Here is a 57,671-nt window from a genome sequence, read left to right on the forward strand (position 1 = left end):
TTATCGATATATTACGGAACAGAGCCATTCCCAATACGGCCCATACCATTTGCTCCATAGGCAGCCGACGGGTCCGGATGGTTGATACGCCTGCAATACCAAGTCCTGTCTCAATAAGTGCAGGGTCTAGAACATCCGACAGACTGTCGAAACTAATGGTATGGCTGTTTACTAAAACGGTCTCAAGAGCTTGGCTAATGTGCATAAAAAAGGCCTACAGGGTTTATTCTGTAAGCCTTTATATACCAGCCCTTGGATCGGTCAACCGATCTGAAAAACTCTTATCTGATCGGCATTAGGCAATTGCGGCCTTTTTGCTATAATGCGCCAAAATTGCTGCAAGAGACTACCGATGCCCTGGATCCAGCTACGTGTTAACACTACCGAAGATAAAGCCGAGCAAGTCAGCGATATGCTGCAAGGCTGGGGCGCGCAGGCAGTAAGCTTTGTCGATGCCCACGACACCCCCATTTACGAGCCAATGCCCGGTGAAGTGATTTACTGGACCAACACTGTAGTGGTGGGCTTGTTTGATGCCGGGCATCCGATGGAGCAAGTGATCAGTAAGCTTAAGCAAGTGGCCTTTTTTAAAGACCACGTTGATTACAAACTGGAACAACTGGAAGACAAAGACTGGGAACGGGAGTGGATGGATAACTTTCACCCGATAAAATTTGGCGAGCGGCTATGGGTATGCCCCAGCTGGCGAGACATTCCTGACCCGGGCGCTGTTAACGTGATGTTAGATCCCGGCCTGGCATTTGGCACCGGTACCCACCCTACTACGGCCCTCTGTATGCAGTGGCTGGATCAGCATATACAACCTGAGCAAACAGTAGTCGATTTTGGCTGTGGCTCAGGCATTTTAGGTATAGCGGCACTAAAACTGGGCGCAAAACGGGTAGTTGGCATCGATATTGACCCGCAAGCAATAGAAGCCAGTACTGCCAATGCCGCGCGCAATAATGTCAGCGGCCAGATAGAGCTGTACCTGCCAAAAGACCAACCACAGTTACAAGCCGACGTGGTGGTTGCTAATATTCTGGCCGGGCCGCTGGCTGAACTTAGCCAGATAATCAGTGGCTATGTCAAACCCGGCGGTTTGCTGGCCTTGTCAGGTATTTTGCAAAGTCAGGCCCAAAGTGTCATGGCCGCTTACCAGCCTGAATTTAGCTTTGAGCCTATAGCAGAACAGGAAGAGTGGGTACGGTTAAGCGCCCGTAAAAATGCCAGTTAAACTGTTAAGCAACTGCTGGCAAAACAAACAGCCTTACAATTATCTTTTTGCTCAGGCCATATTTTACGGGCCGACAGTGGCAGGAAAACACGCCTTTTCAGCCTTTTAGCGAAAGTCAATCCCTGAAAGGCCAAATTAATTGCAGTTTTGTTTAAATAATAACCTTTGCTTTGTTGGCAAAAATCCGTAAACTTAGCGCCCCTTACGGGTAGAGCCTTGGATTACACGGTGCGCATAGGTCCTTATCAGTTAGCGAACAAGGTAATTTGTGCTCCGATGGCCGGAGTGACAGATCACACTTTTCGTGAGCTTTGCCGGCGGTTTGGCGCTGCCTTAGCTGTATCTGAAATGCTGTCGAGCAATCCATTGGTCTGGCAAAGCGAAAAGTCGCAAAACCGGATGGGCCATCGTCAGGAATCCGGTATCCGCTCGGTGCAAATTGCCGGCAGCGATCCGGCTCAAATGGCCGCAGCAGCGCAATACAATGTTGAGATCGGTGCCGATATTATTGATATCAACATGGGTTGCCCGGCAAAGAAAGTAAACAAAAAACTGGCAGGTTCGGCTTTATTACAATACCCGGAGCTGGTTGAACAAATTATTCAGGCCGTGGTAAAGGCGGTAACAGTACCGGTAACGCTGAAAATTCGTACCGGCTGGGACCCCGATAATCGTAACGGTGTGCAAATTGCCCGGATTGCTGAGGACAATGGCATTCAGGCCCTGGCTGTACATGGCAGAACAAAAGCCTGCATGTACAAAGGTGAAGCCGAGTACGACACTATTAAAGCAATAAAGCAGGCAGTAACCCTGCCGGTTATTGCCAATGGTGATATTACCACGCCGGAAAAAGCGCAGTATGTGCTGGATTATACCGGTGCCGACGCCATTATGATTGGCCGCGCGGCACAGGGTCGCCCCTGGATATTCCGGGAAGTGGCCCATTACCTGGCAACAGGTGAAAAACTGGCTGCACCAGCTATTGCTGAAGTGCAGCAAATCATGCTGGAGCATGTGCAGGGCTTACACCAGCTGTACGGTGTGCATTTGGGGCCTCGAATCGCCCGTAAGCACGTTGGCTGGTACTTAGCTGAGCATGATGCCCAGGGTGTGTTTCGCAGCGAATTCAATGCTATTGAACAGGCCGAGCGCCAGTTCGAGGCATTAAATGACTATTTTCATAAACTAGCAGCAACCTAACGCAAAAGAGATAAGCAATGTTTAATTCGAACGTTACTTCGCCATTTATTACTAATGCCCATGTACAAACCCAGGAAAAGCCACAAGCGTTAAGCAACGCAGTGCAAAAAGCCGTTGCAAACTACCTGCAGCAGTTAAACGGCCAGGACGTTAACGACCTGTACGAACTGGTACTGTCAGAATTAGAGCGGCCATTACTGGAAGAGGTGATGAAATACACCCGCGGTAACCAGACCCGTGCAGCCAACCTGATGGGCATCAACCGCGGTACGCTGCGTAAGAAGCTGAAACAATACGGCATGAGTTAATGCCACCGCGAGGCACCCGCCTCGCCACTAAGCACCTTCGGGTGCTTTTTTATTGGATAGGTTAAAATCTGATTTTTGCAAGCGACAAGAGAATTTAAGCATGACAACACTACGCCCTATTCGCCGCGCACTGTTAAGTGTGTCTGACAAAACCGGTATCGTCGAGTTTGCCCGCGCCCTGGCTGCCCTGCAAGTAGATATTTTGTCTACCGGCGGCACCGCCAAGCTGTTAGCGGAGCAAGGTATTAAGGTTACTGAAGTGTCTGACTATACCGGCCACCCGGAAATAATGGACGGCCGGGTAAAAACCCTGCATCCGAAAATTCATGGCGGTATTCTGGCCCGGCGCGGTGTTGATGAAAACGTTATGGCTGACAATAGCATTGGTCCCATTGATCTGGTAGTGGTGAACCTGTATCCGTTTGCCAGCACAGTCGCCAAACCTGGCTGCACCCTGGAAGATGCGGTTGAAAACATCGATATCGGCGGCCCGACCATGGTACGTGCCGCGGCCAAGAACCATAAAGATGTCACCATAGTGGTAAATGCCAAAGATTACAGCACTGTGCTGGCAGAAATGGCCGCTAATAATGGCGCCACGACCCACGCCACCCGTTTCAGCCTGGCCATCAGTGCTTTTGAGCACACCGCGCAGTACGATGGTATGATAGCCAACTACTTTGGCGCCATGTTGCCCGCCTACGACAACCCTGCCGAGCCGGTTAGCAAGTTCCCACGCACTTTTAACAGCCAGTTTGTTAAAAAACAAGATTTACGCTATGGCGAAAACAGCCACCAGAGCGCAGCATTTTATGTGCAGGATGGCGCTACGGAAGCGTCAGTGTCTACCGCTAAGCAGCTGCAAGGCAAGGCATTGTCGTACAACAATATCGCCGATACCGATGCCGCCCTGGAATGCGTAAAAGAATTTGCCGAGCCAGCCTGCGTTATCGTTAAGCACGCAAATCCGTGCGGAGTAGCAATTGGTGAGTCTATTCTGGCTGCCTATAACCGCGCTTATCAGACCGACCCTACCTCAGCCTTTGGCGGTATTATTGCTTTTAACCGCGAACTGGATGAAACCACGGCCCAGGAAATTGTCAGCCGCCAGTTTGTCGAAGTAATTATTGCCCCGTCAGCATCTGATGCGGCTGTAGCGGTAGTGGGCACTAAGCCCAATGTGCGGTTACTGGTGTGTGGTGAGTTCAGCGAGGCCGCTAACGCGCTCGATATGAAGCAAGTTAACGGCGGTATGCTGCTGCAAGACCGCGATCAGGCTAAAGTCACCGCTGCCGATTTAAAAGTCGTGAGCAAGCGCCAGCCGACCGGGCAGGAATTAAAAGACTTACTGTTCTGCTGGAAAGTGGCCAAGTTTGTGAAGTCGAACGCCATTGTTTATGTCAAAGACAGCATGACTATTGGCGTTGGCGCCGGCCAGATGAGCCGGGTGTACAGCGCGAAAATCGCCGGCATTAAGGCCGCTGATGAAAAGCTGGAAGTGAAAGGCTCGGTAATGGCCTCAGATGCGTTCTTCCCATTCCGGGACGGTATCGACGCTGCTGCCGCCGCTGGTATTACTGCGGTAATCCAGCCGGGTGGTTCAATGCGCGACGCTGAAGTTATCGCCGCAGCAGACGAGCACGGTATGGCCATGGTATTTACCGGTGTAAGACATTTCCGTCACTAACTACCTGCTTTACATGTGAAAAGTTAAAACCCGGTTCATGTTAAATCATGAACCGGCAAGTAATGAGAAAGACTCAACTCACGGAATTATACCAGTTGGACAAGTAAATGAGCTTTGCTGGGACGATGAACCAAAAGCATTCGACACTGTAACTGATACGGTTACCCATTGATGTTGTAAACAAGAGCCGAAAAAGCCGTCACCAGCACCGGTACCGCTAAGACTGCTCCAGGCCACTTGTGTCGGGCCTTGGGTTGCGTAACTGACACTACAAAAATACGTGTAATTGCCGCTGCTATCATAGTCCGGGCAGGTGAAGCCAGTGATATTGGGCGGATTATTGCCTGTTGTAGTGAGTAGCGTAAGTCCCATTGCGGTCAGTGAGTGTGACAATGGCTCGAAGTATGACTCTGGATAATCAGTGGGGCCGTATAGTGATGCAGAATGTGTGCCCAGGCCATCACCTGCTGCTGTCAGGTAAGGGCCACCAGAGTCTCCAGGAAAAGAAAAAATATTAACCCGGCTTAAACCTTCTATCGACGCAGTAGCCGTTATGGGGATTGTATTTGCAGTTGAGTGGATCGAGCCACAAAAAGGCGCCTGGCTGGATGCACCATAACGACAAACGGACATACCCTGAATGGGAGTTTTCTGGCCCTTTACCGGCAACAGGCCATCGCTATATCCTTGAACCACCGGTTGTGGTGTCCAGCCTGATGTAGTTTGAACCCAGCCGTGGTCACGATAGGTGCCAGCTCCCCACGGCGCCGTGGTGTATGCGATACTACCAATCACCTGGCCGCTTGCATTCTCAACTGTGTCGTTGGTTAATCCACAGTGGCCAGCCCATACAAAACCACCAACTACAGAAAAACCGACGCTGCAGCCATTAGCCGATTCTCCACCACGAATATCGCTATTTAACTGAGGCTTTTTATGTGAACGCTTCAAACGCAGCACATCGTTCGCCCGGCCAATATTCGGCAAACGCCCGGCAATATAATCCCAGTCTTCGGGCAGTGCTTCCAACACCACACTGTTGGTTTTATCATCAATGTACCAGCTACTTACTCCAGCGAGCCACCGCGGGTCTGCTTGAGCTTCGAGAAGCAATTGCTGTTGAATGTTAAGCAGTTGGCTGCGATTGTGTTTAACCAGCACGGGGTATGCGCCGGCAACTTTGATCCAATTGCGCAAGCGTGGTTCAGTATACGCGACAGCCAACTTCATACGATCAACATCAAACCAGGCTCCGGCATAAGCGTCACCGAGAAATTCCTGTAGCGGTTGGTGAATATTATTTGCATGGGCTTCGGCATGCAGGCGAGCGCGTGTTTCGGCTTCACTTAGTCCCAGTTGTTTTTGGATCTCGGTGACGGCCTTTGGGTCTAAGGCTGGCATTGAGTCCAGTGCGGCTGCGCGGCTAAAGCTCAGGGCGAGCCCGGTGGCTACGGCCAGATAAGTAAACGCTTTGTAGCAAGAGAAGTGTTTCCTGTTGATCACTTTTTTCATTATTATTTTTAGCAAAAGGCGAGATATTTGAAATGTTTTCATAGCATTGAAAAGCACTACCACATGAATCAGTTTCATTTATCTCGACAATCATGGTAGCCTTACAAAAAAAAAATGTCAATATACTTTTAATTGTTTGTATGTCACCCACGACTAGTCTTGGCACAGTATGAAACCTTCTGCCGAAGGATGGTCTGGTGACAACTAAAAGCCGCAGGTAGTAAAGGGGATGGCTGATGATTGAAAAATGGCTCATAGATAGGGAGCAACTCATGTTTCAGTGCCTGAAACGATTACTGTGTGTTGTATTAATCGCAGGGCTTGCCGCTTGCGGTGGTGGAGGTGGCAGTGATGAAACGCAAAGCTTTACTGTTAGCATTTTTGCATACAACGGAGGCGCTGTAACCCCCACACAGGTACAGGTAACACGCGGCCAAAGCGCTGAATTTCAGGTAACACCTGATAAGGGATTCCGCATTCAGTCTGTCAGCGGCTGCAATGCCGTGCTCAGCGGCCAGAATTACCGGACCGGACCCATTACAGCAAACTGCACGGTTAACGTTGGGTTTGAACCTTATATTGCCGCGCCCGGAAACATTCAGGCAGAAGCAGGCGATGGCCAAGTCACTTTTTCCTGGGACAGCGTAAATGGTGCCGAAGCCTACCATTTATATTATGCCACCGAGGCTGGCATTACCCCGGACAATTTCACAATGTTGGAGAACGGTACCTGGGTGGCGCAGGTCAGCTCGCCCTATGTGCTGACCGGGTTAGAGAACTACACCAGCTATTACGCTACCATTAGTGCCACACTAGGCGAGCATGAAAGCCCTTGGACCCAACAGGTAGTGGCACGCCCACAGGCCCCCTTTTCGTCGGTTGGCGGTTTAAATGACACCGGCCTGAACTCGTGCCTGGCGGATAATGAGCTGGTAAACGAATGTCCGGCTGTAGGCTTTCCCGGCCAGGATGGCGAACATGGCCGCGATGCACTGGCTCGCGCCGGGCAGCTGCAGAAGATAGGCGGCGGCCGGGCCGGATTCGATTTTACTAAGCTAGGAGCCAATGGCGAAGTATTGCCTATTCAACACCAGAGCTGGAACGAACAGGGCAATGAAGCCGACGGTACCCGTTGGAGCTGTGTGCGCGACAATGTTACCGGGCTGATTTGGGAAGTTAAAGTTAACAACCCTAACCACCTGCAACACTGGGAGCATAGCTACAGCTGGTACAACCCGGACAGCACAACCAACGGTGGCGATGCTGGGGTGCAGAACGACGGCGTTTGTCTCTGGTCGCAAATAGAGTGCGATACGCAGGCCTATGTGCAGGCCATCAATGAAAACGGTTTGTGCGGTGCCCAGAATTGGCGCCTGCCGAACCGGCAAGAGTTGTTATCAATCATAGATCATAACGTTATCTTGGCTGACCAAACTAATCCAGGCTCCATATTGCCAGAAGCAGCAGTGGATACGGACTACTTCCCAAATATGGTGTTTGATTGGAGCCGCACCCAATATTGGTCGTCTTCATCAAGCGCAAACTGGTTGTATGGTCGACATCAAAGCGAACAAGCCTGGTTCGTGGATTTCGCCTTTGCAACACCAGTAACATCAAACAAGGGTTGGGACTATCAACTTATTTTGGTGCGCAGCGGTTCTGAAATAAGGTGAAAGCATTTTTTGCTTAACTAAGAATAGGACGAATGTTAATGAAGATACTTTTGCGAATGAGCATGCTGGCTGGCCTGTTTATATCAAATGTTGGGATCTGCCAGGAGTGGCCATACCCAGACCAGTTATGCCGTAGTGATATCCCGACAACTACACCGGATAGTGATTTTGTTTTGCATGAAAACGGTACGACAACGCATCTGCCAACCGGTTTGATATGGATGCGCTGCGCTGTGGGACAAGATTGGAACGGCGAAACCTGCATTGGCGATGCGATGGATATGGATTGGCCGCAGGCGTTACAAACCGCTAAAGATCATGATTTTGCAGGATACTCTGACTGGCGAGTTCCTGACTTTAAGGAATTGAATTCCATTCTGGAATTGGCTTGTTTTAGTCCTGCAATTAACCTTACGGTGTTTCCAAACACACCGGCCAGTAATCTCACTATTGTGCCAAATAACCCTCCAAGTTGGTTTTGGTCGTCATCTGTTTCGCTTAATGCGATGTACGCTCCAAAGCCACGCTTTGTCGGCTTTAGTAACGGAACTGACGGCGTCAGCCAAATGGGGGAGGATAACCGAGTGCGCTTGGTGCGTGGTGGTGTACAGCCATGAAAAAGATGGGACGTTGCAAGCTCGCACTGTTCTGGCCGAAAAAATTTAATGCGGGAATTCTGATAAATTGGTGTAGCGCAAAAAAAGTCGCCGCCCTTCGTAGCTTATTTTAATACGATATCCCGCAGGTAATCCCGGCTGCTGCTTACAGTATCTTCATGCAGCGCTGTTTAATACTAACTTCTCAACTACCGGCTGTTCGCCATGTTCGGCCTGCCATGCATCATAATTTGCCTGCAGGTTTATCCATAGAGCCACATTGCTGTCGGTTGCCAGGGCAATTCGCTGCGCCAAATCTGCGGAACATGGTATATGACCATGACAAAAATTACTCATAGTAGTACGGGATATACCTAACGCTTTGGCAGCTTTAGTCACCGAGATGCCATGTTCTTCCAGGATCTGGCTACGAAAAACCAGCCCCGGATGATTGGGACAACGTGTCATTTTTTCCAATACTTTATCCTGATTACCTTCCAGAAATGATAAAAAGTGTAAAGCATTGCTTTACACTTATCAAATGTTGCAAGGTAAATATGACAGTTTTAAAGACAATGCAGAAAATCACCCGACATTATCTGCTTTAAGACATCAATTGGGTGGTTATAGATATACAGCCAGGCGCTAATCATTTCACCATTTTCAAGGATGATCTGTTGTTGCAGCCGCAGGTATTCGGTGGGGCTGGCGAAGCCGGGGCCGCATTGCTCGTATTGGTCCAACTCTGCTAACACTGACTCTGGCTGCTGCAGCTGATACACCTCGCCCGTTACCTGCCAGGCAGGGTCCTCACTGGCGACTACTCCGGGGTAATAATCCACCAGGTACAACTTAGCCTGAAAGCGTCCTTCCCCAACCAGGCTGGCGTTTTGCTGAAGTAACTGATAACAGCGGTTGCCGGCAGCGCGGCGTAGAGCATTTTTGCGAAGTGTGCCATAAACAAATAAGTATTCTGACATTAGCAGTGCTCAGTTGAGTGCATGCCGGTAATTCTACATAAACTTAGCCGGAACTGACCATTCCAGCTGAAAACTATTGCTGGTTTCGCAATACATAATACAAGTTAGCGACGCCTTTTTAATTATTAATGCCTGCTGATTGCTGCCCAGTAACATACTAAGCAAGGTTGAAAAATCAGGTTCGTGCCCTACCAGCAAAGTGTGCTGCGGTAATGTTGGCAGCTGTTTTTGCAGTTGGCTCAGTGCGCTTTGGCTATCAGTGGCCAGAGCCAACCATTCGAGCTCTTTAGCCCGCACAAGATCGGCCTCTTTACATACTATCGCCGCAGTCTGGATAGCCCGCGGATAAGGGCTGCTTAACACGGCTGCAGGCAAAATATTATGCCTCTGCATAAACAACGCAACCCGCCTGGCTTGCAAGCGGCCTTTTTCAATCAGGCAGCGGTCAATATCCAGCTGATTAGGCCGGATAACTTCTGCGGTAGCATGGCGAAGAAAATATAAGTATTTATTCATAGCGGCCGCAGTTATAGCATGAGGTTAAGGCAAATTTATGACAGCAAGTTGCTGTGAAATCCACTAACAGCCTGGCATATAAACGCATCATTTGGCGTAATGGTTATTAAAATAGTCAGCAAAAAAATATAACATATTGATTTATAGAGCTTTGCATAATGGCCTTATTTTTGCTTTGTCATCACTGCATGCGGCCAGGCCGCAATTGCGTAATACTTGATAAAAAACAAGGAACAATTATGTTAAGACAACTATGGCTGGCCACAGCCTTATGCTGCGCAAGCGGCGTGGTTATCGCAGCTGCCCCATTACCAGACGCCCAGGCGGTAAACCGCTATGCCGGTCAGCTATTACAGCAACAACCTATAAATAACCAAAGCCCCGGAGTTGCCGTATTGGTTGCGCGCGGTGACGAATTGCTGTTTAAAAAGGCTTATGGTCAGGCTAATATTGAGCTTGGCGTGCCATTGAGCCCGGAGCATAAATTCCGGATAGGCTCTGTTACCAAGCAATTTGCTGCAGCAGCGTTGTTAAAACTGATTGATGAGGGCAAAGCGTCACTGACAGATCCACTGAATAAATACCTGCCAGACTACCCGAATGCCGAAGCAATAACCCTATTGCAACTGCTGAACCATACTTCAGGTGTAATAAGTTATACCGGCATACCGGGTTATATGCATAATAAAATCCGTCGTGAGCTAAGCACAGCTGAGCTGATTGACGAGTTTAAGGATTTGCCAGTCGACTTTGCACCCGGCACAGACTTTAAATACAACAACTCTGGCTATGTATTGCTTGGGGCGGTAATTGAAGCAATCAGTGGCAAAAGCTGGCACCAGTATATTAATGATGCACTGCTCCAACCCAATAAACTGAATACTGTTGTTTACCCTGGCGAGCAAACCATTATTCCGGGCATGGCCAGCGGTTACAGCCTGCGCCCCGGACAGGAGGTAAAACAATCCGCGTTACTAAGTATGACCCAACCACATGCTGCAGGCGCACTGGTAGCCGATGTTGACGCCTTATGGCAGTGGAACCGGCTGTTACATGGCGGTAAGTTGCTAAAGGCTGAGACTTATCAGCAGATGATTACCCCAACCGCCGCTGCGGCTGAAGCTGACGCTAAATATGGCTTTGGTATTAGCCTCGGCAGGCTGCGCGGTATGCAGGAGCTGCAACATGGCGGTGGTATTAATGGCTTTGTATCATTGTTGGTGTATTTGCCACAGCAGGAAGTAACCGTGGCCATGCTGCGGAACAGCGATGGACCCGGGCCTGATTTAAATTATTTAAGCCGCAAAATTGCTGCCTTTGCCAGCGGTAATCCTTATCCGGAGTTTAAACCGGTATCGCTAACTGAAGCCCAGTTACATACTGTCAGCGGTGTTTACAGTAAAGGAGCCGACACTCGCAAGCTTGAAGTACGGGATGGTAAACTGGTTTCTACCCGTGCCGGCAGTCAGCCCTTTGAGTTGATACCACAAGGTAACGACGGTTTTGGTTTTGCGGATAACGTTACCAGGTTGGTCGTTCAGCGCGACACTGCAGGCAACGCAACCGGCCTTACCATGTTTTATGATGGTGACGGCGAAGGCGAAATTTGGCTACGAACAGGCGATGTATCTTTAAAAGCCGATATTACCTTAACCCAACAACAGCGGCAGGCTCTGATTGGTGACTATGCTTCAGATCAGTTACAAATGAAAATCTTTCAGAGTGACGCTGGTGATAGTTTACTGGTTCAGGTAGCAGGCCAACCTGCTCTTGAGTTAAAAGCGGCCAGCGAGCGCAGCCTGTATCTTACCGTGGTTGATGCCAGCCTGGAATTTGAACCTGCCACCGGTCTGGCCACTCAGGTTACCCTGTTACAAGGGCCAGGTCGTTTTGTACTGACTCGTCAGTAAGCGAATTAAAATTTATGGCTGCGCCAGATTTAAGATCTGGCGCAAGCCCTGTTACCCACTGCTGACTTTAGCCCAGTTTTGCACCATTAGGCACCGGGCTGTCGACTCCCACCAACACAATGGCGCCGTCTTCGCGGGCAAAGCCGGTTACCAGACACTCTGACTGTATAGGTCCGATTTGCTTGGGCGGGAAATTCACCACTGCCAGCACCTGGCGGCCCAGCAACTGCTCTTTAGTATATAAAGTCGTTATCTGGGCACTGGACTTTTTAATACCCAGTTCACTGCCGAAATCAAGTTGCAGCTTATAGGCAGGTTTACGGGCCTGCGGAAAATCTTCCACGGCAATAATGGTGCCTACCCGAAGTTCTACTTTGGCAAAATCCTGCCAGCCGATCGTTTCCATGACGCCCTCTGCGCTAAACTGCTATGATGATTGACATAACTTAATCCGGAGAACCCTATGGCGCAATGGTTAAATGCTACGGTATCTGAAACAATTCACTGGACTGGCAACTTATTCAGCATAAAAGCTAAAACAGGCCCGCTGCCGTTTATTGCCGGTCAATTTGTCAGATTAGCTTTGGACGGCCCTGAAGGTAGGATCCAGCGCGCTTACTCGCTGGTTAACCCACCGGATAGTGAGCATCAGGAATTTCTGGTAAGTAACGTGGCTGATGGCTTGCTATCACCGTTACTGCAGCAGCTAACACCAGGCGACACCCTGGGAATAAGCCAGCCGGCCACTGGTTTTTTCATTCTGGATGAAGTACCCGATGGTGACAATTTATGGCTGATTGCAACCGGAACCGGCATTGGTCCTTACTTGTCGATGCTGGCCACAGCCGAACCCTACCGGCGTTTTGCCCAGATCATTCTGGTTCACAGTGTTAGCAAAGCTGCCGATTTAGTTTATAAAGAATTAATTGAGGGCTTTGCAGCACAGCATCCCGGCCAGTTGCACTACCAGCCTATTGTAACCCGTGAGCCGAATCCCGGTGCATTACAAGACCGTATTCCGAATTTAATTGCATCGCATCAGTTGCAACAACAATGTGGCCAGCTGATGAACCCTAAATCGCAGGTGATGCTGTGCGGCAATCCACAAATGATTACCGACACTAAAACCTTGCTGGAAAGTATGGGGTTAAAAAAGAATCTGCGCCGTACCCCCGGTAATATCACGGTCGAACAGTACTGGAAGTAAAGGCATACTCTAACTGCAGCGGGTTAGCTGTTGCATAATTGGTTTGATAAAAGCGTCTTTGACGGCGTTGTAGGCCTTTCGGTCATTGGCAAATTCGCTGGCTGCCCTGCGTTTCAGCTTAGCGTAAGCCTCTGCCACCGCCGGATTCGCTCGCAGGTAATCGCGAAACTGCAGTTTTTGCCAGTCGGTTGCATCAGGCAATAACATATGCAGATGATGAGTGCGCCGGCCATTGCTGTCTCGTTTAATAAACCAGGCATAACTCACGTCAGTATCGCCGGGCGTGGCCGGCCGCCAGAACAACTGATACCCTAACGGCTCCATTTCAGGAGCTAATGTATCGCGCACCCAGCTTAAGTTGGGCACCTCTACTAACATATCAATAATGGGTTTGGCGGGCATCCCGGTAATAGCGGTACTACCGAAGTGTTCAATCCGGCCTGCAGCTGGCCCCAGCAAATGTTGTAATCGCCTTTTTTCCTGCAGAAACTGCTGTGCCCAGTCTGCAGACCACTCTGCCAGTGCTATCGGTTCAAGCACCGCTTGCTGCAACTTATCCCGGGTATTCTGGCTTTTGTCAGCTGTCATATAAGGCAATACTTCTGTCAAAGTGCTATGGCTAAACGCACCACTGAGTTAGTACAATCTGCGCACTGCTCAGCCGTTAAAAAATCCCGGCTAACGAGCGCAATAAACCCTGATGCAGTGGCTGCTCGGCATCACGCCAGCTCAGGTTCGCCTTATTGGCAAAACTAACCACCTTTACCTGATACTTACGCCGGTCAGTTGCCAGCTCCCACAATAATTCATTGTTGCCACTGTCGCCCTGCTGCAGTTGGTGCATGCTAGTCTCCTGCACCATACCAATGCTGTCAGGCGCAATCCGCTCCGCCAGCTGAATATCCGTTAGCATAGTATAGTATTTATCCTGTACCAACTGGTTACCAACATACTCAGCCCCCGCCCAGGCCGCAAGCACCACCAGTGCTTTGGCAATATCTTTACCGTCGATATCCGTGCCATAGCTGGCATCAGCGTAGACTGCGACATTGCTGACCCGCCTTTGCATCACTGTCTCTTCAGGCTCGGGCAAGGCCATGCCCGGGTATAACAACTGATGAATTTGCTCCGGGCTCATATTGTACTCGCCACTGGCCAGCACCACTTCCGGCCGCTCTTTTAATACTGTCCGCACATTTACCTGTAACCAGTACTGCGCCTGCTGCGGTGAGTCAACCAGCTGATAGCCCCTGCTAAGCAGCATGTCCCGTACATCGTCAGCCAACGGTAATTGGTATTCAGCCGCAGTCTGGCGAATATCCAGAAAAATAGTTCGAAACTCAGGCTCTACCGGATCAAGATAAATGGTTTCGCTCATCCGGGTTTGTACGTCCAGCTTGCCCTTTGCCACAGAGGTATGCAGCGCCATACAACCGGTTAACGGCAACAACACCAGTAAGCACAGCCAGATGCGCATTTAAAACAATCCTGCCAGCGAGCGTGCCACGCCGTCGGTAAGCTGCGGCGCTGCCTCCGGCCACTTCAAATTAGCCTGATTGGCATAGCTAAGTACCCGGCTCTGATATTTACGCATGTCTGTCTGGCGCTGATAGCTTGAACTGGTGCTGCCACTATCACCTTGCAACAACTGATGCTCTGAGCGCTCACTAACAGTGCCGCTAAAGCGTTCCATAATCTGAATATCGGTGATAGCGGTGTAATACACATCTTCTACCAGAGCATCCACGATAGTACCAGCGGCAGCACCTGCGACTGCAGCACCTAAACCTGCAGCACCTGAACCACCGGTAGCCCGGTGAATGGCATAACCGGTAACTGCGCCACCTGCCATCCCGGGGCCGGCCGCAAAGGCCCGGTTAGCATCGCGGCCATTAGTCCGCCCTACCTGCAGCACATTCGCCTGCAACCAGTAGTGTGCCTGAGCCGGGCTGTCTATTACCTGATAGCCCTTAGCCCGCAGGTTAGCAACCACCTGGGGTTTTATATCAAATTCGGGCTTGTCAGAGGTGTTACGCACATCAACAAAAATAGTGCGTTGTGCCGGTTCAACCGGATCAAGAAAGATGCTGGACGACATTTTAGTTTGCACATCGAGGTTACGTTTGGCAACCGAGGTGTGCAAGGCGCCACAGCCTGCCAGACTTATTATCACTGCGCCGGCCAGCGCCACTTTTAAAATATTCATGCTTGCCTCACTAAATTAGTACTTGTTGGTTTTGGCTATTGTGCCCAAATAAGCTTAATATTATCTGAATAGTTAGCGCAGCGTTAACATAAGTCGGTTAAACAATGTAACGGAATATGTAAAGCAAAAGCGCGGGTATTTTAAGGCCAATTATCTTTACTTTTTAACTGGAGCGGCTACAATACGCGCCGCTCTTTTGTTTGTTCTTTATACAGTTGTTTTCAGCTGTCTTTAAACGCTCTTTATAAAAAAGGTAATCGCTATGCATCCGATGTTAAACATCGCCATTCGTGCTGCCCGAAGTGCAGGTAATATTATCGCTCGTGCTTGTGGCCAGTTAGATATGGTGCAAAAGCTGCAAAAAGGCAGCAACGACTTTGTCACTAATGTCGATAAAGAAGCTGAACAGGCTATAGTGGCAATTTTGAAGAAATCTTTTCCAACTCATGGCATTGTTGGCGAGGAACATGGCGATTACGGTAACAGCGACAGCGAATTCCAGTGGATTATTGACCCACTGGACGGTACCAGCAACTTCATTAAAGGCATTCCGCACTTCGCGGTATCCATAGCCCTAAAACACCAGGGCAAATTAGACCAGGCCGTGATCTTTGACCCTCTGCGCGGCGAGTTATTCACCGCCTCTCGTGGCCGCGGTGCTCAGCTGAATGGCACCCGGATCCGGGTAACAGCTTTACCAGATATGACAGGCGCCATTCTGGCAACCGGTTTTCCGTTTAAAGCAAAACACCATTTAGACTGCTACAGTAAAATCTTTAACAGCTTTTTTGCTGACTGCGCCGATATGCGCCGTACCGGCTCAGCTGCGCTGGATTTAGCCTATGTAGCTGCCGGTCGTTTTGATGGTTTCTTTGAAATCGGTTTAAAACCATGGGATATCGCTGCAGGTGAGCTGATTGTGCGGGAAGCCGGTGGTATGGTTTGCGATTTTACCGGCGGTTCTAACCAGATGAAAAGCGGTAATATCGTGGCAGCCAGCCCTAAAGTGCTGCAAGCCATGGTAAAAGGTATGCGCCCGCACCTGTCAGAAACCCTGGCTAAATAATACCGTCAGCCGCCTGGCGCCTTGGTTTAACCACTAAGCGTCAGGCTGGTACGTCAATTGTCAGGCCCTGCTCTGTCCACTCACGGTAGCCCCCTGCCAGGCTAAGCACCAGCTGGTACCCCATTCGCTGCAATGTTTGCGCTGCCAGTGCAGAGCGATAACCGCCACCACAGTACAACACAATTTTCTGTTTTTTATCCGGCACGGTTTGCTCAATATCACGTTCAATTATGCCTTTACCCAGATGCATCGCTTCTGGCAAATGGCCTTTGGCCCACTCGTGATCCTCCCGGATATCCAGCAACACATAAGGCTGATTATGTTGCAGCAACTCGCTAATTGTTATTTCGTTGATTTCAGCCTTTGCCTGGTTTACCAGAGCAATAAAGCCCGGCGCATGTTGGTTAGCCATAGTGATGCCTCTGTTAAAAAAAATGCCAGTCTCAGACTGGCATTTGTAGCATATAACTATAGTTTTTACAGCAAGGGCTCGGTGCCTTCGCCTTCTTTTTCCGGCGGTGGCGGTGGTAACATATCTTCGCGGCTGATACCCAGTTGCACAGCAAGCGAGCTGGCGACAAACACCGAAGAGTAAGTACCAATAGCGATACCAAACAGCAAGGCAGTCGCAAAGTTATGAATAAGCGCACCGCCCATGGTAAACAGGACAATTAACACGATAATGGTAGTTAATGACGTCACTACCGTCCGGTTTAAGGTAGAGGTTACTGCATGATTTATAGTTTCATGTACGGTTGCGTCACGTAACTTGCGAAAACTCTCCCGAATACGGTCAAACACCACTATGGTATCGTTAATCGAATAACCAATCAGTGCCAGAATTGCCGCCAGTACCGTTAAATCAAACTCCAGTTGCAGCAATGAAAATAAACCCAGGGTAATAATGACGTCGTGCCCAAGTGCCATTACCGCCCCCACTGATAAGCGCCATTCAAACCGCATGGTGACATACAGCAGAATACCGATCAGTGCCGCTAACATGGCTAAACCGCCCTGCTCTTTCAGTTCATCACCAACACTTGGTCCGACAAACTCAACCCGGCGCATTTCAATAGGCTCGCTGGAGGTTACTGCCAACGCACTGAGCACCTGATTCGAGATGGCAGACTGTTCTACTCCTTCCCGCGGCGATATTCTGATTGCGACATCTTCACTGGAACCAAAATACTGCACAACTGCATCGGGATAGCCGCTATCTGCCAGCACCTGACGCACTTGCGACAAGTCAGCACCACCACTATAGCCCACTTCAATAACAGTACCACCGGTAAAATCCAGGCCCCAGTTCATACCCTTAACGGTAATAGTGGTCAGTGAGGCAATCACCAGTAATGTTGACAGGATCAGCGCCGGCGTTTTAAACCGCATAAAGTTAAGCGGCTCAGTAAAGCTAAATATTCTCACACCGCCTCCTTACATTGGCAGTGACTGCACGCGGCGGCCACCCCAGATTAAATTAACCAGCAAGCGGGTTCCGACCACTGATGTGAAAATCGACGTCAGAATACCGATAGCCAGGGTAATGGCAAAACCTTTCACCGGGCCGGTTCCTATCCCAAACAGGATTAGCGCCACCAGTAAAGTGGTAATGTTGGAGTCGGCAATGGTAGCAAAAGCACGGTCGTAGCCATGATGTATCGCCTGTTGCACGCTGCGCCCCTCTGCCAGTTCCTCACGGATCCGCTCGAATATCAGCACGTTAGCATCGACCGCCATACCTACTGTCAAGACAATACCTGCCATACCGGGCAAGGTTAATGTCGCCCCCGGGATCATCGACATAAAGCCGGTAATCAGGATTAGGTTTGCGATCAGCGCGACGTTGGCAATTAAACCAAAGGCTTTGTAATACAGCACCATAAAGATTAGTACTACCACCATGCCCCACATAATGGCAGTCATACCTAAATCAATGTTTTCCTTACCCAGGCTCGGGCCTATAGTGCGTTCTTCAATGATCTGAGTTGGCGCAATCAGGGCGCCGGCACGTAACAACAGCGCCAGATTTTGCGCTTCAGCGGGGTTATCAATGCCGGTAATCCGGAAGCTACGACCGAGGCGCGCCTGAATAGTGGCGGCATTAATCACTTCTTCATACTTCACCAGCACCGGCGTGCCATCTTCATTGCGCTCTTCACCTGGCTTATATTCAATAAATACGGTAGCCATCTGCCGGCCAATGGTACTGCGGGTGGCGTTTGACAGTAAATTACCGCCCTGCGCATCCAGTGAAATACTAACCTGAGGCCGCGAGTATTCGTCATAACCTGAAGTAGCACCGGTAATATGATCGCCGGTCAGCATGGTGCGGTTTTCCAGCAAATATGGCATACCATTACGGTCACGATATATGCTGGCGCCCGCAGGTAAGCGGCCATCTAAGGCTGCGCCTAAATCAGAATCGTTATCTACCAGCCTGAATTCAAGCGTGGCAGTCGCGCCAAGTATTTCTTTAGCCTGTGCAGGGTCCTGCACGCCAGGTAATTGCACAATAATCCGATCGGCGCCCTGGCGCTGTACCAGCGGCTCAGCAACACCAATTTCATTTACCCGGTTACGGATAATAGTAATGTTCTGCTCCAGGGCATATTCGCGAATTTCCCGTACCCGGTTTTCACTTAAGCTCACCAGCAAGCTATGCTCGGTATCACCGTCGCTGAACATCAGTTCCTGATCGCCTTTACCCAGTACCGCGCGGGCGGCAGCTACATCTTCAGCACTACGCAGCAGAATTTGCACCTGGCTGCGGTCTAAATCAGCTTGCACTGCCCGGTAACGTACCCGCTCTTCCCGTAAATCAGCACGAAATGCCTGCACTAAATCGTTGATGTTTTTGTCGATAGCAGCCTTCATATCCACTGCCATCAAAAAGTGCACACCACCACGTAAGTCCAGGCCCAGCTTCATCGGACTGGCACCAATTGCACGCAGCCAGCCCGGGGTAGTTGGTACCATATTAAGAGCGGTAATATAGCTGCCGCCTAACTGACGCTCGGCCACTTCCCGTGCTCGTAGCTGATCTTCAGCACTGCTAAAGCGGGCCAGAATCTGACCCTCTGTCAGCGTCACTGCTTTAGCCGTAATATTGGCTGCAACAAATGCCTGCTCAAGTTCTGCGCGGGTGGTTTCACTAACCACACCGCCACGACTGGCATTAATATTTAATGCCGGATCTTCCGGGTACACATTTGGTAATGCGTACAGGAATGCTGCCAGCAGCACTCCCACCACTACCAAATACCGCCAGAGAGGATTTTTGTTTAACACAAGTATATCCTTTTAATAAACTCAGTCACTTACAGCGACTTTAACGTGCCTTTCGGTAACACGGCACTAATTGCTGATTTCTGCACTGTCACTTCAGTGCTATCGTTTAGCGCAACAGTCACAAAGTCTTTATCGTCAGCAATTTTGCTGATCCGGCCAACAATGCCACCCTGGGTAAGCACTTCATCACCTTTACCCAAAGCCGACATCAGATTACGATGCTCTTTCACCCGTTTGGCTTGTGGCCGGTAAATTAAGAAGTAGAAAATTAAGCCAAAGGCCAGCAACATTATTATTAAATCCCAGCCACCACCTTGTGGTGCAGCTGCAGCGCTGTCGGCATAGGCATTGCTGATAAATAGACTCATGGTTATCCCCTTAAAATTAATAAAATAGTTAAGTTGTAATTTATTTCTTAGTTTCAGCTGGCCCGGACTATAAAGTGCCAGCAGTTGTTTCAGTGTTATCTAATCTATCGGCAACCTGTTCCAACGGTGGTACCGGCAACTCACGCTTAGCGTAAAACTCGCTGACAAACTGCTCCAAGGTACCAGCGGCTATGGCGTCGCGCAATCCCTGCATCAATTTTTGGTAATGATGCAAATTATGGATAGTGTTAAGCCTGGCTCCGAGTATTTCATTACAGCGGTCCAGATGGTGTAGATATGACCTGGAATAATTTTTACAAGTGTAACAATCACATTCCGGATCCAGTGCTGAAATATCGTCTTTATGCTTGGCGTTACGAATTTTAACCACACCGGTACTGATAAATAAGTGACCATTGCGGGCATTGCGGGTGGGCATAACGCAGTCGAACATATCAATGCCACGACGCACCGCTTCGACGATATCTTCCGGTTTACCTACGCCCATTAAATAGCGCGGCTTATGGCCCGGCATCTGGCCGGTAGTATGGTTCAGAATATTAATCATATCCTGTTTCGGCTCGCCAACCGATAAACCACCAATGGCGTAGCCATCAAAACCAATCTCTTCCAGGCCCTGCAACGACACATCCCGCAGATTGGGGTACATACCTCCCTGGATAATACCAAACAAGGCGGCCGGATTATCGCCGTGGGCATCTTTAGAACGCTTGGCCCAACGCAATGACATTTCCATCGACTTTTTTGCTTGCTGTTCGGTAGCGGGATACGGCGTGCACTCGTCGAAAATCATTACGATATCTGAGCCTAAATCGCGCTGCACTTCCATAGAACGCTCAGGCGTTAACATAATCCGTTCGCCGTTTAACGGTGAGCGGAACTTGACACCTTCCTCGGTAATTTTCCTAAGCTCGCCCAGGCTGAACACCTGAAAGCCGCCAGAGTCGGTCAGGATAGGCTTATGCCAATGCATGAAGTCGTGCAAATCACCGTGTTTTTTTATAATTTCGGTGCCGGGGCGCAGCATTAAGTGAAAGGTATTGCCTAAGCAAATCTGGGCACCGGTGGCTGCCAGCTCTTCCGGCGTCATGCCTTTAACGGTGCCGTAAGTGCCTACCGGCATAAAGGCCGGGGTTTCTACTGTGCCACGCTCAAAAATCAGCCGGCCACGACGGGCCCGGCCATCGGTGGTATCTAATTCAAATTTCATTACTATCCTCGTATGCCAGAAAGACAGTCTGGCTTTTTCGCGCCGCGATTATAACAGCAAAGCTAGCTGATAAACATCGCATCGCCATAAGAGTAAAAACGATATTGCTCATTTATCGCCGTATCGTAGGCGTTCATTACATGTTCGCGACTGCTAAACGCGGATACCAGCATAATCAATGTAGATTCCGGCAAATGAAAGTTAGTAATCAGGGCATCAATCACCTTGAACTGATAACCGGGGTAGATAAAAATCTGAGTATCGCCATTGTAGCTAATCAATTTACCATCACCCTGCTGCGCGGCTGACTCCAGCGAGCGGACTGAGGTCGTGCCCACCGCCACCACTTTATTACCACGCGCTTTACACTCAGCAATAGCATCAACCACCTGCTGCGGCACCTCAATATATTCGGCGTGCATTTTGTGCTCAAGCACGTTATCGACCCGCACCGGCTGAAAAGTACCGGCACCAACATGTAGCGTTATATAAGCAAACTCGACACCTTTGGCCTTTAGTTTGTCCAGTAGCGGCTGGTCGAAGTGCAGGCCGGCAGTGGGTGCAGCTACCGCGCCGGGCTTCTCGTTATAAACGGTCTGGTAGCGGGCTTTATCTTCCTCGGTATCAGGCCGGTCGATATAGGGCGGCAACGGCATATGCCCTAAGCGCTCCAGCATCTCCAGTACCGTCTCATCCCCTAATACTTCCAGCTCAAACAGCTCGTCATGGCGCTGGTTCATCTGCACTTCGGCCGAACTTTCCAGCACTAACACTGTGCCGGGCTTAGGCGCTTTGCTGGCCCGGACATGCGCTAAAAAGCGTTTGTTATCTAACATTCGCTCAACCAACACCTCAATTTTGCCACCGGAGGCTTTCTGGCCAAATAAGCGTGCAGGAATTACTTTGGTATTATTAAATACCAGTAAGTCACCAGGCGTTAGGAAATCGGCTAAATCTTTAAAAATATGGTGGCTTAATGCACCGCTTTGTTTGTCCATCGCCAGCAGGCGGCTGCTCGAGCGTTCGGCTTTTGGAAAATTGGCAATCAGTTGTTCAGGCAATTCAAATGAAAAGTCTTTAACTTGCATAGTTTCAGTTTGCATAGGTAAAAGGTTCCTTGGCTTTACCGACCAGAGGCACGGCTGTAAAAAAACAGCCGACATTCTAGCAAATAATAACTACACTTAAATCTCTAATCTACTCCGGATGGGTTACGATGCTTACATCCTTGCTATTGCCGCTGTTATTAATGTGTCAGGCCACTGCTGTCAGTACAGTGCAATCCAATGATTTAAATGATGTTATTCATGTTAGTACCGAGCAATGGCATGGGTTTACCCATGCAGACCACACTGGTGCTTATTTTGATCTAATCCGCCTGATTTACCAGCCATACCGATCCCGCCTGCAAATAACCTTTACCAACTATAACCGGGCATTAACTCTGGTAAGGCAACACAAAACGGATATGACAGTCGCGGTCTCAGGTCATAACAGCACCGGTTTATTGTTATCAAAGCAACCTATTGACCAGGATAAAATAATGGTGATTTATCATCCTGACCGACATCAGCTTAATAGTATCGACGATATGAAATCACTGCAGCTGGCCTGGAATCTGGCTTATGACTTTGGCAATATCCTGGGGTTAAATAATACAGGGTACGAAGTGTTATCACTTGAGCATGGCATCGAATTAACCTTAAACCAACGGATTGACGCATTTCTGGCTGAACAAAGTCAACTGGCTTACGTTGTTGAACATCATCCCGACCAACTTGCGCCGCTGGTAGCGAAACTGATTGCCACTGATGATATTTATGCTGCTTTTGCCGACAATGCCAGCGGCCAGCTACTGAAGTGTATCTGGGACAGTCGTTTTCAGTCTCTGCTCGAAAGCGGCGAGTTGCAGCTGTTTTATCAGCAATACGCTGATTTTTACCTGCTACCAAAATAATGTCAGATAGTAACTATTAACCTTACCTCACACTCTTATTCTGCCTTACATTTTTGTAGTAAAACTTCGCTTATCAGGCTGGTCATTAAACGATAACTGCGTGCCTTACTTGATGTCGGCCGCCAGGCTACACCTATATCCCGGTATGCATTACCGCTGGTTGGCAACTGGGTAACCAGTTCCGTACTGTCCAGTAAACCGCTGTTTATGGCCATTTGCGGAATAAAAGTAACGCCCAGTTTATTATTCACCATCTGGGTCAGAGTATGCAGGCTGGTGGCAAAAAACGGGTTCACCTTACGGCTATCCTCCAGCTCACAGGCTTTGACCGCATGACCGGTCAGGCAGTGCTCCCGCTCCAGTAAAAAGATACTTTCGTCCGGCCACTGATTGATGTCCTGATTGAAGCCCCGGCCCAGCCAGTCTTTATGCAGGACCAGCTTAAAGCCATCCTGGGCCAGTACTTCGGTATGAAAAGCGCCGGTTTCGTATGGTAAAGCCAGTAGCACCATATCTAAGCGGCCCTCGGCCAGTGCATGCAATGAGTTATCAGAAGTATCTTCGCGCAGTAGCAATTGTAAATCAGGGTAACGTTCGCGACACAAACTCATTACTTCACTTAGCACAAAAGGGGCAATAGTAGGAATACAGCCCAGGCGGAACGGCCCGGCCATCGGTTTGCCCTGCGACTTGGCAAACTCAGTCAGTTCTTCGCATTGCTCAATAATATGCCTGGCCTGGCGCACTACATCCTCGCCTAAAGAGGTGAAAATAAACGTTTTATGATCACGCTCCAGCAGCTGGGTTTGCATGGTCTCTTCCAGGTTAGCGATGGCAGCACTAAGGGTAGACTGGCCAACAAAGCAGGCTTCAGCGGCGCGACCAAAATGCTGGTGTTCGTGCAAAGCCAGCAAATATTGCAACTGTTTAACGCTGGGTAGTCTTTTCATTGCAAATTCCGATTAAAAAACAAAATACGTTCGATTATACAAATGAATATATCCCATCACTACCCCAAGGTCGAGCACCAGCAAAAATTAACATCTGTGCGAATTTTAGTGAAAAATATCAATCGATTAGCTGGCAAATATTTTAAAAGCTAATTTTCATATACTTACATTTAATATTTGCTAATTTTGTAAATTACAAATTGAAACAGTTATCTATTTGTTATAGCTTGATGTTCTCATTGTATGTATCTGTAGCAGTGTCGCATTAGTACCCTGGAGCATTCCATTACTCAACTACAGAAAAGTCGCACATACATTGACCTTTGGTTGCGAGTTGGGCAGTCCGTAAACCAGTTTGAAGGAACAACCTATTATAAAAAATCACCTCAGGAGGGTGAAACATGTCCAAATTAACCAAACCACTGGCCATAGCCAGCTGTAGCTTACTGGCACTTGCCGTTAGCAGCGCCCTGGCAGCCGCCGGTAAAAGCAGCACTGACGATAATCGTTATATCATTAAATATAAAGACAGCAGTTTAGGGCTGAGCAAACAAAAAGATTTTGTGTTAAGCCACCATAAGCGTACCAAGGACGCTATTTTGGCCCAACTAAACGACAATAGCAGTAAACTTAAGCGGCAGGGCGCGCGGGTCCATCATTTGCTGGCAGAGCAAGGTGCCATTGCGGTTGAACTGCGGCCAGGCCTGGTTAATTTATTAAAGGCCGACCCCAGCATCGAATTAATTGAAGTTGATCCACGTCGTTATCCGATGATGCAACAAATTCCTTATGGTTTCCCAATGGTGCAGGCCGATCTGGTTAGTGATGAGTTTGCCAGTAACCAGAACGTGTGTGTTATTGACTCTGGCCTGGATTTACCACACGAAGATTTCGCTTCAGGCAATATCAGCGGCACTAACGATGTGGGTACCGGCAACTGGTTTGATGCTGGCGGTCCGCATGGCACTCATGTTGCCGGTACCATCGGTGCCCTGAACAATGATACTGGTATTGTAGGTATCATGCCGAATGGCCAACTTAATATGCACATTATTAAAGTGTTTAATGCAGCCGGCTGGGGTTATTCATCAACACTTGCCAGTGCAGTTAACGCCTGCGCCTCTGCTGGTGCCACTGTTGTTAACATGAGTCTAGGTGGCGCAGCGCCCAGCGCCACTGAAAGCAATGCTATGCAAGCAGCCTTTGACGCCGGTTTATTATTAGTTGCCGCTGCCGGTAATGATGGCAATACTGCGATGTCTTACCCGGCCTCATACGATTCTGTTGTGTCAGTTGCTGCCGTAGACAACACTAAAACTCTGGCCAACTTTTCCCAGCGTAATGCGCAGGTTGAATTAGCAGGCCCGGGGGTAGATGTTCGCTCAACGTATCCGGAAGGTACCGCACTGGAAGCTCAGCTGAGTGTCAGCGGCGTATTTTATGATGCCAACCCAATGTCTGGTTCAGGTAGCGGTAATGTCAGCGCAGAATTTGCTGACTGCGGCCTGGCAGTTGACGCTTGTACTGATGTTGCCGCAAAAGTATGTTTAATTTCCCGTGGTGAGGTGGCTTTCTCGCAGAAAGTAGAATCTTGTCAGGCGGGTGGTGGTCTTGCTGCCATTATTTACAACAACGAATCAGGTAATTTCAGCGGCACGGTTGAAGGCACCAGCGCCACTATTCCGGCGGTCAGTGTATCACTGGAAGACGGTCAGATGCTGATGGCGCAACAGGGCAACGTGGCCAACCTGGTGTCAGGCGCCAGTAACTATGGCCTGATGAGTGGTACCTCAATGGCATCGCCGCATGTTGCCGGGGTTGCGGCTTTGGTATGGAGCCATTTCCCTGATTGTAGTAACGCCCAAATCCGCTCAGCGCTGGCTGTAAGTGCCGAGGACTTAGGTGCAGCAGGTCGTGATACGTCTTATGGCTTTGGTCTGGTACAGGCTAAAGATGCCGTTGACTATCTTACTGAATACGGCTGCAGCGGTTCAGGTGATGAGCCGGACGAACCAACTCCGCCGGCTGCAACAGAGCTGGAAAACGGCGTGGCCGTGACTGACCTGGCTGGTGCTGCTGGTGAAGAGTTGCTGTTTACCCTGGATGTGCCCGCTCTGGCTACCGATTTGTCTTTTGCGATGAGTGGCGGCACTGGTGATGCAGACCTTTATGTTAAATTTGGGGCAGAACCAACCACGGGCGACTTCGATTGCCGGCCGTACTTAACAGGTAACAATGAGAGCTGTGCCATTGACCCGGCGCAACAAGGCACTTACTTCGTTAAGATAATTGGTTATACAGCCTTTACCGGAGTCAACCTGACCGGCAGCTTTATTGCAGAAGATGAACCGGATGATCCGGATTTACCAGATGCTGGCGGTGAAACCATTACCAATATCAACGTGGGCCGTCGCAGCTGGCAGCATTACAGCCTCGATGTACCAGCAGGTATGGCAGAGCTGAGCGTCACCATTACCGGTGGTCGTGGCGATGCCGATTTATATCTGAAGTATGGCAGTATGCCAACTGCGGGCAGCTATGATTGCCGGCCTAACCGCAATGGCAATGAGGAAACCTGCGTTATCTCTAATCCGCAAGCGGGCGTCTGGCACATGTCGATTTATGGTTTCCGTGCAGTCAGAGATTTAACCCTGATTAGTGAATATCACCCTTAAGCAGCTAAGCTTGCTCAGGTTGTTCTCCTGACGCAATGCTAACCACAAGGGGCTGAATATCAGCCCCTTGTCTATTTGAATTCATCGCTACGCTTTGTCAATCGACACAAACCGGAAATAATCCGCTAAACAGCAAAAAGCCCTTTGTTACGAGGGCTTTATTACTATTCAATATTACAGACAAACTATCAGTTTTGTGGCCGGAATACTCTGTGCCCCTCAAACCGCATCGCTTTCAGGCGACGGCCGGCTGCCGATTCATTTACGTTCAGAATATGATCGCCAATCCGCTCTAACCGGTTCAGCATGTCAATAAAAATCACTCCGGCTCGGGGGGCATAGTCACCATTTTCAAGCCGCAGGTAATGGTTGTCGCGGAACTGGTCGCGCAGACGGTCAATCTGATTTTCATTGGCAATGGCACCTTCCAGCAGCACAGCTGCCGGCTCCATTGCCACATTGTTACTCATAGTGCTGATAGCAACGGCTAATGCCAGCATCATCTGCTGCATTTCAGCAGTGGCTTGTTCTGGCCATTTAGAGTCGGTTTCCGTCATTCTTTCGTGTAATTTGGAAATTTGATAATAGATATCCGCTACTCTCTCCATATCATTGATCATGGTTTGCATAAAGCGGATGCGACCGGTTAGCGCATGTTCAAGGTTAGTATTTTCGCTGATCCGCACCAGATAATCGGATATTTCTACTTCAAACTGGTCGGTGGCCTCTTCATATTTATGAATTTTATCCATCAGCTTTTCACGATTTTGCCCGGGGTCAAACAACAACTCAGTCACTGACACGTGCATTTTATCAATAACAGAAGCAAATAACTGAATTTCTTTTTGTGCCTGCTCTACTGCCAAACCGGGGGAGGTCATCGCCCCCGCACTGATATACTGCAGGTGGAACTCATCATCAACGCCGCCTCTGTCTGGCTGAATATACTCAACAAAACGGATCAGATAAGGCACCAACGCAAATAACAGCAGTACGTTTACCACGTTAAAGGTGGTGTGAAACAACGACAATGCCAGCGGGCCATTGGTCCGGGCACCCGTTTCATCTGTCAGAATAGACACAGGGTTGCCGGTCAGAAATTGCGCCGCATAATCCATTAAATCCAGCATCGGGTAGATAATAGCAAGCATCCATAACACACCCACTACATTGAAAATAAAATGAAACCTGGCCGCACGTTTAGCATGGACATTACCTACCAGCGCAGCAATATTTGCCGTTACCGTAGTACCAATGTTTTCACCTAAAATCATCGCCGCGGCAATCGGGAAAGAAATCCAGCCTTCAAATAACATCACCAGAGTAATGGCGGTAGCGGCAGAAGACGACTGCGTAAGTAAGGTCAGCACAGTACCAACCAATACAAATAACAACAAAGAGACGTAACCATACTCGGTAAAGGCATCTAAAAAGGCAAACATCTCCGGATTACTGTTAATATCCGGTACCGCACCTTTAATAAAATCCAGACCAATAAACAGAATACCAAAGCCGACCATGGCTTCGGCAATATTACGCAAGCGACTGTTTTTAGAAAATAGAAATGCAAAAAACAACCCTATCACCGCTACAGCAATGGGGGTAATTTGAAATTTAAAACCAAATAACGCCACCATCCAGGCCGTTATGGTAGTACCAATATTGGCACCCATTATTACACCGGTAGATTGCACAAAAGTCAGCAGGCCGGCGTTAACAAAGCTAACCGCCATCACTGTGGTAGTCGTTGAGGATTGGGTAATAGCTGTAGTGGCAAAGCCGGTAAGCACTCCAGTCATCCGGTTGCGGGTCATACCACTTAAAATGCCCTTTAGCCGGTTGCCAGCAATTTTTTGCAGACCCTCACTAAATATCTTCATGCCGAAGATAAAAATACCGAGTGACCCTATCAACTGCAGAAAATCAAATAACGAATAATTCATTGTTTTTGCCTTTAGTCATTTAAACAGCGCCATTGATTTTCAAGTGCTTGAAGTCATTGGTTATGATTGAATTTTGTGCGATTCGCGCACCAAGGCGGGCATTATAACCCTGAACTTAACTGTAATAAAAATGAAATATGACTGCAGGCTGAAGACAGTACGCCCAACCCATTTTACAGCAGGTTGAGCGTACAGTGATTGACAGGCCAGACTTAACTACGTGCTTCCTTTTCCAGCATTTCTTCTGAGCTGTGCCGAACCACTTTACCTTTTACAAAAAAGATAATGTATTCAGACAGGTTTTTGCAGCGATCACCAATCCGTTCCAATGAACGGGCTGACCAGAGTACATTCATGATTTTTGGAATAGAGCGTGGGTCTTCAATCATATAGGTCATTAGCTGACGGGTGATTGACTCGTATTCACGGTCTACTTTTTTATCTTCTTTATGCACAGTCAGTGCTGCTTCAACATCCATCCTGGCAAATGCATCCAGTACATCATGTAACATCTGACCGACATGCCGGCCAAGATTGTCAAGATTAACCAATAAATCCTGCTGGGCACTATTAAATGATTCCAGCGCTACCTTGGCGATACGACGGGTCTCATCACCAATCCTCTCAAGATCAGCAATTGTCTTTAAAATCGCCATAATCAGCCGTAAATCGCTGGCGGCAGGCTGGCGCTTGGCAATAATCCGGGTGCATTCCTGATCAATCTGAAGTTCCCAGTCGTTTACCTTTAAGTCGTTCTGAATTACTTGTTGCGCCAGTTCACTGTCACTGTTGGCTATTGCTTCCAGTGCATCAAACAGCTGTCTTTCAATCAGGCCACCCATAGCCATTACATGGTTACGAACCTGTTCTATCTCTTCATTAAACTGACTGGAGATATGCTTTGATAAATTTAACTTGTCCATCGACTGACCCTTGCTGCTAGTAAATGTGCTGCCTGCTGAAACCGCTAGCCAAAGCGTCCGGTAATATAGTCCTCGGTGGCGCGCTGGCTGGGATCAGTAAACATCTTATTTGTTTCATCAAACTCTATCAGCTGCCCCATATTTAAAAAAGCGGTGTAATCCGACACCCGGGCAGCCTGTTGCATATTGTGCGTCACTATTACCAGAGTATAGTGCTGTTTTAAATCGTACATCAGTTCTTCAATTTTCAAGGTTGAAATTGGATCTAATGCCGAGGCGGGTTCATCCAGCAATAACACTTCAGGTTCTATTGCTATCGCCCGCGCAATAACTAAGCGTTGTTGCTGGCCCCCGGATAAATTTACGGCACTTTCATGTAACCGGTCACGTACTTCCTCCCACAGTGCTGCTTTACGTAAAGCCGACTCCACCAACTCATCCAGCTGGCGTGTTTGCTTTATACCTTGTAAGCGTAGGCCAAAAGCCACATTTTCGTATACACTGTGCGGAAATGGATTAGGCTTTTGAAAAACAATACCTACCCTGCGCCTGAGCTCTGCCACTTCAACGGCGGAGTGATAAATATTCTGGCCGTCCAGCAATACTTTGCCTGTTGTCACAGTGTCTTCCAGCAATTCATTCATCCGGTTAAAACTGCGCAATAAGCTAGATTTACCGCAGCCGGAGGGGCCGATAAAAGCAGTAATCTTATGCTGTGGGATACGCAAATTAACGTGTTGCAGCACGGTTTTATCGGCAAATTTAAGCGATAAATCCTGAACTTCCAGTTTTGCTGTAACCTCTGCCGTCATATCATACCTTATAATTGTTACAGTTTTATTACTCTGATACTGGCCGGTTGCGATAACGCAAGTTTAAGCGTTTACGCAAGCGATAAGCCGTCAGATTAAGTATAAATATCAGCGTAATCAGCACCAGTGCTGACGCAAAAACCAAAGGTTCAGCCCGCTGTGCATCCTGACTTTGCAAACCGGCATCATAAATATGCATGCCCAGGCTGGTAATTTTCTGTTGTAGCTGCAAATAAGGAAACTCGCTGCTAAGTGGCAGCGCCGGCACCGACTTTACCACACCAACAAACAGCAATGGCGCAACTTCACCGGCAGCCCGTGCTATCGCCAGCATCAATGCTGTCACCATTGCAGGAGAAGCCTGGGGTAACACTATTTTCCAAATTACTTCTGCCTTGGTTGCACCCAGCGCAAAGCAACCCAGCCGCAGATTTTTTGGAATGCCCGCCAGTCCCTGCTCAGTCGCAACGATTACCACTGGCAGCGTTAACAACGCAAGGGTTAATGACACCCACAACAAGCCCGGTGTACCAAAGGTCGGTGTGGGCAGGCTGTCACGATAGAATAGATTATCGATGCTGCCACCCAGGAAATAAACGAAAAAACCAAGGCCAAACACCCCAAAAACAATAGAAGGAACACCGGCCAGATTATGCACTGCCACCCGGATAACCCTCAGTAACGGGCCTTCTTTGGCGTATTCATGCAAATAGACTGCAGCCAGAACACCTAATGGTGTCACCAATACCGACATCAATAACACCATCAACACCGTACCCAGTATCGCAGGGAAAATACCGCCATGACTTGAAGAACCGGTGAGGAAGTGCCACCAGTTGCTTAAGTACTGCACTAATTTTGCACCAACATGCCCCGGCATCTCAGCGGGCCAGAACACTCCGATACTTTGCACCACCATAAAGACCAGCAAGCTGCCTACCAGCAACAGGCTCAGCGCAACTGCGCCAGCGTTCAGCCAAATCCAGGGGTTACCGTGTCGAAACCAGTTTCTGAGCATGCTTACAATCTCTGATACTTTTTACGTAGCCGCTGCCGGATAACTTCAGCAGCAGTATTGGCTGCAAAGGTAAAGAGCAGTAATACCAGAGCGGCAACAAACAATACCCGGAAATGGCTACTGCCAACTGTCGCCTCTGGCAACTCAATAACCAGGGTGGCGGTTAAACTGCGCAGCCCTTCGAATATATTAAAATTAGTTATCGGGCTGTTGCCGGTCGCCATCAAAATAATCATGGTTTCACCTATTGCCCGGCCAAAACCTACCAGCACGGCAGCAATAAGCCCCGGCGCTGCCAGTGGCAGACTGATCCTAAGCACCGTTTGCCAGGGAGTAGCTCCAAGCGCTAATGCTCCCCGGGTTAACTGCGGAGGTACCTGATGTAATACATCATCAGCAATAGTAAAAATACCCGGCACTACGGCGAAGCCCATAGCAATGCCAATAATTAAAGCATTACGTTGCTCGTAGTATATGCCCAGCTGATCCAGATATAACCGCAAACCACCGTTAAATAAGGTGCCATCTAAACGGTTCGCCATCAGAAATACCAAACCACTGATTAAAGCCAGCCACCCCATTAATAGCAGTATTTCACGTCCACCACTACAGTGCTGCCGGACGCTAGCCGGCAGCCGCGGCCACAATGCTGCGAATATAAGAATACTCAGCGGTAGCATAACCACCCACAGTAAAAGCGCCAGCAAGTGCCCTTCGATAACCGGTGCCAGCCATACTGCAGCAATAAAACCCAGAATAACTGTTGGAAAAGCCGCCATCAGTTCAATTAAGCCCTTTATGCGCCGGCGTGGCCCCGCCGGTAAAAAACAGGCGGTATAAATGGCCGCCATAATAGCCAGTGGCGCCGCGAACAGCATGGCATATAGGGCGGCCTTCAGAGTGCCTATCGTTAACGGCACTAACGAGAATTTCGGTTGGTAATCATCAGCTGCAGAAGAGGTTTGCCAGACGAAATCGGGCCGGGCAAAACCTTCATACCAAACACTATGCCATAGAGTTTGCCAGTTAACCTCGGGGTGAGGATTGTGTAACACAAAGTGGTAGCGGCTAGTATTGGTGTCAACACTCAGTTGCTGGTTATCCTTAGCAAAGGTCAAAGCAGTAGCGCCGGTAATCCCGCTGGCTTGTTGCCATAAAGGCTTCGCCATGGTGGAGTAATACAACGCCAGCTGGCCATCGGCCGCCAGCGTAGCAAAGCCCCGTCGGTTATGCTCTGCGGCAATATGCAGTATTGCTGCCTGCTGGCCGGGTAATTCTCTGACCAGCCGCAAATGTGCTGCACTGCTGTTGTCTGCCAGTAAGAACCACTGCTGCAGGCGGCCACTCTGATAGCCCACCAGTACTGCCTGATCTGCTGCCAGCCATTGTAAACTGGTAAGGGTGTCACTGGTTTCAGTTAGCCGCCACTGTTGTAAACAATTATGGCTAAACTTTACCGAGTACAAACAAGCGGCACCATCAGCCGATGCCAGCAAGGTATAGTTGCCACTGGCAGATACCGCGCTAAATACCCCGGGATCAGACCAGCCTGGAATTGCCATGGCTACTTTTGTCAAATCAGGCACCGGCACGGTTGTCTGGTCCGGCAAATACTCCAGGGCCACAGGCGGCAACGCCGTACCGCGAATATCCCTGAACAACGGCACCACTTCACTGAATAAGTAAATAAATAAAGCTGCCAGCATCAACACGACGCTGATACCGGACAAACCAATTACCGCGTGTAGCAGACGATTATACCAGCGCCGGCGACGCTGTAGTTTTTGGGAAACGCCACGCTCTGACGTCCGCTGCATGGTCATAATTGCTCCGGTTCCGCTGGCAGTCCCAGCTTCTGGCGCCAAAGCCTGATGACCTCTTCTGGTAGCGGTAAAAAACCATCCTGCCCCACTAACTGCTGACCGGTCGGTGATAACACCAGATCGAAAAATGCCTGCTCATTTGCGGTTAAAGGTTGCCCCGGCGCCCGGTTGACGTAAATGTAGAGCTGGCGGGCCAGAGGGTAATCACCTGCCTGTGCGTTAGCGGCGGTTGGCGCAAATGCCGGGCCGTCAGCTGTCGCTAACGCCAGTACTTTAACATCGTCTGTAGCATAGCCAATGCCGGAGTAACCAATACCCGTTACCGACTGGCTGATCGCTCTGAGCATAGCGGACGACCCGGCCAGCTGGTTGGTGCGGGCTTTGATATCACCATTACACAACACATGTTGTTTAAAGTAGCCATAAGTACCCGACACTGAATTGCGGCTGTATAAGCTGATAAAGCGCTGCTGCCAGTGCCCTGTTAAGCCCAGTTGTCCCCAGTGCTGGATATCAGCCGGTGCACCACAGCGCCGGTTTACCGAAAATATGGCATCCAGCTGGGTCAGGCTCAAATGGGTTAACGGATTATCGGGATGAACATACACAGCCAGCAAATCTATTGCTACCGGCACTGCGGTTGGCGGGTAACCAAAACGCTCAGTGAACTGCTGCAGTTCAGTCTGGCGCATAGCCCGGCTCATTGGTCCAAGTTGAGCGGTGCCCTCAATCAACGCTACCGGCGCCGTAGATGAACCAATGCTTTGGATCTGAAAATTTACTGTAGGGTAGCGACGACGATACTCGTCTCCCCACAATTGCATAACCTGCTGCAGGGTATCAGAGCCAACACTGGACAAAGTACTGTCAGATTTAGCGGCAACCTCAGACACGCCGGTACTACCAATAAAGATTATTAGTATCATCCCCGGCAAAAATGTCCGCCACCTGCTTAACGCCATCTGTTTTGTACCCGTACTCACTGACTTACTGCTATCTTATAACAGCAAAACGTGACAAGACAGCAAACCAAAAATAAATTGTTAAGTAGCGTTTTAAAATCAGAAAGTTGTGTCTACACTCTAAAACACTTTTTAACTCATCTTAAACAGAACTAACGCACCCAAAGCAGTTTAACCTTTGGTGATAGAAAGGAAATATCCATATGAAGCAGTTAATCCTTACCGTTATTGGTAAAGATAAAGCAGGGTTAGTAGAGCAATTAGCCAGAGTAGTTAACGACCACAATGGTAACTGGATGGCCAGTAACTTAAGCCACCTGGCGGGTTATTTCGCCGGCATAGTGCAAATAGAAGTGGCCGAACCAGATTTAGGCACTTTAGTTACCGCACTGAGTGAAATCAGTGACTTAGATATTAAAGTACAACAAGGTGAGCAAAGCGAGCTGAATAAACAACAGCAGTTACGTTTTGTAATTACCGGTAACGACCGCCCTGGCATTGTCCGTGAATTGTCGTCAGTGATTAAACACAAAGGCACCAACATTATTCAGTTTTCCAGTAATAAACAAAGCGCTCCAAACTGGGGAGTACCGTTGTTTCATGCCGAAGCGACGGTGCAGCTACCGGCTGGTTTAAGCCGCGATGAAGTTATCAAGGCGCTGGAAGCCATTGCTGCCGACATTGTGGTGGACGTGGAAACCTGAGCAGGCTGCTAACCTGCCCCTCAATTACACCACCATAACGTATCAGCAAACCTGCACCCAGCTAAGCGCTGGGTTGCGTGTTTCATCATATTGTCACAAAAATGCCATAGTGTGCTTTGCAGGCAGTTAGCAGGAGCAATCAGAATGGATCAGCCAGCATCTCAACACCACCATCACGGGGCGCACCCTGACTACCCGTTATTTCCGCGCGAATTAAGCTGGCTGGCGTTCAATGGCCGGGTACTGCAGGAAGCAGCCGACACCCGCAACCCGCCAATAGAGCGGCTGCGGTTTTTAGGGATTTATTCGAATAATCTTGATGAATTTTTCCGGGTTCGGGTAGCCGATGTGAAACGGCGGATCCTGCTGAAAAAATACCAGACCTGGGAGCATGAGGATGCCGAAACCCTGTTACAGCAAATTCAGCTGCAGGTAAAAGAGCTTGGTAAACAATTTAACAAAATTTATATGGATATTCAGCTGGAGCTGCGCAAGCATAATATTGAACTGATTGACGACAGCAAACTGACTGATGCTCAGTCCAACTGGGTTAAAACCTTTTTCCGGCGCGAAGTTAAACGCCATATTTCACCGATTATCCTGTCCAGTACCGACAGTTCGCTCAGCAAAATTCTGGAAGATAATACCACCTACCTGATGGTGGAAATGACCGGTAGCGGCAAACCCGATTATGCGATTATTGAAGTACCCACTGCTGAGGTTTCGCGCTTTATCGAATTGCCACTGCACTTAAATACCCGCAAAAAGAATGGCCACTACCGCCGGCAGATACTATTGCTGGACGATATTATTAACCATTGTGTCAGTGACTTGTTTAATGGTTTTTTTCAGTTTGACAGTATTTGTACTTTTTCACTGAAACTAACCCGCGACGCCGAATACAACATCAGCGATACCCTGGACCAGAGCCTGATTGATAAAATGTCCAAAGGTATCCGCCAGCGTTTAAAATCTGAGCCCACCCGGCTGGTATACGATGCTGCTATGCCAGAGCAGATGTTGAAAGTACTGACTAAACAACTCGGCACCAGTTCTACCGATGCGCTTATTGCCGGTAGTCGCTATCGTAACTTTAAAGATTTTATTGGCTTTCCTAACCTCGGCCACCAGAGTATGGAATTTCCGCCAATGGAGCCATTGCCCAGCCCTGATTTTGAGCATTACCCTACCAGTTTTGATGCGATCCGGGCCACCGATATAATGCTGTATTATCCCTATCACAATTTCAGTTATTTTACTGAATGGGTGCGCCAGGCGTCGTTCGATCCGAAAGTCAGCCACATCAAAATGACCATGTACCGGGTGGCTAAACACTCGCGGGTTATTCACTCTTTATTGGATGCGGTTCGCAACGGTAAAAAAGTCACGGTCGTGGTAGAGTTAAAAGCCCGTTTTGACGAAGAAAATAACATTAACTGGGCCCGGCGGATGACCGATGCCGGCATTGAAGTCATTTTCGGCCAGACCACCCTGAAAATACATTCAAAACTGTGTTTAATTACCCGCCAGGAAAAAGGCAAAGCCATGCGCTATGGCCATATCGGCACCGGCAATTTTAATGAGAAAACCGCCCGTATTTACACCGACATGAGCCTGTTTACCTGTCATAGCGAAATCACTACCGAAATCGACCAGGTATTTGAGTTTATTCAGTACTCGTACCGGCCTTTTAATTTTCAGCACTTAATTGTCTCGCCTACCTGGAGCCGGCCACGTCTGCTCAGTTTAATTCAGCGCGAAATCGATTTTGCTACCAGCGGCCGTAAAGCAGAGATTTTCCTGAAAGTGAATAACCTGGTCGATGAAGAAATTGTGCAACTGCTGTATAAAGCCAGCCAGGCCGGAGTTAAAATCCGGATGATCATCCGCGGCATGTGCTCTTTAATGCCAGGTTTACCGGGTAAAAGCCAGAATATAAAAATCATTAGCGTACTGGACCGATACCTGGAACATGCCCGGGTGTATTTGTTTCATAATGGCGGCGATACCGCACTCTATATTTCGTCGGCAGACTGGATGACCCGCAATATTGATCAGCGGGTAGAGGTTGGCGTACCTGTGTATGATAACCGGATTAAACAACAAATTATCAGTACCCTTGATATCCAGTGGCGGGATAACGTGAAGGCGCGTATTATTGACGGCAAACATTCCAACGCTTATGTTAAGCGCGGCAATAAACGCAATCTGCGTTCCCAGCAGGAAATTTACCATTTTCTGGCGCGACAACAGGCGGTACAGGTTGATGCAGACAATTGACAGATTCTGAACAGATAGCGTCCTCAAACGCTGACTATATGGCAGCCGTTGATCTCGGCTCCAATAGCTTTCATATGGTGATTGCCCGGGTAATTGACGGCTCATTGCAACTGCTGCATCGCGAGAAACAAAAAGTGCAGTTGGCTGAAGGTCTTAACGATGAGCTGGTGCTAAGCGAAGAAGCAATTGAGCGCGGTTTACAGGTACTGGCCCAGTTTGCCGATACATTACAGCCGTTCGCACCGAATGCCGTGCGGGTTATTGCCACTTACACCCTGCGCCGGGCCCGCAACTCAGCCACATTTTTGCGCCGGGCCAAAGTTGTATTTCCGTTTCCGATAGAAGTCATATCCGGTCAGGAAGAAGCCCGCTTTATTTATCAGGGCGTAGCTCACTTTGAACATTTCAGCGCTAAAAGGCTGGTGGTTGATATTGGTGGTGGTAGTACCGAATTTGCCATTGGCGAAGGGTTACAGCCGCTGCGTTTAAGTAGCCGGAATATGGGCTGTGTCAGTTATGGCCAGAGCCATTTTGCTCAGGGTAAAATCAGCCCGCGCCGTTTTGAACGGGCTATCTTGCAGGCCGAGCAGGAGCTGGAGCCGATAGTCAGCAGTTTTCGTAACGCCGGCTGGCAACAGGCCGTTGGCACCTCAGGCACCATTAAAACCATTAAAGATGTGATCAGTGGTTTTGGCTGGAATAACAACAGTATTCGCCTGAACGATTTAACTGCGCTGAAGCGCCATTTACTGCAATATAACCACGCCAGCGAACTAGAATTAGTTGGCTTAACCGACGATCGTAAGTTGCTGCTTTGCCCTGGCCTGGCCATTTTAATTGCAGCTTTTACCATGCTGCAAATTGATGAAATGGTGTATGTCGATGCCGCGCTGCGTGAGGGTGTGTTATATGAAATGAGCGAGCGGTTACAGCATCACGACATCCGCGAGCATACTATCAGTAGCATGATGCGCCGTTACACCGTAGACGATGCGCAAACCCAACGGGTGCAACATACGGCAGAGGCGCTGTTTTCCAGGGTGCAGACCGCCTGGCAACTGACTGACGACGATGGCTTACTGCTAAGTTTTGCCTGCAGGGTTTATGAAATAGGCCTGCACATTAATTCTTCGGGCATTCAGAAACACTCCGCCTATATTTTGCAAAACGCTAACCTGCCGGGCTTTAACCAGGAACAGCAACAACTGCTAGCCTGCCTGGTGCGCTTTCACCGCCGCAAAATCAGGGCTGATGAGCTGCCCATCTTTAGTTTGTATCAGTTGCCTCAGGTAATAAACCTGCTGGTCTTGTTACGGTTAGCGGTATTACTAAACCAAAAGCGGCGCGACGATTTCGTACCTGAGTTTACACTCAGCGCCAGTGCCCAGCAGCTGCAATTAGTGTTGCCACCAGCGTGGCTGGCCCAGCAAAGTGTGTTGTCTGCTGATTTACAGCTGGAACAAAAAGCATTAAAGAAAATCGCTTTCAGGCTGGATTGCCCGGGCCTGCTTGAGACTGTTATTTATTAATACAGGTGTTTGTTAAAGCAATTGTCGATTCAAACCGATGCTATCTGACAATGCTGCAACCTTTGCTGGCTGGCCGCGACATGCTGTAAACCACTAACCCGGCCAGCCTGATAACCTGTTTCCAGCTGTTGCGGGTTCTGACAAAAGCGGCCCACAGCAAAATTAGCAGGCGGCGCTATTACTCTGACCCGGCAATCGGCAGGTGGCTGAGCAATAAAATCTAAAGCCTGATTATAACGGGCGGTCCGGCTCAGTACGGCAGTAAATAGCCAGGGGTATTGGCTAAAAAACGGCTTCATTAGTACCGGAAAGCGACTGGCGCGTTTCCGGTAGCCGCTGGGCTGTGACAACACCACGGTAATATCCCGCGCGCCCATTTCATAAGCTTTAATTACCGGAATGGCATCCGCCAGGCCACCGTCTGTCATCTGCTCACCGTCAATCCGCGGAAAGTCACGGTACATAAGTGGTATGGCACAAGACGCCGGAAACAGCTTATGCATATTGTGTTCAGTGACTTCAAAATAGCAGGCCTGGCCGGTGCTAACGCTGGTGGTTACCGCATAAAGTGGCACCCGTTGCTGTAAATAGTGAGTGACATTAAGCGGTACTTCGTCAAAAGAGGCATGCCATAACCAACTGACATCACAAAAATGGCCGCCTTTCAGGTAGCGGCGCCAATTTATAAAATCGGCTCGCCTGGCATGGTCCAATAAAATCTGCCTGCTACGGCCGTGATCTTCAGCTAAATAGCCAATTAAATTAGTCGAGCCGGCAGAGACGCCAATAGCAAACTGAAACGGCTGATGCTGCTGCTTAATAAAAGCGTCCAGTACGCCAGCGGCAAAGATACCGCGCATTGCACCACCTTCAACAACCAGTGCGGACGATTTAAGCTGCATATGCTTTTTCATCGTACCTCCTGTTAACTTTTTGTAGCCTAACACAGCGACAACCGGAGTTATAGGTCAATTTTTGGCCAGTTTGTAAAAGTGACCTCGTCGTCTATCGGGCCCTGACTATAAATACCGTTTTAAGTAAAGCTGGTCATTGGTCTGCTTAATCTGTGTTAATCTCTATATCTTTGAACTCACTACAGTCAGAATTGTGCATGGGCATTTTCGAGCGTTATTTATCAGTCTGGGTGGCATTGTGCATCATTGCCGGGGTGGCCCTTGGTAATATTTTCCCGGCGGTATTTCAGGCAATTGCCGCATTGGAATACGGCCAGATTAACCTGGTAGTGGCGGTTCTGATCTGGTTGATGATCTACCCGATGATGGTACAGATAGATTTCAGTGCTATTAAAGATGTCGGCAAAAAACCCAAGGGGTTAATCCTGACGCTGGTAATGAATTGGCTGGTTAAGCCCTTTACCATGGCTGCGCTCGGTTGGTTATTTTTTAAAGTATTCTTTGCCGGTTTAGTCGACCCGCAATCGGCCAATGAATATATCGCCGGCATGATATTGCTGGGCGTAGCGCCCTGCACCGCTATGGTATTTGTCTGGAGTCAGCTAACCAAAGGCGATGCCAATTACACCCTGGTACAGGTGTCGGTTAACGACATTATTATGATTTTCGCCTTTGCCCCGCTAGCGGCATTATTGCTTGGCGTTACTGATATTGAAATCCCGTGGCAAACCTTACTGTTGTCGGTAGTGCTTTATGTATTGTTACCACTGATTGCCGGGGTGCTGACCCGCCAAAAACTGAACAATGGTAGCAGTGAGCAGCGCATTGACCGGTTTCTGGCCAAAGCCAAGCCATGGTCGATGATTGGCTTACTGGCAACCGTTTTACTGCTATTTGGCTTTCAGGCGCAAACTCTGGTAGCCAAACCACTGATTATATTACTCATTGCCATACCACTGATCATCCAAACCTACGGTATTTTCGCTATAACCTATGCTATAGCAAAGAAAATCAAGCTGCCGCATAACATTGCGGCGCCGGCGTGTATGATCAGTACCTCTAACTTTTTCGAGCTGGCCGTCGCCGTAGCGATTGCCTTATTTGGTTTAAACAGCGGCGCAGCACTAGCCACCGTGGTTGGTGTACTGGTAGAAGTACCGGTAATGCTGTCGCTGGTTTGGTTCGCTAATAAAACCCGGCACTGGTTTAGCTAAATCACTTGGCTGAGATATTAATACTGGCATCTACAGGGAGGCACTATGATCCGCTTATTTACTATTGACCAGAGCATTATCCGGGAAATTCCGGTTAGCAGGGATGCTGATGATCTGGAGCTGATGCGCACTGCTCACTGGATAGATGCCCATGAACCTACCGAACCGGAACGTGAGCTGCTCAGTACCTTACTCAGTGTTGAATTGCCTGAGTCTGATGATGTCGAGGAAATTGAAGCCTCAGCCCGTTGTTTTGTCGATCAGGCCGGAATTCATGTGCACTCACTGTTTCTGGCGCCGCAAGAAGGGCGCCATGTTACGGTAACGGTTGCCTGTATTTTACAGGATCAGCGCCTGATCACTATCCGGGAAGACGAAATTGCTGACTTTCGTCTGCTCAGACTGCGGGCGCGCCGTGGCCAGGTTAGCTGCTCTGATCCAGCCGGGCTGCTGGTAACGATTCTGGAACAAAAAGTAGAGAATCATGCCGATACGGTGGAAGACTTACATCGCCAGCTGGAACAGGTAAGCCATCTGGTCTTGGAAGAGAAAGACTCAGAACTCTACCAGGCCATTAGCAAAATGGCGCGGCTGGAAGACAGTAACGGTAAAATCCGCTTATGCTTAATGGATACTCAGCGCGATATTTCTTTTTTGCTGCGTAATCTGAAAGGCCGGCCAGCCCACGAAGAAACCCTGCGCGAAATTATGCGTGACGTAGAAACCCTGATGTCACACACCACTTTTCTGTTTGATAAAATCAACTTTCTGATGGACTCTACCCAGGGTTTCATTAACATTCGTCAAAACCAGATCATTAAAACTTTCTCCATAGCCGCTGTAGTATTTTTACCGCCAACCCTGGTGGCCAGTGCCTATGGCATGAACTTCAGCCATATGCCTGAACTGCAGTGGCTGCTGGGCTATCCATGGGCATTAGGCCTGATGCTGCTATCCGGCTTTGCCCCCTACTGGTTTTTTAAACGCAAGGGCTGGCTGTAACAGCCTGGTCGTAACAGCCTGGTTATAGCAGCCTGGTTATAAAAGCCAATCATAACAGCAGCGAATGGCTTGGCTTTTTAGCAGGCAGCGCTTAAGGTAGTACTACTACATAGCCACTATCCGGAACTCTTATGCGACTGTCATTGCTTAGCCTGTCAATACTGCCCTTTTTATATGCGCCACTGGCTATCGCCGAGCAGCGGCCTGAGCTGGCACAAAACATTCAGAACGTTATGCCAAAGGTCATCGACTGGCGGCGTGATATTCACCAGCACCCGGAGTTATCAAACCGGGAATTTCGCACCGCCGCCAAAGTAGCAGCGCATTTAGAGCAGCTTGGTCTGGAAGTCCGCACCGGTATCGCCCATACCGGGGTGGTAGGCATTTTAAAAGGTGCCAAGCCCGGCCCGGTGGTTGCCCTGCGGGCCGATATGGATGCCTTGCCGGTAACCGAGCAAACAGGGTTACCTTTTGCATCCAAGGTTGTCAGCGAATTTAATGGCCAGCAAACCGGCGTGATGCATGCCTGCGGCCACGATGCTCATGTCGCGATGTTAATGGGTGCGGCTGAAGTACTTAGCCAGCAACAAGCTGAGCTTGCAGGCACTATTATGTTTATCTTTCAGCCGGCTGAAGAAGGCCCGCCAGCAGGTGAAGAAGGTGGCGCCAAAATGATGCTGGCCGAGGGCTTATTTGCTAACCCTACCCCTACGGCTATTTTTGGTTTGCATGTCTGGCCGGGTGAGCCGGGGCAGCTGCTGGTAAAAACAGAAGGCATTATGGCGGCCGCTGACAGCTTTCAGATAACCGTTAAAGGAAAACAGGTGCATGGCTCGTCTCCCTGGCGCGGCATAGACCCGATTAACGTTACCGGCCAGCTGATCAATGCCATTAACCTGATACCGGCACGACAAATTGATGTTACTTTGGCACCGGCCGTAGTGTCGTTTGGTCAGGTACATGGTGGCATCCGCTGGAATATTATCCCGGATGACGTCAAATTAGAGGGTACTATCCGCACCTTTGACAGCGGGATGCGCGAAGATTTAATCGCCCGGATGGCGCATACCAGCGAACATATTGCCAAAGCCAGCGGCGCAGAAGCGCATTTTCATGTCCATAACTTTGCTGCAGTAACCTGGAACGATCCGGCCCTGACCGACTGGGCCATGCCAAGCCTTAAATGGGCCGCCGCAGCTAACGGCGTTGCGCCAATTAAACCTATTACCGGCGCTGAAGATTTCTCGTTTTATCAGCAGCAAATTCCCGGGGTATTTTTCTTTTTAGGCATTTCACCCGATAACACTCCGCTTAACGAGGTGCCACCTAACCACTCACCGATGTTTGATGTTAACGAAGACGCGCTGATAACCGGCGTACGGGCGCTAACCGGCCTGGCCCTGGATTACCTGGCAGCACCGCCGCAGCAGGCAGCTCAGGAGGTAAAATGAGCAAGGATTTATGCCGTTGTAGCTGGGTTGATTTAAGCAAACCAGATTATGTCGCCTACCATGATACCGAATGGGGCGTGCCGGTATATGACGATAATAAGCTGTTTGAGTTTTTAACGCTGGAAGCGGCGCAGGCAGGCCTTAGCTGGTATACGGTACTCAAAAAACGCGACAATTACCGGGCCGCCTTTGCCAATTTTGACCCATTGCAGGTGGCGGCCTTTGATGATGCCAAAGCCGCTGAATTATTGCAAAACCCGGGGATTATCCGTAACCGCCTGAAAATAGCGGCCGCTATCAACAACGCTACCCGCTTTCTGGAAATTCAGGCCAGGTTTGGTAGCTTCAGCGAATATCAGTGGCGCTTTGTCGATGGCAGGCCGCAGCAAAACAGCATAGCTGGCCCGGCCGACTTCCGTGCCACCAGCCCGGAGTCGGATGCCTTTAGTAAAGATTTAAAGCAACGCGGCTTTAAGTTTGTTGGCTCAACCATAATTTACGCCCATATGCAGGCTTGCGGTATGGTTAATGATCATCACCTTAACTGTTTTCGCCACACACAGCTCACCGCGCTATAACCCAATACCACAACAGAGCGCAGTACAGTCCCGACGATTATCGACAGCAGTACATAAACGGCAAAACTTTTAATTATGCCGTAGCGATACCAAACAGTTTTTTCCGCTTAATACAATGCTTTACAGTGCTTTAAATTCGCATTTTAGCTGCTGTGCACTATGCTAAGGCAACAAGCAGAGTTAATTAAGGTAGTAACAATATGAGTGCTGCAAACCGGCCAAAAGTTGCCCAATTAACAGAGCAACTGGCAAAAAGTGAACTACCCGCTATTACCTCCATGGCTAACACTCTGGATAAATTTGCTAACGATGATGTATCGTCTATTCCGCAGTTAAGCCAGGCTATATTGCATGATCTGGCGTTATCTTCCTGCTTGTTAAAAGTGGCAAACACTACCAGCCATGCGGCGGTACGCCGGGTTAATACTGTGTCGCGCGCGGCGATAGTGCTGGGGATCCAGGCAGTAAAAAACATTTGTCTGACATCGAAAATTCTGGAAGCACTACTGCAGTCAAAAAACCTGTCGCCGCCAGTATATGAACGGCTGTTAATGCTAATGGCCAACGCTTTCTATGCGGGTTTACTGGCTCGAATGATGTTACCTGAACATCACGAAGATACCAAAGAGGAAGTCTATCTGGCGGCTATGCTGTATCACATCGGTGAAACCGCGTTCTGGAGCATTAACTCACCACTAAGCGAACAACTTATCCGTCAGGCCAGCGCCCTGCCGCCGGCAGAGTTCAACCAGTATTGCCGTGATGAAATTGGAGTGAGTTTTGATGAACTGAGCATTGGGCTGGTCCGGACCTGGAACCTCGGAGACTTGTTGCTCAAAGCACTGGACGAGCCCCAAAGCCGCACTGTAGAAATGCAGGCAATTAGTCTGGCAAACCAACTAAGCGCAGCCATTCATACCCCGCCCCGCAATAAAGCAGATTTTACCCGGTTATTGCAGGATGTTGCCCGTTTAATGAAAATCGAGCCAAAGCAACTAAAAGAGCGGATTAAACATACACGGCAGCAGGCGCTTGACCTGTTACATTCTTATGGCGCTGACGTGCTGTTAAGCCATATTCGTAACCTGCCTACCGAAGCTGATTTTATTGATACTGCACCACTGAGCGTACCGGTAAGTCGCGACACAGCGCTATTGCAACTGACCCAACAATTACAGCAGCTGACATTACGCCGTTGCAATATTAATGAACTGCTTAGCCTGGTTCTGCAACAGACAGCCGCCATTTTTGCCTTTGACAGCTGTGCATTTTGGATCCTTTCTACAGATAAAAGCCGGCTGGAATCGCGTTCTGCATACGACAGTGAAGGCACCCAAAATACTGCCCGCCGCTCAGTCAGCATTGCTCCGGACCAGAATTTATTCAGTCTGACCGTAAAGCAAGCGCAACCCTTGCTGATTAATGACCGGAATCAGCCGCAGTGGCGCAATTACCTTGATGAGCAAATGGACCGGCTGCTGCAACGTGGCGCTATGGCCGTTACGGTAGTTAAAATTCATGACAAAATAATAGGCGTTATCAGCGCTCAGCGTTTAAAAAGCGCTAAGCATATTGACGATGATGACTACCGCCAGTTCTGTTTTATTTGCGACCATCTGAATATGTGTCTGAGTCTGAACGCAGCGCGCTGAATGATCATTCGACTCTGCGCACGATAATCAGAACCTGGTGCGTAGTTCAATGCCCAAAACCCGGGGTTCATTTATCATGCCGGTCAGGTTGTTGAAGTCGATACCGCCGATCAATGCAGTCTGATCGGTCAGGTTGCGGGCGAAAAGTGCCAGGTCATAGCGGTCGTTTTGCCAGGAGTATCCCAGCCGCAGGCTGCCTTCAAGCAGCGAACTGGTGCGATATTCAAGTGATTGATATAGAAAGAAGTTCATACCACTGCGCCAGGCCCAGTCATTTTGCATATAAGCCTTGCCTGAACCAAAATCAGTTTCGTAGCGCAGGTTTAGCTGCCCTATCCAACGGGGAGCGTACGGTAAAGGATTACCATCGATCCATGCCAAACGCACGCCATCAACCATCACCACAGGGTCTACCACTGTACAGGGCGCGCCGCACACTCTCACCAGCAGGCTGCTGTCCCGGATAGCGGTATGGTTGTAACTTAAACCACCAGCAAGGCTCCAGTTGCTGCCCAACCGCGCGGCAAAGTCAACTTCCACCCCCTGGCCCTCGGCCCGCTGGGCATTAAGCAGCCGGGCGACATTACCACTGCCGCCGACCGCGGTAAGCTGCGGTGCATCAAGCCGAAAACTAAACACAGTCAGGGCATAGCGCAAGCGGCGGTCAGCCGATTCAGCCTTAAGCCCGGCTTCGACTGACCGTACTGTTTCTGAAGTAGCCTGTGATATTGAATCGGTAAACATCACCCGCCCCTGGAAGCTGGGAGCCCGAAATCCTTCAGCCAGCCGCAGGAACGCATTATGTTGCTCATTAACCCGCCATAAGGCACTGAGATCCCAGCTAAGATGTGACGCATCGCTGGTAGCACGCACAGGCAGCAACGGGGCGCCACCACCTGGCGATTGTGGCCTTTCAGCACTGAACTGTTTGCGATCACGGGTTTCACGCAGCCCGGCACGTAACTGCCAGCGTTCGTTAACGGCATAACCAACTGAAGCGAAGGCAGCCAATGCCTGGTTGTCCTGCCGGATCACAGCATAACCATTTTGCACACCGCCAGCAGTGGTGCTGTAGTTGAAATTCTCTGCCTTTTGTCCCTCGTCAAACCAGAATAGCCCGGCTTGCCAGTCGAATTGACCGGCAGCGTTTGAAGCCAACCTTAGCTCCTGGCTAAATTGTCCATGCCTTGGCAGGCCCGCAGCAGTCTCAGAGTCAAACGGAATAAAACCCGGCCCCATCGGCTGGGCATAGCTGGCGCCAAAACCACCATCAATATCGCCACGGCTAAATACATCCGCAGTTTCAAACGCGGTAATCGCATGCAGGTCAAAGTGCGCCAATGGCCATACCAGGCGTAAACTGGCACCAGAATGCTCAAGCTCCTGCACGTTTTGGCCGTCCTGAGACGCGCGATCAGCCCGGAAGCCAGCAACAAACCGGTTGCTACCAGGCTCGATGATATTCGCCCGAAACAAGTGCGCAGAACCATCAAGCTTGCGGCCATGCAGCTTAAACAGAGATTCAAAGCCATCCTTACCCTGATAACGCAACTGCAGGCGCATGGCTGAATCCCGGTAACCGTCAAAGCCCGTTTCAGGGCCGGCAAATTCATTTTCCACCCAATCATCGCGCTGTTGGCTAAGAACTGATAAGCGGGCCGACCAACCGCGTCCTAAAGCACCGCCAACAGCCGCCTCAAGATTCCGGGTCTGATAGCTACCAACTCCCAATCGGGCAAAGCCCTCAAAGGCCTCAGTTGGCTGAACCGAGGTAAACTTGACCACGCCCGCAGGTGTATTGCGACCAAACAGCGTTCCCTGAGGCCCGCGGGCAACCTCCAACTGGGCAAGGTCAAACATTGGAAACCCTTTGAGGATAGGACTCTCCAGTAATACCTCGTCGTACAGCAATGAGACAGGTTGTGATGCATAGATATCAAAACTGGTATTACCAATGCCACGCAGATAGAAACGCGGGAAGGTGCGGCCAAACGACGATTCAACCTGCAGGCTTGGCAGGCGGGAGGTTAATGACCGCATATCTTCGCCGGCGGTGTTTAGTGCTGACAGCGAGTTACCGCGTAACACGGTAGTGGCTATCGGCACATCGAGAATGTTTTCTACCCGGCGCTGTACCGTAACTTCAATCAGCATCAGCTGTTCAAGGTCAAGATCAAACAGCGACAGGCTATCGTCGGCAGCGGTGGGATACGCGGCGCATACCAAAGCAATAAATAGCGGCGAACTACGCATCAAGAAATGCTCCTTTGCTGCAGCAGTGCGTTGATAAATAACCAACAACATTTGCGGCGGCGCGCTGAAATCAGTTAAGTATATTCAATAAAAAAGTCCCCCCGGATGTAAAACGAAGGACTATACAATTATGTAAATATTATGAAACTGTTATGACAAAACAAGTTGTGCTGCTCATGTTCACTCTTTGGTATCAATTTAATCAAAGCACCAACTGAGAATAGTCGCTTTTTTTAAATACGTCGAAATTAATTTTTATACGTAATTGAATCCTTTTTCCTCTGGCTAACTTGACTTTATTCTTTGCAGAATATGCTGAAAGTGCTATACATTTATAAATGCTAAAAAGCTGATAATGTTAACTCACCTCATCTAAATGGAAACCCTGTGAGCTTATTGCGCACTCTGAAATTGGCACCAGTATTTGCCGCAGTGCTTAGCAGCGTTGTGCTTGCGGCCGAGCAAAAACTGGCTGTAGATGAAGAAAAGTACGCGATGTTGCAGGCGGCTTATCTTTTTAATATTGCCAAGTTTATAAGTTGGCCTGAACATCAGCAAAAACAGCCCTTTCGGCTATGTTTACTTGGTGAACATACCAGTAAACTCTACCCATACTTCAGCAAAGCCTTTGAGAAACGGCCGCTGGGACAGCGCCAGATAGAAGTGCATCCGCTGGCCGCTGACAGCGAACTACCAAGCTGCCAGCTGGTTTATCTTACGTCTGATTCACCATTGCCACTGCTGGTAATAAAGCCAGACATCCTGCGCGTCACAGCGCCTGGCGTTGCCGTAACTGGCTCAGTACTGTTTGATTTAAGTATGGAGGCTGGCAGGATCATTATTTATCATAACCAGGCAGCGCAAGCTGAGTTTCAGCTGCCAATCAACACTGCCTTGTTGCGCGTTACCCGGCCTTTGCCCGGAGGAATACCATGATGGGTACCTTGCGGCAAAGAATTTTTGTTGGTTTGATTAGTGTTGCGGTGCTGGCGATGCTTATAAACTTGCTGCCGCTTTACTGGTTAATGCAAAGCGGCTTCCAACAACAACTCACCGTTAGCAGCCAGACCCAGGCGCGGATGCTGGCAGAAATGAGCACAGCCTCGTTGCTATTTGATCAACCGCAGAGCGCCAGTGAAATTCTTAACGCCCTGACTGAATCACCTGATGTAAAAGCTGCCATGCTGTTTCGTCTTGATAATGACAACCTCAGTTTATTTGCCGGCTATGGCGAACAAACGGAGAGCGAACACTTACCTCTGCTCAGTTCCACTCAGCATATTCAGTTTACTTCCGGATATCTGCACTTAATCGCTCCGGTGCAACTGCAGGAACAAATGCTCGGCTCACTGTATCTTAAAGTAAGCTTAACCCGTATCAATCAGGAATTGTATCGTGCAGCCATCATTGCCGGAGGCGCGTTATTGCTAGCGCTGTTAGTTACTTTCTGGTTAGCAAGGCGGCTCAGCAGTAGCCTGCTGACGCCCATCCACCAGCTGAAACAGGTGATCACTGCCGTCGCCTCAACCAAAGACTATAGTCAACGGGTCAGCCACAAGTTTGCCGCTGAACTTGGCGAACTGGTTAATTCGTTTAACACCATGTTAGGTGTGATAGAAACCAATATTCAACAACGGCAACAACACGAAAATCAGATACTTAAGCTAAACCTTGAATTGGAGCAGCGGGTCAAGGAGCGCACTCAGCAGCTAACTGACAGCCTCAACAATCTGCAAGACACTCAAATGAAACTGATTGAGCAGGAAAAAATGGCCTCGCTTGGCAGCCTGGTTGCGGGTGTTGCTCATGAAATTAATACGCCGGTTGGGGTTGCGGTAACAGCCAGCTCACACCTGCGGGATGTTTTGCAGCAATCAGAACGTGAGTTTCATGCAATGACCCTGACCAAACAAAGATTGCAAACGTTTTATAATACCGTGCAGGAAAGTAGCGACATTATTTATCGGAACCTGGAACGGGCAGCCGAACAAGTTAGCAGTTTTAAAATGGTCGCAGTAGATCAAAGCAGTGAAGAAGCACGTACTTTTTTATTAAAAGAGTATTTGCAAAGCATTATTTTGTCGTTACGTCCTCATTTTAAACTTACCAGGCACGAGGTCGAACTGGATGTGCCACAAGACCTGCAACTGCATAGCTTCCCGGGTTGCTTTTCCCAAATTTTCACCAACCTGATTATGAATTCGCTGATCCACGGCTTTGCCGATATTGAACAAGGCCGTATTTTAATTCAGGCACATTGCGAAGATAACCAACTGATCATCAATTACTATGACAATGGTCAGGGCATACATCCGTCGATTAAAGATAAAATTTTTGATCCTTTCGTTACCACCAACCGGCAACAAGGTGGCAGCGGCCTGGGCACTTATATTCTGTATAACTTAGTCACGCAGGTGTTAAAAGGTCGGATTGACTTGCTAGACGATGAACGGCAAGGGGCGCATTTTTTGCTGATGCTGCCTCTAATTAAACCACACACTGAGCACTGAGCACTGAGCACTGAGCACTGAGCACTGAGTATAGCAGTTGTTATTTTACTTTAAATTTAGCCTTTTTAATGGGGGCCGATTTACTGTTGCCCAGCACCAGCTCGGCCGGGATGGTAAAAGAAAAGCTGCTGCCCCGGCCAGGCTCACTGAAAATCATCAGTTGGCTGTTATGGCGCGATAGCACATGCTTAACAATGGCTAAGCCCAGGCCAGTACCACCAGTATTGCGCGCCCGAGCCTGATCAACCCGGTAAAAACGTTCGGTTAAACGTTTGACATGGTGGGGTGCTATACCCTCACCGGTATCATTCACAGCAAACACTGCGCGTTGATGCTGGCGCTGCCAGCTAACACTGATCTCACCACCGGCCGGCGTATATTTAATGGCATTGGTTACCAGATTAGAAAAAGCGCTGCGCAGCTCCTCGGTTACGCCGGTCACTTTTAAGTCAGGCTCAATCTGAAAACTTATTTTATGCTGCTTTTCGTGGTTCAGTGCCTGCGCTTCCTGCTCCAGCGTGGCAAGCATTGCCGGTACGTCGACCTCATCGTCAAACTGCACCCTGGCTGAAGCTTCAATTCGCGACAACGTCAGCAGTTGCTGCACCAGGCCGTCCATCCGTTTGGTTTGTTCCAGCATTACGGTGTGAGCTTTTTGCCACATGGCAGGCTCTGGCAACCGATCGGAGTCTATCACTTCCAGATAGCCCTGCAGCACGGTTAACGGTGTGCGTAACTCATGCGAGACATTAGCAACAAAATCTTTGCGAATTTGCTCCAGCTGCTTAAGCTGGGTAATATCACGAATAATCAGCAGATACTGCTCACTGCCATATGGCATCATTTTACATTCCAGCACCAGATTACTACTGCCACTGGCGCTGATTTCCAGCGGCTGCTGAAACTGCTTTTGTTTTAAAAAGCTCTGAAATTCCGGATTACGCACCAGGTTATCAATCCGCTGCCCCTCGTCACTGGGCCAGCGCAAACCTACCAGCATCTGGGCCAGCTTATTACACCAGATAATGGTCCAGTCGCTGGTTAACACCACTACAGCTTCAGGCAACGCTTCAGCACCATCCCGAAAGCGCCGCACCAGGTTACGCAGCTCTTTGCGTTTTCTGCGCTCACGCCGTTGCTGGTAATAAATGCCATCGAATATCTGTTGCCAGAAACCTTGGCCTTCCGGCGGTGAAAGCTTGCGATCGTGCCACAGCCATTTGGTAATTAAAAACAGATGATGATAGTTAGATGCCAGCAAATAAAAGCTCAGCAGTAACATAAACAGCATACTCTGGCCAAATGGCCAGCCGACTAGCCCCGCCAGGGTATAAAAAAGGAAGATTTTGCTGAAAATCTTCCCTTTAGAAAGCTGTGGCCGCATAAAACCTACTTAGCAGAAAAGCGATAGCCTGAGCCCCGCACAGTTTGTACCAGCTTATCATGCCCTGCGACAGAAATCGCTTTACGCAAACGACGAATATGCACATCGACTGTGCGATCTTCCACATAGACATTGGTGCCCCAGACATGGTCCAGCAATTGTTCCCGGCTATACACCCGTTCCTGGTGAGTCATGAAAAAATGCAGTAACCGAAATTCGGTCGGGCCCATATCCAGTGGCTGCTGCTCTGCCATTACCCGGTGTGCAACCGGGTCGAGTTTCAGGCCCTGCACTTCAATCACTTCATCCAGACTGGTAGGCGATACCCGGCGGATCACGGCTTTAATCCGGGCCATAAGCTCCTTGGGTGAAAACGGCTTGGTGACATAATCATCAGCACCCACTTCCAGGCCACGTACTTTGTCTTCCTCTTCACCGCGGGCGGTAATCATTATAATCGGAATGTTACGGGTCAGCTCGTGCTGTTTCATCTTTTTAGCAAACTGAATACCACTGCCACCCGGGATCATCCAATCCAGTAATACCAAATCCGGATAAGGTTCAATCAGCTGATTAACCGCTGTTGGAAAATCTTCGGCAGTAATTGCCTGATAGCCATTTTGCTCTAACACAAAGCACAACATATCGCGGATCGGGGCTTCATCTTCCACCACCAGGATTTTTCTTGCCATAAGGTTCACCACATTCCGTTAGCCGGTGTTAAACCGGACTGTTCTAACTGTCTCTGCCGCCTAGTATTACTGCAGTTTATGACATTTTTATGAAAACACGAGGTTAATCTTTGTCCAGCGCTAACCTGCCAACCATAAACACAAATACGTAACAAATATCACAACATTAAAACCTCAGGCGAGACGTGAATGCATGACAGTTATATGAATTTTTTTTGACGGTCTTTTGCCTGACTTCATGCTAAACCGCAGCCAGTCGGCGCGACCTGCCGCGGTCACAGCGCCTGTCATTTAAGCGTCGTATTACTGTAATAAAATCGTCATTAGCCTGCTGTAGGGTGCCTGCAACTTGATTGGCAACACCTATAACAACTCAACGGAGAGATGGTAATGGCTTTACGCAAACTGTTAAAACTAAGCGCCATAGCGTCAGCATTAATACTGGCCGGCTGTGGTGGCGACTTAGTAGTTAATGCCGGTAGCGATAATACTGGCGGTGGCAATGGCGGCGGCGGTGGTAGTAATCCGCCACCAGTTACTTCAGATTGCCCGGCATTTGCTACTGAAGGCGATAGCCTGGCTGGTGTTGACCTGCCGGTATGTGAAATCAGCGGCACCATTACCAGTGACACCCGCCTGAGCAATGACATTGCCTGGTCACTAAGCGGCAAAGTTACCGTCGGTAATGATAACGCTGACAGTGCTACCCTGACTATCGAACCGGGTACTTTTGTTTATGGTAAAAGCGGCGCCGATTACCTGGTTATCGCCCGCGGTTCAAAAATTCAGGCAGTCGGCACCGTCGACGCACCAATCGTTATGACTTCAGTTAACGACATGCTGGGCTTGTCCGACAATGAGTCAACTGCAGAATGGGGCGGCCTGGTGTTACTGGGTAATGCACCAAGCAATAAATGTGACCAGGCTGCACTGGCCAGCTGTGAAATTCAGGCAGAAGGCGAAGCTGGCCCATATGGTGGTGCAGATCCTGAAGATAACAGTGGCGCCTTGAAATATGTCCAGGTACGCTACGCCGGTTTTGAAGTTATTCCGGATAACGAATTAAACGGCATTACCTTTGCCGGTGTTGGCCGTGGCACTAATGTTGAGTATATTCAGGTGCATAATAACCTGGATGATGGCGTAGAGTTTTTCGGCGGCACCGTTGATGCCAAATATGTGGTGTTAACCGGTAACCGCGACGACTCACTGGACTGGGCTGATGGCTGGAGCGGCCGGATGCAGCACGTATTAGTGCGCCATAACCCGAATAACACCAAAGCTAACCGCGGTATTGAAGCTGACAACCAGTCAGGTAACTTCACTGCTACCCCGGTTTCAAAACCTCGCATTGCCAACATGACTATCGTGGGTAATAACTTCGATGGCGAAGATGACTCAGAAGGTGTGTTACTGCGCGCTGGCACTGCTGGCGAGTTGTACAACTTCATTGTTACAGGCCCGTCAGGTATGGGTGAGTGTTTTGAAATCAACTCTGCTGAGTCAGTAACCAACACCGGCAATGGTGAAATTATTTTCCGCAACTCTATTCTTGACTGTGCAGAGCCTACCAAAGACACTAAAGATGATGCTGGTAACGTCACGCTGGATGCTGAAGCATGGTTCCTTGCCCAGCCTGGTAACATCATTGGTGATGCGCTGTTAGGTGGCTATATTCCAGCACCGAATTCACCAGCTCTGGGTAACGGTTACAACGTAGCGAACAATGTCGACAGCTGGTTTGATAATGTTGATTACATTGGCGCTTTTGATGGTGAAGAAGACTGGACTGTAGGCTGGACTGTTGGTATTCATCCGGAAGACGACTTAGCGGCCTGCCCTGCCGGCACCAGCGAAGTTAACAGCTTATCTGGCCGTCTAAACTGTCAATTAACTGGTGACATTACCGCCAACGTAACCTTAGCTGCCGGTGCAGACTATGTGTTAGACGGCCGGGTGCGGATTGGGGTAGATAACACCACTGCTGCAACCTTAACCGTTGAACCAGGCGTGCGGATTTACGGTAAATCAGGTGCTGACTTCCTGGTTATTACCCGCGGCTCAAAAATTGAGGCGAACGGCACTGCTGCTAACCCTATCGTAATGACCTCAGTACAAGACATTATCGGCTCACCAACGGCTGCCGGCCAGTGGGGCGGTTTAGTGTTGCTGGGTAACGCGCCAAGCAATAAATGTGACCAGGCTGATTTAGCCAGCTGTGAAATTCAGGCAGAAGGCGAAGCCGGACCTTACGGTGGTGCAGATGCAGAAGATAGCAGCGGTACCTTAAACTACGTGGTAGTTAAACATGCTGGTTTTGAAGTTATCCCGGATAACGAGTTAAACGGTATTACTTTTGCCGGTGTTGGTTCTGGTACTGAGTGTGCAAATATCCAGGTTCACCAGAACGTTGATGACGGTATCGAGATGTTCGGTGGTAGCGTCAGCTGTAAAAACGTAGTGTTAACCGCAAACGGTGATGACTCAGTAGACTGGGCTGATGGCTGGAACGGTAAACTGCAATTCGTTCTTGTTAAGCATGGTGCTGATGATTCTAAATCGAACCGCGGTATCGAAGCAGATAACCAGTCTGGTAACTTCACTGCGACCCCGGTATCGAACCCAACCATCGCCAACATGACCATTATCGGCAACAACTTTGACGGCGATGATGATTCAGAAGGTGTATTGCTGCGCGCAGGCACAAATGCCCAGCTGGCTAACTTCGTCATCACCGGCCCGGACGGCATGGGCGAGTGTCTGGAGTTTGATTCAGCTGAAACTAAAGCCTTAGCGGCGGCAGGTTCTTTAACCATGACGCATTCAGTTGTCGCTTGTGCAGAACCATTCAAAGGCGACCTGGGCAACGGTACAACCACCGAGCAATGGTTCCTGGCTCAGGAGGGTAACAGCGTTGCTGCCAACCAGGCTGCGGTACTGGACGGTATCTTCACTATCGATGCCAGCACGCCAAAAGATATGTCTGCGCTTGATAGTTTCTTTGAAGCAGTTGACTTCGTCGGTGCAGTAGAAGCAGGTAATGACTGGACTGCTGGCTGGACAGTTGGCTTAGAAGACTAAGCAAATCGGCACTGCCGGGGCAACCCGGCAGTGCCTTTTCTTATTCAGACAATCGATATATCAAGACTAGTAACCGTTTTAAGCTGATAGGACAACGTTCAGATGAGCAGCATTCAAAAATTTAGTTTCAGCCGTGTTGGCCGCAGTGTACTGCTGGCCTTAGGCACAACCACTGCGATGATGTCGTTAAATACCATTGCCCAAGAAACGCCTGCGCCCACGCAAGCAGAGCAGGAAGAAGTAGAACGCATTTCTGTATCTGGCCGCCTGATGAGCTCTGCTGCCTCTGCTGCTGCAGAACGTCGTGAGCAAGCCTATGTAGCAGAAGTACTCGGTATGGAACAAATTTCCCGCGCTGGTGACAGCAACGCTGCTGCTGCTCTGCGCCGTGTCACCGGTTTAACCCTGGTAAAAGACAAGTTTATTTATGTTCGCGGCTTAGGTGAGCGTTACTCCAGTACCTTATTAAATGGCGCCATGGTGCCAAGCCCTGACCCAACCAGGAATGTTATCCCGCTGGACATGTTTCCGGCCGGTATTATTGAAAGCTTAGTCGTGCAAAAAGCCTATTCACCGGAGCTCCCGGCAGCCTTTGGTGGTGGTAATGTCAATATCCGTACCACCGCTATTCCATTGCAAACCAGCTTTAATGTCTCGGTGGGCACCGGTTTTAACAGCCTGAACAGTGTTGATGGCTTTGAGTATGCCGGTGGTGGCGATGACTGGCGCGGCAAAGACGATGGCCAGCGTAGCATTTCGCCAGAGCTTGCCAGCGCCCAACAACTGTATGGTATTTTAACGCCGATTAATATCGCCGAAGCTTTAGGCGGTATTACCGGACCAAACCTGGCACAGGCAGAAACCATAGTTCGTGAGCTTGGTACTGCTTTTAACCGTGACATCGATATTAGCTCTACCTCGGTGAAACCAGACTTTGACGCCAGCGCTTCCTTTGGTACCCGCTTTGACCTGGCTAAAAATGTGGTTTTCGGGGTTATGACTGGCCTTAGCTACGACCGTTCAACCCAGAATATCGACGAGCGCGAGCGTTACTACTCAGTATCAGGTGATAATCTGGTGCCACTGAACCGCTATGATGATGTTAAAGGCACTGAACACCAGGTTAAGCTGTCGGGCATGCTAAACTTCGGTTTAGAACTGGGTATCGATCACAGGTTAGAAACCTCGACTATTTATCTGAGTGACACCAAAGATGAAATAAAGATTAAAAACGGCGACAGTATCGAAACTATTAACGAGACTAACCGCTTTAATACCGACACCAGTATTTTATATGAAGAGCGCACCATGCTAAGCAATCAGCTGCGTGGTAAGCACAACTTCCCGTATTTAATGGATTTGGCCGTTGACTGGCAGTACACCGATGCCAAAGCACGGCGTAACGCGCCGGGCGAAGTGGAATATCGCTATCTGAACGAAACCCAGGATGATGGCTCAGTGTTCTCTTTCCTGCGCCGTAATCAGAATGCAGTGAATTACAGCTTCAGTGATATGAAAGATAACACTGAAAACTTCAGCTGGAACGCTAAGCTACCATTGACGTTGGGTAAAGCTGAAATGACCTTCAGTGGCGGCTACAGCTATTTCGAACGGAGCCGTAATGCCCAGACCGACCGCTTTAACTTTGATACCGTAGGTTACAGCCTTGAGCAATTGTCAGGCAGCTTCTCGGAGATTTTCTCTGACAGCAGTATTTTAAACCCGGCTAACGGCTTTAAAATTTCCAACGTAACTACTCAGGCCGACGATTACCTGGCAGCGCAAATGATTGATGCCGGCTACGGTGCCCTGGAAATTAACTACGACTACATGTTCCGGTTAAACATTGGTGTGCGCTATGAAGATTTTAAACAAATTTCATTGCCACTCACTGCCGATGGCGCTGTCAGCGGCAACATTACTGACTCGGTGTTACTGGAAGATGGCTTCTACCCGGCTTTATCATTAACCTGGTTTGTTGATGATGACCTGCAGGCCCGCTTTGGCTACAGTAAAACGGTAGTACGCCCCGATTTACGGGAAGTAACACCGGTATTGTATGTTGATCCGTTAACCGACTTTAAAGTAACCGGCTTCTCCGGTCTAAAAAGCACGGACATCAGCAGTTTTGATGCCCGGCTTGAATGGTACTATGACAGCAGCAACTACAGTTTTGGCCTGTTCTATAAAGACCTGGACAACCCGATTGAAGCTATCGAATTATCAGGCTCTGACGGTAACCTGTTAATGTCTTTCCGCAACGGCCAGAGCGGTAAAGTGTATGGTGCTGAAGCAGAGTTTCTGCAGCAACTGGATATGTTTAGTGGCGAATTAGGTAAACTTGCCAATAACTTCTTTGTTGCCGGTAACCTGACAATC

General features: G+C 49.2%; 48 protein-coding genes and 1 pseudogene (1 of these 49 running past the window's edge). 23 read left to right on the forward strand and 26 right to left on the reverse strand.

Features of this window, described 5'->3' with window-relative positions; all coding sequences use genetic code 11:
• Nucleotides 1-205: transposase domain-containing protein (locus H141_RS0111795; RefSeq protein ID WP_019676476.1), on the reverse strand; the 205-nt coding region annotated here is incomplete at its 3' end.
• Between the two features lie 147 nt (nucleotides 206-352).
• Between H141_RS0111795 and prmA the strand changes: the two genes are divergently transcribed.
• The 4 genes from prmA to purH all read left to right on the forward strand — a co-directional run bounded on the left by prmA (nucleotide 353) and on the right by purH (nucleotide 4,432).
• Entirely contained in the window at nucleotides 353-1,237 is an 885-nt protein-coding gene (prmA, locus tag H141_RS0111800; RefSeq protein ID WP_019676477.1) for a 50S ribosomal protein L11 methyltransferase, read from the forward strand.
• 216 nt (nucleotides 1,238-1,453) lie between these two features.
• Entirely contained in the window at nucleotides 1,454-2,437 is a 984-nt protein-coding gene (gene dusB, locus H141_RS0111810; RefSeq protein WP_420834576.1) for a tRNA dihydrouridine synthase DusB, read from the forward strand.
• 17 nt (nucleotides 2,438-2,454) lie between these two features.
• Nucleotides 2,455-2,745, forward strand: a complete 291-nt coding sequence (fis, locus tag H141_RS0111815) for a DNA-binding transcriptional regulator Fis (RefSeq protein WP_019676480.1) — start codon at nucleotides 2,455-2,457, stop codon at nucleotides 2,743-2,745.
• A gap of 100 nt (nucleotides 2,746-2,845) precedes the next feature.
• Complete coding sequence (purH, locus tag H141_RS0111820) at nucleotides 2,846-4,432, forward strand: bifunctional phosphoribosylaminoimidazolecarboxamide formyltransferase/IMP cyclohydrolase (protein WP_019676481.1); 1,587 nt, start codon at nucleotides 2,846-2,848, stop codon at nucleotides 4,430-4,432.
• 78 nt (nucleotides 4,433-4,510) lie between these two features.
• Here purH and H141_RS0111825 read toward each other — a convergent pair whose 3' ends face one another.
• Nucleotides 4,511-6,022 (reverse strand): S1 family peptidase, encoded by a 1,512-nt coding sequence (locus tag H141_RS0111825; RefSeq protein ID WP_019676482.1) that lies wholly within the window; start codon nucleotides 6,020-6,022, stop codon nucleotides 4,511-4,513.
• Between the two features lie 194 nt (nucleotides 6,023-6,216).
• On the opposite strand from H141_RS0111825, the gene H141_RS20950 reads away from it, so the two are divergent.
• Both H141_RS20950 and H141_RS0111835 read left to right on the forward strand, forming a co-directional pair.
• Nucleotides 6,217-7,617, forward strand: a complete 1,401-nt coding sequence (locus H141_RS20950) for an Lcl C-terminal domain-containing protein (protein WP_019676483.1) — start codon at nucleotides 6,217-6,219, stop codon at nucleotides 7,615-7,617.
• A gap of 38 nt (nucleotides 7,618-7,655) precedes the next feature.
• Nucleotides 7,656-8,234 (forward strand): Lcl C-terminal domain-containing protein, encoded by a 579-nt coding sequence (locus tag H141_RS0111835; protein WP_169337176.1) that lies wholly within the window; start codon nucleotides 7,656-7,658, stop codon nucleotides 8,232-8,234.
• Between the two features lie 156 nt (nucleotides 8,235-8,390).
• On the opposite strand, the gene H141_RS0111840 is transcribed toward H141_RS0111835, so the two are convergent.
• The 3 genes from H141_RS0111840 to H141_RS0111850 all read right to left on the reverse strand — a co-directional run bounded on the left by H141_RS0111840 (nucleotide 8,391) and on the right by H141_RS0111850 (nucleotide 9,709).
• Nucleotides 8,391-8,681, reverse strand: coding sequence for a HigA family addiction module antitoxin (locus H141_RS0111840; RefSeq protein ID WP_033425510.1), 291 nt, complete (start codon nucleotides 8,679-8,681; stop codon nucleotides 8,391-8,393).
• Between the two features lie 98 nt (nucleotides 8,682-8,779).
• Entirely contained in the window at nucleotides 8,780-9,193 is a 414-nt protein-coding gene (locus tag H141_RS0111845; protein WP_019676486.1) for a gamma-glutamylcyclotransferase family protein, read from the reverse strand.
• A 33-nt stretch (nucleotides 9,194-9,226) separates the two neighbouring features.
• On the reverse strand, nucleotides 9,227-9,709 hold the full coding sequence (locus H141_RS0111850) for a SixA phosphatase family protein (RefSeq protein WP_019676487.1): 483 nt from the start codon (nucleotides 9,707-9,709) through the stop codon (nucleotides 9,227-9,229).
• Nucleotides 9,710-9,948: 239 nt separating this feature from the next.
• Here H141_RS0111850 and H141_RS20955 point away from each other — a divergent pair, with 239 nt between their 5' ends.
• A complete protein-coding gene (locus H141_RS20955) occupies nucleotides 9,949-11,619 on the forward strand; it encodes a serine hydrolase domain-containing protein (protein WP_019676488.1) in 1,671 nt (556 codons plus the stop codon).
• Between the two features lie 67 nt (nucleotides 11,620-11,686).
• Here H141_RS20955 and H141_RS0111860 read toward each other — a convergent pair whose 3' ends face one another.
• The gene (locus tag H141_RS0111860) at nucleotides 11,687-12,025 is read right to left on the reverse strand and encodes a tRNA-binding protein (protein ID WP_019676489.1); all 339 of its coding nucleotides are present in this window, start codon (nucleotides 12,023-12,025) and stop codon (nucleotides 11,687-11,689) included.
• 57 nt (nucleotides 12,026-12,082) lie between these two features.
• Here H141_RS0111860 and H141_RS0111865 point away from each other — a divergent pair, with 57 nt between their 5' ends.
• Entirely contained in the window at nucleotides 12,083-12,826 is a 744-nt protein-coding gene (locus H141_RS0111865) for a ferredoxin--NADP reductase (RefSeq protein ID WP_019676490.1), read from the forward strand.
• A 9-nt stretch (nucleotides 12,827-12,835) separates the two neighbouring features.
• Here the strand turns inward: H141_RS0111865 and H141_RS0111870 are convergent, their stop codons facing one another.
• From H141_RS0111870 to H141_RS0111880, 3 genes are all read right to left on the reverse strand, one after another.
• Nucleotides 12,836-13,414 carry a GrpB family protein gene (locus H141_RS0111870; protein ID WP_019676491.1) on the reverse strand — a complete coding sequence of 193 codons (579 nt, stop codon included), beginning with the start codon at nucleotides 13,412-13,414 and terminating at the stop codon, nucleotides 12,836-12,838.
• 76 nt (nucleotides 13,415-13,490) lie between these two features.
• Nucleotides 13,491-14,303, reverse strand: a complete 813-nt coding sequence (traT, locus tag H141_RS0111875; protein ID WP_019676492.1) for a complement resistance protein TraT — start codon at nucleotides 14,301-14,303, stop codon at nucleotides 13,491-13,493.
• Complete coding sequence (locus H141_RS0111880; protein ID WP_019676493.1) at nucleotides 14,304-15,032, reverse strand: complement resistance protein TraT; 729 nt, start codon at nucleotides 15,030-15,032, stop codon at nucleotides 14,304-14,306.
• Between the two features lie 262 nt (nucleotides 15,033-15,294).
• Here H141_RS0111880 and suhB point away from each other — a divergent pair, with 262 nt between their 5' ends.
• A complete protein-coding gene (gene suhB, locus H141_RS0111885; RefSeq protein ID WP_019676494.1) occupies nucleotides 15,295-16,098 on the forward strand; it encodes an inositol-1-monophosphatase in 804 nt (267 codons plus the stop codon).
• A 40-nt stretch (nucleotides 16,099-16,138) separates the two neighbouring features.
• Here the strand turns inward: suhB and H141_RS0111890 are convergent, their stop codons facing one another.
• From H141_RS0111890 to queA, 6 genes are all read right to left on the reverse strand, one after another.
• Nucleotides 16,139-16,510 carry a rhodanese-like domain-containing protein gene (locus H141_RS0111890; RefSeq protein ID WP_019676495.1) on the reverse strand — a complete coding sequence of 124 codons (372 nt, stop codon included), beginning with the start codon at nucleotides 16,508-16,510 and terminating at the stop codon, nucleotides 16,139-16,141.
• Nucleotides 16,511-16,575: 65 nt separating this feature from the next.
• Entirely contained in the window at nucleotides 16,576-17,523 is a 948-nt protein-coding gene (secF, locus tag H141_RS0111895) for a protein translocase subunit SecF (protein WP_019676496.1), read from the reverse strand.
• Between the two features lie 9 nt (nucleotides 17,524-17,532).
• A complete protein-coding gene (gene secD, locus H141_RS0111900) occupies nucleotides 17,533-19,386 on the reverse strand; it encodes a protein translocase subunit SecD (protein WP_019676497.1) in 1,854 nt (617 codons plus the stop codon).
• Between the two features lie 29 nt (nucleotides 19,387-19,415).
• Nucleotides 19,416-19,754, reverse strand: coding sequence for a preprotein translocase subunit YajC (yajC, locus tag H141_RS0111905; protein WP_019676498.1), 339 nt, complete (start codon nucleotides 19,752-19,754; stop codon nucleotides 19,416-19,418).
• Nucleotides 19,755-19,821: 67 nt separating this feature from the next.
• Entirely contained in the window at nucleotides 19,822-20,985 is a 1,164-nt protein-coding gene (gene tgt / locus H141_RS0111910) for a tRNA guanosine(34) transglycosylase Tgt (protein WP_019676499.1), read from the reverse strand.
• Between the two features lie 62 nt (nucleotides 20,986-21,047).
• Complete coding sequence (queA, locus tag H141_RS0111915) at nucleotides 21,048-22,073, reverse strand: tRNA preQ1(34) S-adenosylmethionine ribosyltransferase-isomerase QueA (RefSeq protein WP_026349414.1); 1,026 nt, start codon at nucleotides 22,071-22,073, stop codon at nucleotides 21,048-21,050.
• A gap of 128 nt (nucleotides 22,074-22,201) precedes the next feature.
• Here queA and H141_RS0111920 point away from each other — a divergent pair, with 128 nt between their 5' ends.
• Nucleotides 22,202-22,942, forward strand: a complete 741-nt coding sequence (locus H141_RS0111920; RefSeq protein ID WP_019676501.1) for a substrate-binding periplasmic protein — start codon at nucleotides 22,202-22,204, stop codon at nucleotides 22,940-22,942.
• Between the two features lie 35 nt (nucleotides 22,943-22,977).
• Here H141_RS0111920 and H141_RS0111925 read toward each other — a convergent pair whose 3' ends face one another.
• Complete coding sequence (locus H141_RS0111925; RefSeq protein ID WP_019676502.1) at nucleotides 22,978-23,892, reverse strand: hydrogen peroxide-inducible genes activator; 915 nt, start codon at nucleotides 23,890-23,892, stop codon at nucleotides 22,978-22,980.
• Between the two features lie 401 nt (nucleotides 23,893-24,293).
• Here H141_RS0111925 and H141_RS22005 point away from each other — a divergent pair, with 401 nt between their 5' ends.
• Complete coding sequence (locus tag H141_RS22005) at nucleotides 24,294-26,567, forward strand: S8 family serine peptidase (protein ID WP_019676503.1); 2,274 nt, start codon at nucleotides 24,294-24,296, stop codon at nucleotides 26,565-26,567.
• A 188-nt stretch (nucleotides 26,568-26,755) separates the two neighbouring features.
• Here H141_RS22005 and H141_RS0111935 read toward each other — a convergent pair whose 3' ends face one another.
• The 6 genes and pseudogenes from H141_RS0111935 to H141_RS0111960 all read right to left on the reverse strand — a co-directional run bounded on the left by H141_RS0111935 (nucleotide 26,756) and on the right by H141_RS0111960 (nucleotide 34,012).
• Entirely contained in the window at nucleotides 26,756-28,510 is a 1,755-nt protein-coding gene (locus H141_RS0111935; RefSeq protein ID WP_019676504.1) for a Na/Pi cotransporter family protein, read from the reverse strand.
• A 212-nt stretch (nucleotides 28,511-28,722) separates the two neighbouring features.
• Nucleotides 28,723-29,433: a phosphate signaling complex protein PhoU gene (phoU, locus tag H141_RS0111940; protein ID WP_019676505.1), complete on the reverse strand. Its 711-nt coding sequence runs from the start codon at nucleotides 29,431-29,433 to the stop codon at nucleotides 28,723-28,725.
• A 44-nt stretch (nucleotides 29,434-29,477) separates the two neighbouring features.
• Complete coding sequence (gene pstB / locus H141_RS0111945; protein ID WP_019676506.1) at nucleotides 29,478-30,245, reverse strand: phosphate ABC transporter ATP-binding protein PstB; 768 nt, start codon at nucleotides 30,243-30,245, stop codon at nucleotides 29,478-29,480.
• Nucleotides 30,246-30,273: 28 nt separating this feature from the next.
• Nucleotides 30,274-31,149, reverse strand: a pseudogene (gene pstA / locus H141_RS20215) (phosphate ABC transporter permease PstA); the annotation flags it as partial.
• A gap of 116 nt (nucleotides 31,150-31,265) precedes the next feature.
• Nucleotides 31,266-33,086, reverse strand: a complete 1,821-nt coding sequence (locus H141_RS0111955) for an ABC transporter permease subunit (protein ID WP_019676508.1) — start codon at nucleotides 33,084-33,086, stop codon at nucleotides 31,266-31,268.
• On the reverse strand, nucleotides 33,083-34,012 hold the full coding sequence (locus tag H141_RS0111960; RefSeq protein WP_019676509.1) for a PstS family phosphate ABC transporter substrate-binding protein: 930 nt from the start codon (nucleotides 34,010-34,012) through the stop codon (nucleotides 33,083-33,085). The genes H141_RS0111955 and H141_RS0111960 overlap by 4 nt, the downstream gene beginning before the upstream one ends.
• A 239-nt stretch (nucleotides 34,013-34,251) precedes the next feature.
• Between H141_RS0111960 and H141_RS0111965 the strand changes: the two genes are divergently transcribed.
• From H141_RS0111965 to H141_RS0111975, 3 genes are all read left to right on the forward strand, one after another.
• Complete coding sequence (locus H141_RS0111965; RefSeq protein ID WP_019676510.1) at nucleotides 34,252-34,752, forward strand: glycine cleavage system transcriptional repressor; 501 nt, start codon at nucleotides 34,252-34,254, stop codon at nucleotides 34,750-34,752.
• Between the two features lie 144 nt (nucleotides 34,753-34,896).
• Nucleotides 34,897-37,032, forward strand: a complete 2,136-nt coding sequence (gene ppk1, locus H141_RS0111970) for a polyphosphate kinase 1 (protein WP_019676511.1) — start codon at nucleotides 34,897-34,899, stop codon at nucleotides 37,030-37,032.
• Between the two features lie 38 nt (nucleotides 37,033-37,070).
• Entirely contained in the window at nucleotides 37,071-38,561 is a 1,491-nt protein-coding gene (locus tag H141_RS0111975; protein WP_019676512.1) for a Ppx/GppA phosphatase family protein, read from the forward strand.
• Nucleotides 38,562-38,590: 29 nt separating this feature from the next.
• On the opposite strand, the gene H141_RS0111980 is transcribed toward H141_RS0111975, so the two are convergent.
• Entirely contained in the window at nucleotides 38,591-39,475 is an 885-nt protein-coding gene (locus H141_RS0111980) for a patatin-like phospholipase family protein (protein WP_019676513.1), read from the reverse strand.
• A gap of 197 nt (nucleotides 39,476-39,672) precedes the next feature.
• Between H141_RS0111980 and arsB the strand changes: the two genes are divergently transcribed.
• From arsB to H141_RS0112005, 5 genes are all read left to right on the forward strand, one after another.
• Nucleotides 39,673-40,689 carry an ACR3 family arsenite efflux transporter gene (gene arsB, locus H141_RS0111985; RefSeq protein WP_019676514.1) on the forward strand — a complete coding sequence of 339 codons (1,017 nt, stop codon included), beginning with the start codon at nucleotides 39,673-39,675 and terminating at the stop codon, nucleotides 40,687-40,689.
• A gap of 45 nt (nucleotides 40,690-40,734) precedes the next feature.
• Complete coding sequence (gene corA / locus H141_RS0111990) at nucleotides 40,735-41,691, forward strand: magnesium/cobalt transporter CorA (protein ID WP_019676515.1); 957 nt, start codon at nucleotides 40,735-40,737, stop codon at nucleotides 41,689-41,691.
• Nucleotides 41,692-41,822: 131 nt separating this feature from the next.
• Complete coding sequence (locus H141_RS0111995) at nucleotides 41,823-43,142, forward strand: amidohydrolase (RefSeq protein WP_019676516.1); 1,320 nt, start codon at nucleotides 41,823-41,825, stop codon at nucleotides 43,140-43,142.
• A complete protein-coding gene (locus tag H141_RS0112000) occupies nucleotides 43,139-43,720 on the forward strand; it encodes a DNA-3-methyladenine glycosylase I (protein WP_019676517.1) in 582 nt (193 codons plus the stop codon). The genes H141_RS0111995 and H141_RS0112000 overlap by 4 nt, the downstream gene beginning before the upstream one ends.
• A gap of 200 nt (nucleotides 43,721-43,920) precedes the next feature.
• Entirely contained in the window at nucleotides 43,921-45,372 is a 1,452-nt protein-coding gene (locus tag H141_RS0112005) for an HDOD domain-containing protein (protein WP_019676518.1), read from the forward strand.
• Nucleotides 45,373-45,399: 27 nt separating this feature from the next.
• Here the strand turns inward: H141_RS0112005 and H141_RS0112010 are convergent, their stop codons facing one another.
• Nucleotides 45,400-47,625, reverse strand: coding sequence for a TonB-dependent receptor (locus H141_RS0112010; RefSeq protein ID WP_169337177.1), 2,226 nt, complete (start codon nucleotides 47,623-47,625; stop codon nucleotides 45,400-45,402).
• A gap of 387 nt (nucleotides 47,626-48,012) precedes the next feature.
• On the opposite strand from H141_RS0112010, the gene H141_RS0112015 reads away from it, so the two are divergent.
• On the forward strand, nucleotides 48,013-48,561 hold the full coding sequence (locus H141_RS0112015) for a YfiR family protein (RefSeq protein WP_019676520.1): 549 nt from the start codon (nucleotides 48,013-48,015) through the stop codon (nucleotides 48,559-48,561).
• On the forward strand, nucleotides 48,558-50,135 hold the full coding sequence (locus tag H141_RS20220; protein ID WP_019676521.1) for an ATP-binding protein: 1,578 nt from the start codon (nucleotides 48,558-48,560) through the stop codon (nucleotides 50,133-50,135). The genes H141_RS0112015 and H141_RS20220 overlap by 4 nt, the downstream gene beginning before the upstream one ends.
• Before the next feature lie 40 nt (nucleotides 50,136-50,175).
• Here the strand turns inward: H141_RS20220 and phoR are convergent, their stop codons facing one another.
• Both phoR and phoB read right to left on the reverse strand, forming a co-directional pair.
• Nucleotides 50,176-51,519, reverse strand: coding sequence for a phosphate regulon sensor histidine kinase PhoR (gene phoR / locus H141_RS20225; protein WP_019676522.1), 1,344 nt, complete (start codon nucleotides 51,517-51,519; stop codon nucleotides 50,176-50,178).
• 5 nt (nucleotides 51,520-51,524) lie between these two features.
• Nucleotides 51,525-52,211, reverse strand: a complete 687-nt coding sequence (phoB, locus tag H141_RS0112030; RefSeq protein WP_019676523.1) for a phosphate regulon transcriptional regulator PhoB — start codon at nucleotides 52,209-52,211, stop codon at nucleotides 51,525-51,527.
• A 390-nt stretch (nucleotides 52,212-52,601) separates the two neighbouring features.
• Here phoB and H141_RS0112035 point away from each other — a divergent pair, with 390 nt between their 5' ends.
• Nucleotides 52,602-55,292: a hypothetical protein gene (locus tag H141_RS0112035; RefSeq protein WP_019676524.1), complete on the forward strand. Its 2,691-nt coding sequence runs from the start codon at nucleotides 52,602-52,604 to the stop codon at nucleotides 55,290-55,292.
• Nucleotides 55,293-55,394: 102 nt separating this feature from the next.
• Nucleotides 55,395-57,671 carry the 5' portion of a TonB-dependent receptor domain-containing protein gene (locus tag H141_RS0112040; protein WP_019676525.1) on the forward strand. It continues 384 nt past the right edge of the window, so the window shows 2,277 of its 2,661 coding nt (coding positions 1-2,277); it begins with the start codon at nucleotides 55,395-55,397; the stop codon falls past the right edge of the window.

The organism is Arsukibacterium perlucidum DSM 18276 (assembly GCF_000382165.1).
GTDB lineage: Bacteria > Pseudomonadota > Gammaproteobacteria > Enterobacterales > Alteromonadaceae > Alishewanella > Alishewanella perlucidum.

Coding starts and splice junctions, on each gene's coding strand:
- prmA (WP_019676477.1), top strand. CDS start 353: ATGCCCTGGATCCAGCTACGTGTTAACACTACCGAAGATAAAGCCGAG.
- fis (WP_019676480.1), top strand. CDS start 2,455: ATGTTTAATTCGAACGTTACTTCGCCATTTATTACTAATGCCCATGTA.
- purH (WP_019676481.1), top strand. CDS start 2,846: ATGACAACACTACGCCCTATTCGCCGCGCACTGTTAAGTGTGTCTGAC.
- H141_RS0111825 (WP_019676482.1), bottom strand. CDS start 6,022: ATGAAACTGATTCATGTGGTAGTGCTTTTCAATGCTATGAAAACATTT.
- H141_RS20950 (WP_019676483.1), top strand. CDS start 6,217: ATGTTTCAGTGCCTGAAACGATTACTGTGTGTTGTATTAATCGCAGGG.
- H141_RS0111835 (WP_169337176.1), top strand. CDS start 7,656: ATGAAGATACTTTTGCGAATGAGCATGCTGGCTGGCCTGTTTATATCA.
- H141_RS0111840 (WP_033425510.1), bottom strand. CDS start 8,681: ATGACACGTTGTCCCAATCATCCGGGGCTGGTTTTTCGTAGCCAGATC.
- H141_RS0111845 (WP_019676486.1), bottom strand. CDS start 9,193: ATGTCAGAATACTTATTTGTTTATGGCACACTTCGCAAAAATGCTCTA.
- H141_RS0111850 (WP_019676487.1), bottom strand. CDS start 9,709: ATGAATAAATACTTATATTTTCTTCGCCATGCTACCGCAGAAGTTATC.
- H141_RS20955 (WP_019676488.1), top strand. CDS start 9,949: ATGTTAAGACAACTATGGCTGGCCACAGCCTTATGCTGCGCAAGCGGC.
- H141_RS0111860 (WP_019676489.1), bottom strand. CDS start 12,025: ATGGAAACGATCGGCTGGCAGGATTTTGCCAAAGTAGAACTTCGGGTA.
- H141_RS0111865 (WP_019676490.1), top strand. CDS start 12,083: ATGGCGCAATGGTTAAATGCTACGGTATCTGAAACAATTCACTGGACT.
- H141_RS0111870 (WP_019676491.1), bottom strand. CDS start 13,414: ATGACAGCTGACAAAAGCCAGAATACCCGGGATAAGTTGCAGCAAGCG.
- traT (WP_019676492.1), bottom strand. CDS start 14,303: ATGCGCATCTGGCTGTGCTTACTGGTGTTGTTGCCGTTAACCGGTTGT.
- H141_RS0111880 (WP_019676493.1), bottom strand. CDS start 15,032: ATGAATATTTTAAAAGTGGCGCTGGCCGGCGCAGTGATAATAAGTCTG.
- suhB (WP_019676494.1), top strand. CDS start 15,295: ATGCATCCGATGTTAAACATCGCCATTCGTGCTGCCCGAAGTGCAGGT.
- H141_RS0111890 (WP_019676495.1), bottom strand. CDS start 16,510: ATGGCTAACCAACATGCGCCGGGCTTTATTGCTCTGGTAAACCAGGCA.
- yajC (WP_019676498.1), bottom strand. CDS start 19,754: ATGAGTCTATTTATCAGCAATGCCTATGCCGACAGCGCTGCAGCTGCA.
- tgt (WP_019676499.1), bottom strand. CDS start 20,985: ATGAAATTTGAATTAGATACCACCGATGGCCGGGCCCGTCGTGGCCGG.
- queA (WP_026349414.1), bottom strand. CDS start 22,073: ATGCAAGTTAAAGACTTTTCATTTGAATTGCCTGAACAACTGATTGCC.
- H141_RS0111920 (WP_019676501.1), top strand. CDS start 22,202: ATGCTTACATCCTTGCTATTGCCGCTGTTATTAATGTGTCAGGCCACT.
- H141_RS0111925 (WP_019676502.1), bottom strand. CDS start 23,892: ATGAAAAGACTACCCAGCGTTAAACAGTTGCAATATTTGCTGGCTTTG.
- H141_RS22005 (WP_019676503.1), top strand. CDS start 24,294: ATGTCCAAATTAACCAAACCACTGGCCATAGCCAGCTGTAGCTTACTG.
- H141_RS0111935 (WP_019676504.1), bottom strand. CDS start 28,510: ATGAATTATTCGTTATTTGATTTTCTGCAGTTGATAGGGTCACTCGGT.
- phoU (WP_019676505.1), bottom strand. CDS start 29,433: ATGGACAAGTTAAATTTATCAAAGCATATCTCCAGTCAGTTTAATGAA.
- pstB (WP_019676506.1), bottom strand. CDS start 30,245: ATGACGGCAGAGGTTACAGCAAAACTGGAAGTTCAGGATTTATCGCTT.
- H141_RS0111955 (WP_019676508.1), bottom strand. CDS start 33,086: ATGACCATGCAGCGGACGTCAGAGCGTGGCGTTTCCCAAAAACTACAG.
- H141_RS0111960 (WP_019676509.1), bottom strand. CDS start 34,012: ATGATACTAATAATCTTTATTGGTAGTACCGGCGTGTCTGAGGTTGCC.
- H141_RS0111965 (WP_019676510.1), top strand. CDS start 34,252: ATGAAGCAGTTAATCCTTACCGTTATTGGTAAAGATAAAGCAGGGTTA.
- ppk1 (WP_019676511.1), top strand. CDS start 34,897: ATGGATCAGCCAGCATCTCAACACCACCATCACGGGGCGCACCCTGAC.
- H141_RS0111975 (WP_019676512.1), top strand. CDS start 37,071: ATGGCAGCCGTTGATCTCGGCTCCAATAGCTTTCATATGGTGATTGCC.
- H141_RS0111980 (WP_019676513.1), bottom strand. CDS start 39,475: ATGAAAAAGCATATGCAGCTTAAATCGTCCGCACTGGTTGTTGAAGGT.
- arsB (WP_019676514.1), top strand. CDS start 39,673: ATGGGCATTTTCGAGCGTTATTTATCAGTCTGGGTGGCATTGTGCATC.
- corA (WP_019676515.1), top strand. CDS start 40,735: ATGATCCGCTTATTTACTATTGACCAGAGCATTATCCGGGAAATTCCG.
- H141_RS0111995 (WP_019676516.1), top strand. CDS start 41,823: ATGCGACTGTCATTGCTTAGCCTGTCAATACTGCCCTTTTTATATGCG.
- H141_RS0112000 (WP_019676517.1), top strand. CDS start 43,139: ATGAGCAAGGATTTATGCCGTTGTAGCTGGGTTGATTTAAGCAAACCA.
- H141_RS0112005 (WP_019676518.1), top strand. CDS start 43,921: ATGAGTGCTGCAAACCGGCCAAAAGTTGCCCAATTAACAGAGCAACTG.
- H141_RS0112010 (WP_169337177.1), bottom strand. CDS start 47,625: ATGCGTAGTTCGCCGCTATTTATTGCTTTGGTATGCGCCGCGTATCCC.
- H141_RS20220 (WP_019676521.1), top strand. CDS start 48,558: ATGATGGGTACCTTGCGGCAAAGAATTTTTGTTGGTTTGATTAGTGTT.
- phoR (WP_019676522.1), bottom strand. CDS start 51,519: ATGCGGCCACAGCTTTCTAAAGGGAAGATTTTCAGCAAAATCTTCCTT.
- phoB (WP_019676523.1), bottom strand. CDS start 52,211: ATGGCAAGAAAAATCCTGGTGGTGGAAGATGAAGCCCCGATCCGCGAT.
- H141_RS0112035 (WP_019676524.1), top strand. CDS start 52,602: ATGGCTTTACGCAAACTGTTAAAACTAAGCGCCATAGCGTCAGCATTA.